Here is a 57,671-nt window from a genome sequence, read left to right on the forward strand (position 1 = left end):
CATCCGGCGCGCGGTGCAGCACGTTGTTGTAGAGGTTGGTGACGAACTGCTGGTCGGTCGGCGCCGCGCCGTACAGGGTCTTGAATTCCTGGCTGTCGATGAAGCCCTGCGCCACCGTCTTCAGCTCGACGCCGCGATCCAGAACATTGATCCAGTAGCCGACGCCGCCGCTGTCCGGCGCGCGGTTGAAGGCGGACTGGTACAGCCGGTAGGCCTGGCCGCCGGCGCCGCCCAGATCCAGCGCCACCGCGTGATCCGAGAACATCAGGCGCTCGACGTTGGTCAGCGTATCGGCATCCTTGCCGGCCCAGTAATCCTTGACGCTGACGCTGCCGTCGGCGTTGCGGACGATGCTCAGCTGATACTGCTTTTGCGTGTAGTACACGGTGTCGAGGCCGGCGCCGCCGTTCAGGCTGGCGCCGGTGCCCGTGCCCAGCATGTAGTCGTTGCCGTCGGTGCCCACCGCGACCGGCTTGGTGGTGGTGAAGCTGTAGCTGGTCGCACCCGCGTAGTGGTTGCCGGCCAGGTCGAGGATGCTGCCGTCCGGCAGGTTCAGCGTGTAGGTCATGCCCGGCACCAGGTTCTGGTGCGGATTGATCACCAGCGTATGGCCCGACACCGACGCCAACGCCTCGCCGGTGCCGGTCACCGCGACACCGGCGGCGTCGGTCAGGGTGATGCCGGCGCCCAGCATGATGGTCTCGTTGAAGTTGAGCGCGATGCGCGGCGCCAGCGACACATCGGCCGCGCCCGCGGCCACCGTGGCCGACACCAGCAGCGGCGCCGTCAGGTCGCCGCTGGTCAGGGTTTCCTCGACCGTGTAGGTACCGGTGTTGTCAGTGCCGCCGCGGATGTCCAGGTAGTAGTCGCCGGAGCTGGTGGCGATGTAGGACATGCGCAGTTCGTTGCCGCTGACGGCGCTGCTGCTGGCATAGGCATACGAGCCGCCGTAGTTGCTCACCAGCGACATGCCGGCATAGTTGCTGCTGGCATCCAGGGTGCCGCCGCCGCTGGCCTTGCCGTGCAGGTCGAACACATAGGTCCGGCCCGCATCCAGGTGCACCTTGATCCAGTCATGGTCGTCCGCCACGCCGATGGTGCCGCTCACCGGTGCGCCGGGGCTCAGCGTGCCCAGGGTGGCCGTGCTGGCGGGGAAATCGTCGCGCCCCAGGTCGGTCGCGCTCAGCTTGTAGCTGCCCGCCTGGCCGCTGCTCGCCGAGGTCGACACGGTCAGGTAATAGTCGCCCGACTGCTGCGGCTCGAGCAACTTGTAGATTTTGCCGGACGCGTACTGGTAGCGCGTCGACACGTAATAGCCGGAGCTGTCCTTCATGTCGAGCGATGCGTAAGTAGTCCAGCTGCTGCTGCCGTCGGTCGGCGCCAGTTCCAGCGCATAGGTCTGGCCGGCAATCAGGCGCACCTTGAAGACATCGACGTCGCTCGGCAGTTCCAGCTTGCCGAGCATGGCCGTGCCGGGCTCCAGCACGCCGGCATGGGCCGCGTCGTTGCCGTAGTCATCCGTCTGGCCGAGTTGCGCCGCCACCACGTAGGTGCCGGACGACTGCGGCGCCGCCACTTCGAGGTAATAAGTGCCCTTGACCGTCGGCGTGAACGGCAGGATCGAGGCGGTGGCGTTGTAGGTGGTGCCCGCCTTCGCCAGCAGCGTGCCGGCGGCGTCGAGCAGGTTGAAGGTGGAGCCGTAACCGGCGACCAGCGTGCCGGCGCCTTCCTTCTGGCCCTTGAGCGTGAACCAGTAGGTGGTGCCGGCGTTGAGCGAGACCGCAAACCAGTCGCGGTCGCCGCCGCCGGCTTCCAGCTCGCCGCCCATCGGGGCGCCCACCTGCAGCTTGCCGGCGGTGGCGGCGGTGGCGCCGAAATCGTCCACCGTCTTGCTCGCGGAGACGGTGTAGCCAGCGCCGGTGTAGCCGGACGCCTGCAGGTAGAAACTGCCGCCCTTGGTCGGCGTATAGCTGAAAGTAGGGTTGCTGCTATAGAACAACGGCACAACGGTGGCGCCGGCGCCATCCTGCAGCTGGGCCTGCGAGTAGGCGGAGCTGGTCCCATCGCCGGTGATGCTGAAGGTATAGGTTACGCCGGCGGCCAGCTCGGTCTTGAACAGGTCGACATCGTTGGGCGCCTGCACCTTGCCGCTCAGCGTGGTCCCCAGTTCCAGCGGGGCGGCGTCGGCGCGGGTGCTGCCATAGTCGTCCGGCTCGGCAACGCCCAGCTTGATCGTGTACGACAAGGGGGTGGACAACGAGTAGGAACTGTCCGCGCGCACCGTGTAGCTGCCGCTCTTGTCCGCCAGGAAGCGGAGCACCGTCTCGTTGTTGACCGTCTGGCTGCCATAGGTGACGTACTGGCCATTGCTGTCATACAGGCTGAGGTTGGCGTTGCGGCTATCGCCGGTTGGCGTCTTCAAGGTCACCGTATAAGCCTGGCCCGCCACCGTGGTGAAGGTGAAGGGGTCGGTGTCGCCGCTGAACTCCAGCGTTCCGTTCAGCTGGCCGCCCTCGTTCAGTTGTCCCGGCGCGCTGGTCGTAAAATCGTCGCTCAGCAAGCGCATGGTTTGCGTGTAGTTGCCGATGTAGGAGCCGCTGCTCACGGCCAGGAAATAATCGCCGCCGGTCTCCACCCGGAACGGATAGCTGCTAACCGGGGCGAAATAGCGCCCGTTTGCGTCATAGATGGCGACGTCGGCCGGCACCGATCCGGTTCCGGCGCCAAAGGCGAGGATCTGGCCGGCCTCGGCGTGGAACTTGAACCAGTCGACGTCGCCCGGCCGCTCGAACACGCCGGCAACGGTATCGCCGTTGATGACGCCGGTGGTTTTGGTGTTGGCGGTGAAATCATCCGCCTCCGGACGCGCCACCTTGACGGTGTAGCTGCCGGCGCTGTTGTATCCGGCGCCGGCCGCCACGAAGTAGTTGCCGGTAGTGGTAGGCGTAAAATTCAGCGCCGGCCCGTAGTCGCCGTTGCCGCCGCCGTAAGCGTAGCTTAGCGACTGCCCGGCGGGGCCCAACAGCGTGAGCGAGGTATACGCCAGGCTGGCCGGCGAGTCCGCGTCTTGCGGTACGCCGTTCAGCGACAGCACGTAGTTGGTGCCAGCCGTGAGCGATACGCGGAACCAGTCGCTGTCCGACGTGGTCTCAAATATGCCGGTCATGCCCGTGCCGACGACCAGGCGGCCAGTGGTGTTGATGTCGCTGCTGAAGTCGTCGCTCATGGGAATTGGAGATAAAGTAATAGTTCTAACATAATATCAATATTTCATATCAGAAAAACTATTCAATTGTCACCCACAGCCGCGCTGCGCCCAGCGTCTATAATGGATTTTCCCTGCCGAACCCGGAAAGTGCCCATGCCGAAGCCCGTGCCGTCCCTGTTTGCACTGCCCCTGGCGGCCCTGTCGCTGACGGCGGCGCATGCCGCGCCGGGCGAACTGGTGATGCTGGCGCCGCTGGACCAGACCATGCCCATCGTCCGCTTCAGCAACGGCGCGCTGGATGGCGGCATCCTCAAGGACGTGGGCGACGCCCTGGCGCAGCGGCTGGGCCTGCGCGCGGTCTACCTCAGCGTCGACGTCGCCGGCGTCACCCCGGCGCTCAGCAGCGGCCGCGCCGACGCCATGTGCTACGTGATGCCGGTCTGGATCGACGGCGACTACGACTGGAGCACGCCGCTGCTGCCCGACACCGAACTGGTGGTGGCGCACGCCGACGCGCCCCGCCTGCGTTCGCTCAAGGACCTGCGCGACAGGCCGATCGGCACCGTGGCCGGCTACCGCTATCCGCGCCTCGAGCAGGTGCTGGGCAGGCGCTTCTTCCGCATCGACTCGGCCAGCATGGACGTCAACGTGCAGCAGATGGTGGCCGGCAAAGTGCAATACACGCTGGCCGGCGAGAACACGCTGTTCTACCTGCAGCGCATCCATCCCACACTGAAGCTGCGGCCGGAGCTGGTGTTCGCCAGCTTCAAGGCGCAGTGCGCGTTCTCGCGCAAATCGCAAGTCCCATTCACCGACGCCAACCGGGTCATCGACGCCATGCTCAAGGAAGGCGTCATCGACCAGATCCTGGCGCGCTACCGCTAGGAGCCCAACATGAATACCGATGCACTGGTCGCCGCCCTGCAAGCCCACAACCAGGACCGCGACCCGCAACTGCTGCGCATGAAGTATCAGAAGATGGCGCAAAGCGCCTTCCTGTTCCTGCGCGGCGCCGACCACCTGTTCTACGACGCCCTGCCCGACCAGCCGCTGTTCCGCAGCGCGCCGCTGGCCTGGGCCTGCGGCGATCTGCACGTGGAAAACTTCGGCAGCTACAAGGGCGACAACCGCCAGGTCTATTTTGATCTAAACGATTTCGACGAAGGCGCGCTGGCGCCGGCCAGCTGGGACCTGGTGCGCCTGCTGGCCAGCATCCAGTGCGGCGCCGACGCGCTGCGGGTGTCGGCGCCAGAGGCCGAGGACCTCGGCGCCCACTGCCTGGACGCCTATCGCGCCGCGCTCGCCGGCGGCAAGCCGCGCTGGGTGGAGCGCGAAACCAGCGTGGGCCTGATCCAGGACCTGCTGTGCGACCTGAAGAACCGCAAGCGGGTCGACTTCCTCGACAAGCGCACCACCCGCAAAGGCCAGCGCCGCAGCCTGAACCTCGACGGCGTGAAGGCCTTGCCGCTGCTGCCCGGCCAGCACGAGCTGCTGGCCGAATTCCTGCCGCGCTTCGCCCAGCAGCAGGACAATCCCGGCTTCTACACCATGCTGGACGCGGCGCGCCGCATCGCCGGCACCGGCAGCCTGGGATTGATGCGCTTTGTGGTGCTGGTCGAAGGCAAAGGTTCGCCGGACGGGAACTACCTGCTCGACATCAAGGAGTGCAAGCCGTCGGCGCTGGCGCCGCGCCTGGCCGCGTGGAAGATCAAGCAGCCGGCGTGGCCGGACCAGGCCAGCCGCGTGGTGGCGGTGCAGCAGCGCATGCAGGCGGTTGATCACGCCTTCCTGCACGCGATACCGTTGGACGGCAAGTCCTGCGTGCTGCGCGGCCTGCAGCCGTCGGAAGACCGCGTGGCGCTGGATGCGTGGGGCAAGAGGCTCAGTCGCCTGCAGGAAGTGATCGCCACCATGGGCTGCAACCTGGCCTGGGACCAGTTGCGCGCCGCAGGCCGCTCAGGCGCCGCCGGTGCGGATGAACTGATCGCCCACGGCCACGACGACGGCTGGCGCCAGCCCATGCTGGACGCCGCCATCGCGATGACCAAGCTGACGCAATCCCAATGGCAGGCCAGCAAAGCATGGCTGGCTAGTGCCTGACTAATGCCTGACCAGCACGCCCTGCGCCAGCCAATGCTGCAGATAGCCAGCCAGCGCCAGCATCGCCTCCTCGCCGGCCGCCGCGCACACCTCGCCGAAACTCGCCCCTTCGGCGATGCGGTACAGGGCTTGCGCCTCCGCCGCCGCCAGCGAACGGAAATGCGGCTGCTCGCCCTGGCGCCACACCAGCCAATGCGTCGCGTTGGCGGATTGCTCCACCTCCGGCGGCTCGGCATCGGCGGCCAGCGCCTGCCACAGGGCGACGGCGTTCCAGTGCATCTCCAGCAGATGCACCGATGGATGCAGGCCGAATTGCAGATCGCCCCATTCCTCGGGCGGTATCGCCGCCATGTCGACGGCGGCCAGCGGCGCGACGTCCCGCGCATCGAAGGCCAGGCCCAGCGTCCATTCCAGTCCCGCCAGTTCGGCGATGAAGGGATAGTCCGGCAGCGCCGTCTCCGCATGCGCGGCCAGGCCGGCGCCGAACCAGCGCAGGTTGGCATGCTGCGAAGGATGCGCTGCGAGATAGCTGTTGGCCAGCTCGGCGAACATGTCGTCGCCGACGAAGGTCCAGGTCTTGTCATAGGCTTCGCACAGCGCCTGCCGCAAGCGGCTGCGATAGGCGCGGTGGTAGATCGCCAGCCGCGATCCGGCACTCAGCCCGTACTGCTCACGCACGGCGGCGTGGATGGCGCCGGGCGCTTCGTCCGTCAGGATGTAGCGCTGGAAGTCCAGCTGCAAACGTTCGAGCGGGTTCATGCCGCCTCCGCGAAGGCGCGCGCGCGCCGCAGCTCCGCCGACAGCTCGGACAGCGGCGGAATATTATCGTCGCGCTCTATCATCGTCGCCACCTTGCCGAAGCGGCGCAAGGCCTGCGCGTACAAGGCCCACACGGGATCGGCCACCGCCTGGTCATGGGTGTCGATGATGCAGCCTTCCTGCACGCTGTGGCCGGCCAGGTGGATCTGCTGGACACGATGCGCGGGCAGCGCGTCCAGGTAGCTAATCGGATTGAAACCGTGATTGACGCAGCTGACGTAGACGTTGTTCACGTCCAGCAGTATCAGGCTGTCGGACTCCTCGGCCACGGCGGCGACGAAGTCCCATTCCTGGAAAGTGTCCGACTCAAAGGACAGGTAGCTCGACACATTCTCCAGCAACAGCGGGCGTTCCAGGTAATCCTGCACGCGCCGCACATTGCGCACCACGGTGGACACGGCCTCCTCGGTGTACGGCAGCGGGAACAGGTCGTGCATATTGGCGCCGTGCGTGCCGGTCCAGCACAGGTGGTCCGACACCCACAACGGCTCCACGCGCCGCATCAGCGCCTTCAGCTCGCGCAGGTAGTCTTCGGACGGACCTTGCGGCGTGCCGATCGACATCGACACGCCATGCATCACCACCGGATAGTCGCGGCGTATGCGGTCCAGCATCGCCAGCGGCTTGCCGCCGGGGACCATGTAATTCTCGGACAGAATCTCGAACCAGTCGACGCCCGATTCTGCGGGCGGCGTGGCGATGATGTCGTTGTAGTGCGCGGGGCGCAGGCCAAGGCCGAACCCTGGCGACGGTAGTGTGGGTGTCATGTTTTGGGAAGCGCCGGCGGTGCCGGCGCTGCATCGTTGATTACTTGTCCAGGTCGACGATCTTGCCCTTCTTGGCGAAGCAGGCGCCGGCCTTGGTGGCCAGGAAGCCGTGGCCCTTGCAGGAGTTCTGGCCCTTGCAGGCGTTTTCCGCGGTGGCGCAATCGCTGGTGCCCTTGCAGCTGTTGATGCCGGCGCAGTGCACGGTATCGTCGGCGCTGATGGTGGTGGTGGCGGCGATGGCCGATGCCGACATGGCCATGGTTGCGACGGTTGCTGCCATTGCTGCGATACGAGTGATGTGGTTCATGTGATTCTCCAAAAAAGGTCGGTTAGGTTGGTGCTGCATGACTCTGTCGCGGCCACTTCCCGATTACTTACACAATTTTGAAAAATATTTTGTATTTTGACTTGTATCAAAGTTTTTACTGCGCTGCATCAATAGACTTAATCACGTTACTCAACGACAAAAAAGAGGAAGTGAAATGAGCAAGTCCTTGGCAGCAGCAGTATTGGCCACCCTGAGCCTGATGGCAGGCAGCAGCGCGATGGCGGAAGAAACCCCATGGCTGGTGCGCGTGCGCGCCGTGCACCTGGATCCGGCCGACAAGTCCGATCCTGTCGGCGGCGCCGGCGCATCCGACCGCCTGACCGTCAGCAGCAAGACCATCCCTGAATTCGACGTCTCCTACTTCTTCACGCCCAACCTGGCGGCGGAACTGGTGCTGACCTATCCGCAAAAGCATGACGTGGCGCTGGACGGCAACAACATCGGCACCTTCAAGCACCTGCCGCCCACGCTGCTGCTGCAGTATCACTTCGTGCTCGACGCACCGCTCAAGCCTTACCTGGGTGCGGGCGTGAACTACACCACCATGTCCAAGGTGGATCTGCTGGGCGGCAAGGGCGGCCTGGAACATGACAGCTTCGGCCTGGCGCTGCAAGCGGGTGTGGACTACGCCATCGATAAAAAATGGTCGCTCAACTTCGACGTGAAGAAAGTGCAGATCCGCAGCGACGTCTCCATCAGCGGCGCCAAGGTCAGCCGCGTGAAGGTCGATCCGCTGATGGTCGGCGTCGGCGTCGGCTACAGGTTCTAAGTCATAACGCCGAGTAGCGCTTCGCCAGCCCGCGCTGGCGGAACGACTCGGTGACGAAATCGACAAAGGCCCGCGTCTTCGCGGGCATCAGCTTCTGGCTGGTGAAGTACAGCGAGATCGGGCCGGCGTCCTCATACCAATCCGGCAGCAGGCGTTTCAGCGCGCCACTCTCCAGATGTTCCACCACATCGGCCACCACCAGCGTGGCCACACCCATGCCCTGCAAGGCCGCGCTGCAGATCGCATCGGGATCGTTGATGAACACGCGCGGTCGCAGTTGCGCCGCCACTTCCTCGCCCAGGCGATTGCGCATCTTGCGCACCTTGACCTTGCCCGTTTCCGGCGAGCGCATCGCGATCGCATCGAAGGCCGCCAGGTCGGCCGGCGTGGCGGGCCGCTTGCGCCCCTTCAGGTAGGACGGCGCGGCCACCATGATCATATGCGCGGGCACCAGCTCACGCGCCACCACGCCCGGCGTCAGCTCGAAGCCGCCGCCTATCGCCGCATCGTAGCCGCCGGCGATCAGGTCCACCGGACGGTTGTCGAAGCTCAGGTCCAGCGTTACGCCCGGATAGCGCGCCAGGAAGGCCGGCATCAGCGGCAGCACCTGCTCGCGCCCGAAGCGCGGCGCCACGCTCAACTTCAGCACGCCGGCCGGCTCGCCCGCCTTGGCCGTCACCTCGGCGATGGCGCCCTGGATGCTGTCCAGCCCCGCGCCCACCGAATGCAGGAAGCGTTCGCCCGCCTCGGTCAGCGTCAGGCCCCGTGTGCTGCGCTGGAACAGGCGCACGCCCAGGTTGCGCTCCAGCTGCGCCACGTTGCGGCTGACCGCCGCCGGCGTCAACGCCAGGCGCCGCGCCGCGGCGGAAAAACTGGCCGATTCCGCGCTGCGCACAAACGATTCGAGATTGGACAGGGTTTCCATTTTTTAGCCTTCAACCTTTGCTTGAAGATGATGTTACTCACCTGATACTACCGCTATCGAGTCAGCGTGACCATACTTGGTTCATCCCAACCACATCGAAAAGTGAGCTAGATCATGAACATCTCCATCATCGGCGCAGGCGCCATCGGTACCGCCATCGCCCGCCTGCTGTCCCGCGCCGGCATCGCCGCCTCCATCGCCAACAGCCGCGGCCCCGAATCGCTGGCCGCGCTGACGGCGGAACTGGGCCCGCACATCAAGGCCGTCAGCGTCGAGGAAGCGGCCAAGGCGGACCTGGTCTTCATCGCCGTGCAGTGGGGCCGCCTGGCCGACGCGGTGCGCAAGCTGCCCGCCTGGAACGGCCGCATCGTCATCGACGCCAACAACGCCATCGAAGCGCCGTCGTTCACGGCGGTCGACCTGGGCGGCCGCGCTTCGAGCGCCGTGGTTGCCGGGCTGCTGCCGGGCGCACGCGTGGTCAAGGCCTTCAATCACCTGGTCGCCGCGCTGCTGGCATCCGATCCGCAAGCCGAGGGCGGACGCCGCGTGCTGTTCTACTCGGGCGACGATGCGGATGCCAAGAAAACCGTCGGCCAGTTGATCGAACAACTGGGCTTTGCCGGCATCGACCTGGGGACGCTGGACGGCGGCGGCAGGCTGGCGCAATTCCCCGGCGGCCCGCTGCCTGTACTGAACCTGGTGCGCTACGCTTAATCTGTAGCCAACGTTGCGGCATCGCGACAGACCGACCATTAAAGTGACACGAACGGGTAATCTAGGGACAATCAAGTTTCCAGACTGCCCGTTTTCGCTTTCCCCGGAAGGAATACCGCCATGTCGTTCGACCACGTAAAAATCGGCACCCGCCTCGGTTTCGGCTTCGCCATCGTCCTGGCGTTGCTGGTCGCCGTCATCGTGCTGGGGCTGAGCTCCATGACCCGCATCGGCAGCCGCACGCACGACATCATCGACGACAAGAACGTCAAGATGGAGGCGGCCAACCGCATGGTGGACAACGTGCGCAACATCACGCTGTCGCTGACGAATATCGTGGTGGTGCCCAGCACGGCGGAAGTGAACGCCGAGCTGGAAAAGATCGGCGAATCGCGCAAGAAGTACGGCGCGGCCAAGAAGATCCTCAGCGAACATATCACCGACGACAAGGAAAAAGCCATGCTGGCCACGCTGGATGGCCTGCTGAAGGAAGGCGCGGCCAAGAACAACAAGGTGATCGAACTGCGCAAGGAAGGCGAGATCCAGGACGCCACCGCCTACCTCACGCAAACCGCCGCACCCAGCCTGAAAGGCGTGTTGAAAGCGCTCGACGACATCCTCGTCTACGAAACCGCGCAGGCCAAACAAGCCGGCGAGGAAGTCGAAGCCGTGCTGCGCACCGCGCAGATGGTGCAGGTGGGCCTGGGCGCGCTGGCGATGGCGCTGGGCTGCGGCGTGGCCTGGTTCATCACGCGCTCGATCACGGTGCCGCTGAACGCCGCGGTCGACGTGGCGGAGACGGTGGCCTCGGGCGACCTGTCGTCCCACATCCGGACCGGCGCCACCGATGAAACGGGCCGCCTGCTCAGCGCCCTCAAGTCGATGAACGACAGCCTGCTGCAGGTGGTCGGCCAGGTGCGGCAAGGGACCGATACCATCGCCACCGCATCGAATGAAATCGCCGCCGGCAACCTGGACCTGTCCTCGCGCACCGAGGAACAAGCCAGCTCGCTGGAGGAAACCGCATCGTCGATGGAGCAGCTGACCAGCACCGTCAAGCAGAACGCCGACAACGCGCGCCAGGCCAACACGCTGGCGCGCAGCGCGTCGGAGGTGGCGACCAAGGGCGGCGCCATCGTCGCGCAGGTGGTGGACACCATGGGCAACATCAACAGCTCCTCGCGCAAGATCGTCGACATCATCGCCGTCATCGACGGCATCGCCTTCCAGACCAACATCCTGGCGCTCAACGCCGCCGTCGAAGCGGCGCGCGCCGGCGAGCAGGGACGCGGGTTCGCGGTGGTGGCGTCGGAAGTGCGCAACCTGGCGCAGCGCAGCGCGGCGGCGGCCAAGGAAATCAAGGAGCTGATTTCGGCCTCGGTGGCCAACGTCGACGACGGCTCGCGGCTGGTCGGCGAAGCGGGGCAGACCATGGGCGACATCGTCGACAGCATCCAGCGCGTGACCGACATCATGGGCGAGATCACCTCGGCCAGCCAGGAGCAGACCATGGGCATCGAGCAGATCAACATGGCCATCACGCAGATGGACGAGGTGACGCAGCAGAACGCCGCGCTGGTGGAACAGGCGGCGGCCGCGTCGCAGAGCATGCAGGAGCAGGCGGCGGCGCTGGCCTCGGTGGTGGGCTTCTTCAAAACCGGGGCGGCGCCGGGGACCGCTATAATGGTGCGCACCCACCACTAACGGAAGCCCGGCCCATGCGCAAGATCCTGATCGTCCTGACCGCCCTGATGCTGACCGCATGCGTCGACGACACGGCCTCGTACTACGCGGACGGCAGCACCGGCAACCACGCCTTGACGCTGCACCGCGCGCAGAAGCACTTCTGGAGCAGCGAAAGCAGCGTGGAGCTGATCATGCAGCGCCTGCCCGAGTGCCTGCGGCGTATCGAGTTGACCGACATGCCGGCCGACGATGTGGAGATTGAACTGCTGTCCGGCGGCGACAACGTCTGGACGCTGCGCGCCGGCAAGGAGATGTGGCAGGTTGAAACCCAGAGCTGCACCCAGTACCCCGACGTCAAAGGCGACGGCGGCGAATTGATCGGGGTGTTCCGGGTGGACGGCAAGAAGCTGGTGTTCGAAGCCGCCGTGCTTGAACCGGTCGGTTCCGACGCCACCGCGCCCGTCAAATAATCAGCGCAAGGCCAGGCGGCTCGCCGGGCGCTTGCCACTGGCGCCCTGGTCGCCGCTCAGCTTGAACCGGCTGACCAGCTCGGCCAGCAAGCCGGCCTGATCCTGCATGCTGCTGGCTGCGGCCGCAGCCTCCTCCACCAGCGCGGCGTTCTGCTGCGTCACCGAATCCATCTCCGTGATCGCCATGTTGACGTGGCCGATGCCCGTGCTCTGCTCGCTCGACGCCTCGGTGATCGCCGACATGATCTGCGTCACCCGCGACACGCTGGCCACCACCTGATCCATCGTCGTGCCGGCTTCCGCCACCAGCACGCTGCCGGCGTTGATGCTTTCCACCGAAGCGTTGATCAGCTCCTTGATCTCCTTGGCCGCGCCGGCCGAGCGCTGCGCCAGGTTGCGCACCTCGGACGCCACCACCGCGAAGCCGCGTCCCTGCTCGCCCGCGCGCGCCGCCTCCACCGCTGCGTTCAGCGCCAGGATGTTGGTCTGGAAGGCGATGCCGTCGATCACGCTGATGATGTCGACGATGCGCGTGGCCGAGGCATTGATGGTGTCCATGGTCTGCACCACTTTCGACACCACATGCCCGCCCTTCTCCGCCACCGACGACGCCGACAGCACCAGCTGGTTGGCCTGCACCGCGTTGTCGGCGTTCTGGTTCACGGTCGAGGTCAGTTCCTCCATCGAGGCGGCCGTCTCCTCCAGCGAGCTGGCCTGCGATTCGGTGCGCGCCGACAAATCCATATTGCCCGAGGCGATCTCGCCGGACGCGGTGGCGATGGTGTCGGCGCTGCGGCGGATTTCGCCGATGGTGTCGGCCAGCCGCGCCTGCATCGACTTCATGCCGTACAAGATGCTGGCGCGGTCCGAGTCATGCGTCTTGATGCTGGCGCTGAGGTCGCCGCCGGCGATCTGCTGGGCGATTTCGCTGACGTATTCGGGATCGCCGCCGATGGTGTGGCGCAAGCTCTTGTTGACCATGCTGACGATGGCCCACAGCACCAGGCACACCAGCGCCAGCACGCCGGCCGACTTGTACAGCGACTGGTAGAAGGCGGTGTCTATATCGTCGATGTAGGCGCCGGTGACCAGGTCCCAGTCCCACTGCGCGAAGTGCACCACGCGGCTCATCTTCGGCACCGGGTCCTTGGTGTTCGGCCGGGTCCAGGAATAGCGCACAAAGCCGCCCCCCTCCGGTTTGGCGCCTGCTGCGGCAATGTCGCGGTACAGATAGACGCCGTTGGGGTCCTTGAAATCGGCCATGTCCTTGCCGTTGTTTTCCACCTTGAAGGGATTCATCAACGAACGGGTGCCCTGGGTGATGGTGATGTAGCCATCCTTGCCGAAGCGCAGGCCGGCGATCACGGCCATCGCCTGTTTCTGCGCGTCTTCCTTGCTCAGGGCGCCGGAGGTGGCCTTTTCGCCGTACAGCTTGAGAATGCTCATGCCGGCGTCGTCCAGGTTCATCAGGTCGATCTGGCGTTCCTCGATGCGCACGTCGCGCATCTGCATGGTCTGGTACAGGAAGATGGCGGTGATGCACAGCAGGCTGCAAATCAACGGTACCCAGAGCTTCTGTTGGAAGGACAACTTATTCATGGTACAGGGTCTCCGTATTGTCTTGTGGAAACCAGAATACCCGAATTGTCTCGGACAAATGTCGCTTATTTACAAATTTGGCATCAATAAAACACAACGGGCGCCGCGATCTGCATCGTGGCGCCCGCAGGGAAAAACTGTACCGATTTACTGGGCGCTGCTGTCTTTGACGGCCTTGGCGGCCAGTTGCGCCTCCACCTTGGCGGTCTTGCCGCGTGGCGCCACGTAGGCGACGTCGGTGGTGACTTCGTTCCGCTCCAGCGCGCCGGCCTGGATGGCGGCGAGGGTTTCAGCCTTCACCTGGGCGCGGGTGACCGTGCTTGGAGCAGACTTGACGTAGGCGATGTCCGCGGTGACTTCGTTCTGCTCTACAGGGCCCTGGGCGAAAGCTGCACCAGCAGCAAGCAGGAGGGAGACCGATGCGATGATGGATTTGGCGTTCATTTTGAAGCTCCTTGTCAGATTAAGTGTGGCACCCAGTTCTGAGTGCCAACCGGCTTTGTGTCGTCGATGGAGTCATATTAGGATTAATTTTTCAGATATAAAAGCGCAAATATCCGGTCAAACCAATCCGATTATCTGATCAGTCAGTCCTTTTCGCTGTCCAGCACCGCGGTCGAATGCGCGTCGTAACGGCTGCCTGCGGCGGCGCCGGCCGGCACCGCCTGTTCCAGCCGCGCCAGGTCGGCGGCCGACAGCTGCAGCCGGGTCGAGGCCAGCGCCTCCTCCAACCGCACGCGGGTGCGGGCGCCCACCAGCGGCACGATGTCCTGGCCCTGCGCCGCCACCCAGGCGATCGCCACCTGCGCCACCGACACGCCCAGCTCGCCGGCGATGGCGCGCAGCTTTTCCACCAGCGCCAGGTTGCGGTCCAGGTTCTCGCCCTGGAAGCGCGGGCTGGCCAGGCCGCGGAAGTCGGCCTCGCCTTCGCGCTGCTTGCTCCAGTGGCCGCTGATCAGGCCGCGCGACAGCACGCCGTAGGCGGTGACGCCGATGCCCAGCTCGCGGCAGGTTTGCAAGATGCCATTCTCGATGCCGCGCGAGATCATCGAATACTCGATCTGCAGATCGGCGATCGGATGCACGGCGTGGGCGCGGCGCAAGGTCTCGCTGCCGACCTCGGACAGGCCGATGTGCTTGACCTTGCCGGCCTGGACCAGCTCGGCGATGGCGCCGACGGTGTCCTCGATCGGCACGTTCGGATCGAGGCGGGCCGGACGGTAGATGTCGATGTGCTCGACGCCCAGGCGCTTCAGCGAATACGCAGCGAAGTTCTTCACCGCCACCGGCCGGGTATCGATGCCGATCCAGTTGCCGGCCGGGTCGCGCAGGGCGCCGAACTTGACGCTGATCTGCACCTGGTCGCGGCCGCCGGCGGCCAGCGCCTCGGCCACCAGCAGTTCGTTGTGGCCCATGCCGTAGAAATCGCCGGTGTCGAGCAGGGTGACGCCGGCGTCCATGGCGGCGCGGATGGTGGCCAGGCTTTCCTTGCGGTCGGCCGGGCCGTACAGGTCGGACATGCCCATCAGGCCCAGGCCCAGTTGAGCGACTTGCGGGCCGGTGCGGCCGAGTTTGCGGGTTTGCATGATGAATCTCCAGGGTGGTTAGCGAGTGGATTCATTATGCTATTATCGATTGCAGCAATAAATACCGTAAATCCTATTACTTTATTCGAACACAGATAACAATCATGGACCAATTCAAGGCCATGCAGATCTTCAAGGCGGTGGCCGACTGCAAGAGTTTCACCCAGGCCGCCGAGCAGCTGGACCTGCCCAAGCCCACCGTCACCAACGCCGTGCAGGCCATCGAACAGCAGCTGGGCGTGCGCCTGCTCCAGCGCACCACGCGCAAGGTCAGCCTGACGGTCGAGGGCGCGCAATACCTGGAGCGCTGCACCGCCCTGCTCAACGACCTGGACAATCTCAACGGCCTGTTCGCCGGCGAAGGCCGGCTGCTCAGCGGCGCGGTGCGGGTTGACTTGCCGGAACGGCTGGCCCACCTGTACGTGATCCCGGCGCTGCCGGCCTTCTTCCAGCGCCACCCGCACATCCAGGTGCGGCTGGGCTCGAATGACCGCTTCGTCGACCTGGTCGGCGAAGGCATCGATTGCGCGGTGCGCGGCGGCACGCTGCGCGATTCCACGCTGGTGGCGCGCCGCATCGACTCAATGGAGCAGATCAACGTCGCCTCGCCGGCCTACCTGGCGCGCCACGGCCGGCCGCGGACGCTGGAAGACTTGCGGCAACACACGGCGGTCAACTTCTTCTCCAGCCAGAGCGGGCGCGACCTCGACTGGGAATATGTGGATGCCGATGGCGTCGAGCGCACCCAGGCCATGCGCAGCCAGGTTTCGGTCAGCGGCACCGAGGCCTATCTGGCCGCCTGCCTGGCCGGACTGGGGCTGATCCAGATGCCGCGCCAAAGCCTGGCGCCGCTGCTGGCCTCGGGCGAACTGGAGGAAATCCTGCCGCAATGGCGCCCCGCGCCGCTGCCTTTAAACATCGTTTATGCCCACAATCGCCACCTGTCGCCGAGGGTGCGGGTGTTTGTAGACTGGCTTGCTAGTGTTCTTGAGCAACAAACTGTGTCAGAATGAGGCATTCCTTCTTAACAATCCTTTCCACATGAGATACCTACTGTCGATGGCGCTGCTGGCGTTAGGCGTCGGCCATGCCCACGCCGCCGCGCCCAAGGCCGGAAAACCGGTCGAGGCCGCGATTGCGGGCATCGACGGCGAACGCCTGTTGCAGCACATCACCATGCTGGCCTCCGACGACTTCGAAGGCCGCGCGCCCGGCACGCCTGGCGAAACCGTCACCATCGACTACCTGCAGCAACAATTCAAGAAGCTGGGCCTGGAGCCGGGCAACCCGGACGGCACGTATGTGCAGGCGGTGCCGCTGGTGGCCATTTCCAGCCATCCGACGCTGAGCTACATCAAGGACGGCCAGAGCAAGCAGCTGACCTTCGGCGACGACTATGTCGCCTGGACCGCGCGCACCGAGAAGAAAATCGAGGTGGCCAATTCCGAGCTGGTGTTTGTCGGCTACGGCGTGCAGGCGCCGGAATTCCAGTGGGACGACTACAAGGGCGTCGACCTGAAGGGCAAGACTCTGGTCATGCTGATCAACGACCCGCCGCTGCCGGACCCCAAGCATCCCAAGCTGCTGGACCCGGCCATGTTCGGCGGCAACGCGATCACCCGCTACGGCCGCTGGAACTACAAATTCGAGATGGCGGCCAAGATGGGCGCGGCCGCCGCGCTGATCGTGCACGAGACCAAGCAGGCCACCTATCCCTACGAGGTGGTGCGCAATAGCTGGGGCCGCGAGAATTTCGCCCTCAAGAGCAAGACGCCGGACCCGGCCTTCCCGGCCATCCCCGGCTGGCTGCAAGGCGACCGTGCGCGCGAGCTGTTCAAGGCCGGCGGCCAGGATTTCGACGCGCTCAAGCAGCAGGCCTTGTCGCGCAGCTTCAAGCCGGTGCCGCTGGGCGTCAAGCTCAACGTCACGGCGCTGAACGCCTGGCGCGAAGTCGGCTCGCACAACGTGGTGGGCAAGATCGCCGGTTCCGATCCGTTGTTGAAGAATGAAGTGATCGTCTACAGCGCGCACTGGGACCATTTCGGCATCGACGAGAGCTTGCCGGGTCCGCGCACGCAGCAGATCTTCCACGGCGCCATGGACAACGCCACCGGCGTCGCCGCGCTGCTGGAGATCGCCCGCGTCTACAAGGCGCTGCCGGTGGCGCCCAAGCGCACCATCGTGTTCGTGCTGACCACGGCGGAGGAACGCGGCCTGCTGGGCGCGCAATACTACGCACGCAATCCGCTGTACCCGCTGAACAAGACGCTGTTGAACATCAACGTGGACGGCCTGAACATGTGGGGCCGCACCCGCGATGTCGAGCTGAGCGGCATGGGCAAATCCAACGCCGACGATCTGGTTGCCGCCATCGCGCGCAGCCAGGGCCGCACGGTGCGGCCGGACAGCAACGCCGACTATGGCAGCTTCTACCGGGGCGACCAGTTCGAGTTCGCCAGGGGCGGCGTGCCGGTGGTGTATCTGCGCAGCAGTTCCAACTTCATCGGCAAAACTGCCGGCTACGGCCGCGAAAAGCTGCTGAACTACAGCGCCCACCAGTACCACACCGTCAACGACACGGTGCAAGCCAAATGGGACACCAGCGGCGCGGTGGAAGACATCGAACTGCTGTTCAAAGCCGGCTACCAGACCGCCCAGGGCAAAGACCGCCCGCAGTGGAAAGACAACGCCGAGTTCAAGCGCTGACATCTTGCCAAATCAACACCGGGGTCAAGTCTGACATTCGGACACGGCCTCTGCTGTAACTGAAACAGATCAATCCGGACTGCGGCGGCTTCTGCGTTTTATCAGCGCCGCGCCGCAGCGCACCGACTACATTGCGGAGATGGTCCGCCCACTCCGACTCGAATTTCCCGGTGCGCTGTATCACGTCACTTGCCGCGGCAACCGACGTGAGGATATTTTTCGCGATCGCGTGGACCGCCTGGTATGGCTGGAAGAAATGGAACGCGTATGCCGGCGCTTTCATTTCCTGATCCACGCCTTTTGCCAGATGACGAACCACTACCACGTGCTGATCGAGACTCCCGAAGGCAATCTCGGGCGAGGCATGCGCCATTTGAATAGCGCGTATTCGCAGTACTACAATCGCCGCCACGAATTGGTCGGGCACGTTTTGCAGGGCCGTTATCACGCCATCCTGGTGCAGAAGGACAGCTACCTGCGCGAACTGGCGCGCTATATCGTCTTGAATCCCGTGCGGGCCAGTGCAGTGGCGGCACCCGGTGACTGGGAGTGGAGCAGCTACCGCGCCATGATGGGCGAGGCGCCGGAGGCCGCCTGGATGACGACGAGCTGGCTATTGGCCTGTTTCGGCCCGGACCAGATCGCCGCGAGGCAAGCCTATCACCGGTTTGTCATGGCCGGCTTGCATGCGGACAGCCCGCTGAAGAAAGTAAGTTTCCGCTGCATTTTAGGTGACGAGACCTTCATTGCCCGCCACAGGGAGTCCGCGCAAGAACCCAGGTCGGCAGAGATAGCACGCGTGCAAAGGCGGGCCCTTGCCCTGTCGCTGGAGGAATATGCCGCAACGTTCGCGCCGCGCGCAGCCGCCATGGCGCAGGCCTATCGGTCGACCGCGTTTTCGATGCAGCAAATCGCCGCGTATTTCGGCGTCTCGGTTAAAACGGTAAGCCGCGCTGTCGCCGCGTCGGAACTCACCGAGAACCGGCACGACGGATGAGGTCGTGTCCGAATGTCAGACTTGACCCCGGAGTTTTTGGAGCTGGGAGTGGTTGCGCTGTTGGTGGGCGTCGGCGCCGGCGGTGTCGATGTCGGCGCGCAGGCCCCGGCGGGCTTGCTCGATGCAGGCGCTGTCTTGCGGCGCCAGTTCCAACAGGCTGAGCAGGTAGGTGACGCCCCATTGCAGGCGCGTCGCCGGACCGACCGCCGCTTGCCATGCCTTGCCGTACCAGTCCAGCACGCCCGCCGCGTCGCCGCGCCGCTTGGCGCTGGAGGCCAGGCTCAGCATGAAGTAGTACGGTGAGTGCGAGCGCGGCAGTTCGGCCAGCAGCACTTGTTCGGCTTGCGCCGGCAGGCCGGCGTCGTTCAGGGCGCTCACCGCGGTGTTGACCAGCGTATGGCGTTCGTAGGGATCGGTGGATTCGGCCAGCGCCGCTTCCACCCGCAGGCGCACCTGCTCCTGCAAGCCTTGCGTCGGCGCCAGCAGGCGGCCCAGGCGCATTTGCAGGCGCGCCGCCGTCAAGCGGTCCGGCGCGCTGAGCCAGAAATCGTCGGCCCATTGCGCGGCCGTGGCGCCCAGCGCCGCCACCAGTTCTTCACGCCGCGTGGCGAATTTGATCAGGTTGACGCCGCTGTTGCCGAGGATGTCCATGTTGGACCGCGCCAGCCGCGCGTCGGCAAACACCTTCAGCAGCAAGGCGGCGTTGGCCGCGACGTCGACATCCTTGCCGGCCGTGGCCAGCTGCGCGTGCAGTTGCAGGCGCATGCCGGCGTCGGCGTCGTCGCAGGCGTGCACCAGCGCCAGCAGCGTCGGCGCGAGCGCGCGCGTGCCCAGCAAACGGCCTTCGTCGGTATCCCAGGAATAATGACTCAGCAGCGACCATTCGCCGGCGCTGAGCTTGCGCTCGCCGGACAGGGCCGCCGCCAGCGCGGCCGACGCCGACGATCCGGCCGCATACACGGCCAGCGCTACATCGAACGCGGCCGTGAACAGTTCGCCGTCCAGCTCGCACGGCAGGCGCGTGATTTCGCCGCCGTCCGGCGCGTACAGCACCAGCGTCGGATAGCTGCGCAAGCCGTATTGCGCGGCCAGCGCCTGCGCGCCGGCGCTGTCGCCGTCGAGGTGGTAGCACACCACCGACGCCGTCCGCTGGACGAACTCGTCGCGCGCAAAAATATCGGATTTGACCCGGTTGCAGGGCGGGCACCAGACCGCGCCCCAGTACAGGAACAGCGGCCGTTGCTGCGCCGCCGCCAGTGCGAATGCGGTGTCGAGGCCGCCGTGCTGCCAGTCGATCGCCGCCATGCCGCTTAGTTCTCGCGCGCCAGGGCCAGGAATTCGGTGCGCATCGCCAGGTTGGGCTGCAACTCGCCGAGCATGGCCGAGGTGACGGTTTCTTCGCCCGGCGTGCGGATGCCGCGGCTTTCCATGCACAGGTGGCGGCACTTGACGACCACGCCGACCGCCTTCGGTTCCAGCACTTCCATCAGCGCGTTGGCGATCTGCATGGTCATGCGTTCCTGCACCTGCAGGCGCTTGGCGAAGCAGTCCACCAGGCGGGTCAGCTTGGACAGGCCGACGATCTTGCCGTTCGGGACGTAGCCGACCGTGGCCTTGCCGAAGAACGGCGCCAGGTGGTGTTCGCAATGGCTGTAGACCGGGATGCCGCGCACCACGATCAGTTCGTTGTACTGCTCGGCGCCGTCTTCGAAGGCTTTCAGCAGCTCGACCGGATCCTGGCCGTAGCCGGAGGTCCAGTGTTTCCATGCCTTGCTGACGCGCGCCGGCGTTTCCACCAGGCCTGGACGGTCGGGATCTTCACCGAAACTGGCGAGCAGACGACGCCAGTCGCCTTCCGAGAATTCTTTTTGAGACATGATGAAACACCTTTTTTTTACGATTGCCGACAGTATATAGAAATCCGCGGCAGCGCACCCGCTAAGGCCTCAGCCTCCCGGCCGGTTGGCCTTCAGCAGCGCGGCGGCGATCGACACCGTGGTGGTCATGTCCGGCCACTCCGGATCGCCCGGCCCGAACCAGCGCGCATCGGCGATTTCGGTCGGATCGACGCGGATCTCGCCGTCCAGGTACTCGGCCGTGTAGGCGATCATCAGCGAATGCGGGAACGGCCACGACTGGCTGCCGAAATACTTCAAATCGCGCACCCGCAGCCCGACCTCCTCGTACACCTCGCGGTGCACCGCCTCCTCGATCGATTCGCCCGCCTCCAGGAAGCCGGCCAGCGCCGTGTAGCGCTTGTACGGCGCGTTCGAGTGCATGGCCAGCAGCACCTGTTCGCCCTTGCGTATCAACACCATCATCGCCGGCGAGATGCGCGGATAGGCGCTCATGCCGCAGGCCGGGCATTGGTAGCAGCGCTCGCCCTCCAGCTGGCGCATCGGCGTGGCGCAGGCGCCGCAATAGCGATGCGTGCGGGCCCAGTCGGCCAGCTGGAAGGCCCGGCCCGCCAGCGCCGCGAAACCATCGTCCACCAGGCCGAACAGCGAGCGCAGGCCGTGATAGCCATACTCCGGCCCCGGTAGTTCCGGCTGATCGACCCACGCCAGCTGATAGTAGCGGCCTTCCCACTCGCCCAGCGCGTGGAAGCGCTCCGGCGGCAATTTCAGCGCCGCCACCGCCTGCCGGTCGGGCAAACCCAGGATTTCGTTGCGCAAAAGCAACTCTCCGCGATGGAACACGAAAGTTAGCGGATAGTCATGATCCCGGGGACGGATCAGCGGCGTAAATGTGGCGGGCGTCAGCAGCATGGCGGGGAGGGCTCGGGGTTAATCGCAAGACATGATCTTACAGTGTTTCCTAAATGATTATTTTGAGTGGTGAGTGTGATGACACCGGATAACGCAGAAAACGCGCTAAGTCATTGTTTTCAGGCCAAGATTTAAACCATTTTTGGCCCTGTGCTCTCCGCATGGGGTCGATTGGCGGTACTATATATTTCCGTAAGGAGAACACTTAACATGCCATCAATCGTACCTGGTTTAACGACCGACCAAATCGCCAGCCTGCAGTCGCTTCAGATCGCCTCGATGACGACTGCCGACATCCAGCTGCTCACGACCCTGCAAATGACCGCATGGAACACGGAGCAGCTCGGCTATTTTGGTAGCAACCAGTTGCGCGCGCTGTCCACGCAGAACCTGCAGGCGCTGAACACCCAGCAGCTCGGGTATGGCATCACCACCCAACAAATCCTGGCGCTGTCTACCGGACAGCTGCTCAGCCTGACGACCAACCAGCTGGTCAACGGCCTGACCACCACCCAGTTCGCCGCGCTGGCGACCGCGCAGCTGACCACGCTGGGCAGCGCGCAACTGGCCCTGCTCGGCACTGGCGACATCGCCGCGCTGAAGACGCAATCGCTGGCCTCGCTGGGCACCCAGCAGCTGCGCGGCTTGCGCACCGACCAGATCGCAGCGCTGGACAGCAGCCAGAGCGCCGCGCTAAAAACCAGCCAGATCGCCGCCTTGACCAGCAACCAGCTGGCCAGCTTCGACACCGAAGACGTCGCCGCGCTGGGCACGCAGCAACTGGTCGCCCTCGGCACCAGCCTGCTGAGCGCGCTGACCACCGGCCAGATGGCCGCCTTGAACACCGCCCAGGCCGGCAGCCTGGCAACCCAGCAGATCGCCGTGCTCGGCAGCGACCAGTTGGCCGCGCTCGGCACCAGCGGCTTCGCCGCATTGAAAACGTCGCAGATCGCCGCCCTGACCACCAAGCAATTCGTCGCGCTGAGCACCGACCAGATCGTCGCGCTGACCACCGCGCAAACGGCCGCGCTGACCACCCTGCAGCTGGCGCAGATGTCCAGCGCCCAGCTGGCCGCGATGGAAACCCAGGACTTCGCCGCGCTGAAGAGCCAGCAGCTCAACGCGCTCAACACCAGCACCACCGCCGTGCTCAGCACCGACCAGATCGCCGCGCTCAGCACCGCCCAGGTCGCCGCGCTGAAGACCAGCCAGGTACGCGGCCTGAGCACCGACCAGATCGTCGCCCTGACCACCGCGCAAATCGGCGCGCTGACCAGCGCGCAACTGATCGTGCTGACGTCCGACCAGATCGCCGCCATCGAAACGCGCGACATCGCCGCGATGAAATCATCGCAGTTCGCCGCCATGGCCACGGCCCAGGTCAACGCGCTGGGCACCGCCCAGGTGCAGGCGCTGACCACCGCGCAAGCCTCGGCCCTGACCACCCAGCAAATGGCCGCGCTCGGCACCAGCTGGATCGCCGCACTGGAAACGGCCGACCTGGCCGCGCTCAAGACCCACCAGATCGCCGCCATCGCCAGCAACGGCATCGCCGCGCTCGGCACCGACCAGGTCGCCGCGTTGACGACGCTGCAGATCGGCGCGCTGAAGAGCTCGCAACTGGCGGCGCTGGACACCGACCAGATCGCCGTGCTGAGCTCGAACCAGGTGATCGGCCTGGGCACGCAGCAAGTGGCCGCGCTGTCGACCAAGCAACTGGCCGCGATGAGCACCACCAATTTCGCCGCGCTGCGCTCGCAATCGCTGGTCGCCATGGGCACCAGCCTGATCGCCGCGCTGACCACCGACCAGATCGTCGCACTGACCACCGCCCAGGCTGGAGCGCTGAGTTCGCTGCAACTGGCGGCGCTGTCCAGCGCCCAGCTGACCGCGATGCAAAGCCAGGACCTGGCCGCGCTGAAGACCCAGCAACTGGCCGGCCTGAGCACCAGCAACCTGCACAGCCTGGGCACCGACCAGGTCGCCGCGCTGACCACGGCGCAACTGGCCGCCCTGTCGACCCAGCAGCTGAACGCGCTCGACACCGACCAGATCGTCAGCCTGACCACCGCCCAAGCCGCTTCGCTGACCACCCGCCAGGTCGCCGCGCTGGGCAGCAACGCCATCGCCGCCCTGGAAACCCGCGACGTCGCCGCGCTGAAGAGCGCGCAACTGGCCGCGCTGGGCAGCAACCAGATCGCCGCGCTGGGCACCGACCAGATCGTCGCGCTGGGCACCGCGCAGTTCGCCTCGCTGGGCACCCAGCAAGTGGCCGCGCTCGGTTCCGACCAGGTCGCCGCGATGGAGACCGTGGACTTGCTGGCGCTGCGCTCGCAACAAGCCTCCGCGCTGAGCACCGCCGCCGTCGCCGCGCTGACCACGGCGCAGTTCGCCGCGCTGAGCAGCATCCAGCTGGCCAACTTCACCACCGCCCAGGTCGCCGCGTTGACGACCGACCAGATCGTCGCGCTGACCACGCTGCAAGCGGGCCAGCTGGCCACCCGTGAAATCGCCGCGCTGTCGACCAATCAGTTGAACGCGCTGGAAACGGCCGACTTCGCCGCGCTGAAGACCGCGCAAATCATCGCGCTGACGTCGGCACAGATCGCCGCGCTGAGCACCGACCTGATCGTCGCCCTGACCACCGCGCAAGCGGGCGCGCTGACGCCGGTGCAGCTGAACGCCTTGAGCAGCGACCAGCTGGCCGCCATGGAAACCCAGGACTTCGCCGCGCTGAAGACCAGCCAGCTGCTGGGCCTGGGCACCAAGTCGATCGCCACGCTGACGCCGGGCCAGGTCGGCGCGCTGCAAACCTCGCAGATCGCGCAGCTGACCTCGGACCAGATCCAGGTGCTCAGCTCGATCCAGCTGGGCGCGCTGACCACACTGCAGGTGAACGCCCTCAGCACCGTCCAGATCGGCTACCTGCTGACCAGCCAGATCGCCGTGCTGACCACGGCCGACTGGGCCGCGCTGAAATCGTCGCAGCTGAACGCGCTGACGTCGAAGCAGATCGCCGCCGTCACCACCGACCAGATCGTCGCGCTGAGCACCGCGCAGGCGAGCAACCTGAACACGCAACAGCTGGCGCTGCTGTCGACCGACCAGCTGGTCGCGATGGAAACGCTGGACCTGGCCGCGCTGAAATCGAACCAGATCGCCGGCCTCGGCACGTCCGCCGTCGCCGCGCTGACCACCGCCCAATGGCAGGCACTGAAAACGTTGCAAACCGCCGCGCTGACCACCAGGCAGATCGCCGCCGTCACCACCGACCAGATCGTCGCGCTGACCACGGCGCAGGCGTCCAACCTGAGCACGCAGCAAGTGGCCGCGCTGTCGACCGACCAGCTGCTGGCGATCGAGACCGACGACCTGGCCGCGCTGAAGACCGCGCAACTGGCCGCCATCGGCACCGCCCAGATCAGGCTGTTGAGCACCAACCAGATCGTCGCCCTGGGCACCGCCCAATACGCCGGCCTGAGCTCGCGCCAGCTGCAAGCGCTGACCAGCGACCAGCTGGACGCCATGGAAACGCGCGACCTGGCCTCGCTGAAAACCTCGCAACTGATCGGCCTGGGCAGCGACCAGCTGAACGCGCTGACCAGCGACCAGGTGGCCGCCTTGACCACCATCCAGCTCAACGGCCTGAGCACCGCGCAACTGGCCACGCTGAGCACCACCCAGATCGCCGCCATGGCCACCGCGCAAGTGGCCTCGCTGGCCACCGCGCAAGTGGCGCTGCTGGGCAGCGACCAGCTGCTGGCGCTGGGCACGCAAACGCTGTCGTTGCTGAAGACGGCGCAGATCGCCGCCCTCAAGACCGCGCAGATCGCCGCGCTCAACAGCGACCAGATCGCCGCGCTGAGCACCGCCCAGGTCAGCAACCTGACCACGCAGCAGATCGCCAGCTTCAGCAGCGACCAGGTGAACGCGCTGGAAAGCCAGGACTTCGCAGCACTGAAAACCGCGCAATTCGCCGCGCTGAGCACCGACGTCATCGCCAGCCTGAGCACCGCCCAGGCCGCCGCGCTGACCACGATCCAGGTGTCCAGCCTGAGCACGCGCCAGACCGCCGCGCTCGGCACCGCGCAAGTGGCGGTGCTGTCCAGCGCCGACATCGTCGCGCTGAAGACCGCCCAGTTGGCTGCGCTGACCACCGACCAGCTCGACGCGCTGCGCACCGACCAGTTCCGCCTGCTGACCGCCGCGCAAATGGCGGCGCTGAGCAGCGCCCAGTTCAAGTCGCTGACCACCGACCAGATCGTCGCGCTGAACACGCTGCAGGCGGGCAGCCTGGCCACCGCGCAAGTGCGCGCCATGACCGCCGGCCAGTTGGCCGCGCTGGAAACGCAGGACCTGGCCGCGTTCAAGACCCAGCAAGTGGCCGCGCTGAGCACAGACCAATTGATCTTGCTGAGCACCGGCCAGATCGCCGGCCTGAGCGTCACCCAAGTGAGCAACCTGAGCACGGCGCAAGTGGCGTCGCTGACCAACGGCCAGATGCTCGCGCTGGAAAGCCAGGACCTGGCCGCGCTGAAAACCGCGCAGCTGCAGGCACTCAACACCGACCAGCTGGACGCGCTGTCGACCGACCAGCTGCAAGCCATGACGGTCGCGCAGTTGTCCTCACTAAGCACGGCGCAATTCCAGGGCCTGCTGACCTCGCAAATCACCTCGCTGACCACGGCGCAAGTGGCGGCGCTGGCCACCGGCCAGGTCGCCAGCCTGAGCGCCGGCCAGCTGGCAGCGCTGACCACCGATGAAGTGATCGCGCTGAAGACCACGCAGATCGCCTCGCTGAAGACCGCGCAAGTGCAGCTGCTGAGCACCGACCAGGTCGCCGCGCTGACCAGCCTCCAGGTCAGCGCCATGAGCACCGGCCAGCTGTCCTCGCTGACCACCGACCAGATCGCCGCGCTGAGCACGGCCGACTTCGCCGCGCTGACCGCCGCCCAGTTGGGCGCGCTGGGCATGCTGAACAACCTGACCACCGACCAGATCCAGGCCTTGACGCCGGTCCAGGTCGGCGGCCTGACGACGGCCCAGATCGCCGCGCTGAACACCGCCCAGATCGTCGCCCTGACCACCCGCCAGATCGGCAGCGTGAGCACCGCCGGCGTGTCCATCCTGAACAGCGACCAGTTGCGCGCGCTGGAGCTGGCGGACCTGGCAGCGATGAACACCGCGCAGATCGTCGCCCTGGGCACCAACCAAGTGACCGTGCTGACCACCGACCAGATCATGGCGCTGACCACGGCGCAAGCCGGCGGCCTGGCGACCGCGCAAGTGGCCGCGCTGAGCACCGACCAGGTGCGCGTGCTGACCACCGCCGACTTGCTGATGCTGCGGTCCGCGCAAATCGCCGCGCTGACCACCGACCAGATCGGCGCGCTGGTGATCGACCAGGTGCAGGTCCTGGGCGGCGCCCAGCTGAACGCGATGAGCAGCACCCAGTTCCAGTCGCTGAACTCGGACCAGATCATCGAACTGACCACGCAGCAATATCAATCGCTGGGCACGGCGCAGATCGCCATGCTGACCACCCAGCAACTGGCCGCGCTCGAACTGGAAGACCTGGCAGCGCTGAAGACCGCCCAGCTCGCCGCGCTCGGCACCGCCCAGGTGCAGTCGCTGACGGTCGACCGCATCGCCGCGCTGACCACCGCCCAGGCGCAATCGCTGAGCAGCAACCAGCTGCAGGCGCTGACCTCGGACCAGGTGCAGGCGCTGAACACCGACGACCTGCTGGCCCTGAAGGCCGCGCAAATCGTCGCGCTGACCAGCGACCAGCTGAATTCGCTGCTGGTGGGCCAGTGGCAGAGCCTGGGTTCGACCCAGCTCAACGGCCTGAGCACGACGCAATTCCATGCGCTGAGCACCGACCAGATCGTCCAGCTGAGCACGCAGCAAGTGTCCCAGCTGGCCACCGCGCAACTGGCGGCGCTGAGTTCCGACCAGCTCGGCGCCCTCGAGCTGGAAGACCTGGCCGCGCTGCTGACCGCCCAGATCGCCTCGCTGGCGACCTTGCAGATCAGCCAGCTGGGCCTGGCGCAGATCGGCGCGCTGACCACCTTGCAAGCGTCCTCGCTGGGCAGCAATCAGCTGATCGCGCTGAGCACCGACCAGCTGCAGGCGCTGGGCACCGACGACCTGGCGGCGCTGAAGACCGCGCAAGTGCAGGCGCTGACCACCAATCAGCTGGTGTCGCTGACGATGGATCAGCTGCAAAACCTGACCACCGCGCAGATCGACGCGCTGACCTCGGCGCAGGCCTCCTCGCTGACCACCGACCAGATCGCCGGCCTGACGACGCTGCAGGTGGACAACATCGCCACGCGCCAGCTGAACGCCTTCACCAGCAACCAGATCGCCGCCCTCAGCACCGACGACTTCGTCACGCTGTCGAGCACGCAGATCGCCGCGCTCAACGCCGCCCAGTTCGGCGCGATCACCACCGACCAGATGGTGGCGCTGAGCAGCATGCAGGTCGCCGCGCTGAGCACCGCGCAAGTGGCCGCCTTCAGCAGCGACCAGCTGGACGCGCTGGAGACGTCCGATTTCGCCGCGCTGAAATCCACCCAGATCGGCGCCATCACCACCGCCAACATCGGCGCGCTGACCACCGACCTGATCGTCTCGCTGGCGACGGCCCAGATCGTCGGCCTGAGCAGCGACCAGATCGTCGCCCTCAACAGCGACCAGGTCGCCGCGCTGCGCACCGCGCAAGTGGGCGCGCTGAGCACCGTGCAGATCGCCGCGCTCGGCACCGGCCAGATCGCCGCGCTCAGCACCATGGACTTCGTCGCGCTGCGCAGCAACCAGCTGGCCGCCTTCCGTTCCGACCAGTTCGCCGCGCTGACCAGCGACCAGCTGAACGCGCTGTCGAGCAGCGCCATCACCGGCCTGAGCACGCAGATCCTGGCTTCGCTGACCAGCACCCAGTTCAGCCTGCTGAGCACCGGGCAAGTGGCGGCGCTGACCTCGGTCCAGCTGCCGTCGCTGGGCACGGCCCAACTGACCGCGCTCACCACCGACCAGTTCGCCGTGCTGAACACCGCCGCCCTCAAGAACCTGCAGGCGAGCCAGTTCGGCGCGCTGACCACCGACCAGATCGTCGCGCTGACCACGGCGCAGACGCGCGCGCTGACCAGCGTGCAGCTGACCGCGCTCACCAGCGACCAGGTCGCCGCGCTGGAGACAGTGGACCTGGCCGCGCTGGCCACGGCCCAGCTGGTCACCTTGGGCAGCGACCAGCTGCTGGCGCTGACCACCGACCAGCTGCAAACGCTGGCCACCGCGCAGCTGACGGTGTTGACCACCGACCAGGTCAGCACCGGCCTGTCCACCAGCCAGATCGTCGCACTGACCACCGCGCAAGCGAGCTCGCTGGCCACGCGCCAGGTGGCCGCGCTGACCACCAGCCAGATCGCCGCGCTGGAAACGGAAGACCTGGCCACGTTCGCGACGCGCCAGATCGTCGCCCTGGGCAGCCAGCAAGTGGCCGCGCTGGGCAGCGACCAGCTGAACGCGCTGACCACCGCCGAACAGGCGGCGCTGACCACCAGCCAGCTGAGCAACGGCCTCGGCACGGCGCAGCTGGTCACGCTGGACAGCGCCCACATCTCGGCGCTGACCACCGCGCAACTGGTCTACGGCCTGGGCAGCGACGGCATCGCCGCGCTCACCACCGACCAGCTGGGCGCGCTGCGCACCGCGCAAACCTCGCTGCTGAGCACCAGCCAGGTGCAGGCGCTGACCACCGACCAGATCGTCGCGCTGGGCACCGCCCAGGCATCGACCCTGAGCACGCAGCAGATCGCCGCGCTGACCACCGACCAGTTGGTGGCGCTGGAGACGGTCGACGTCAACGCGCTGGCCACCCGCCAGATCGCCGCCCTGACCAGCGACCAGATCGGAGTGCTGTCGAGCGACCAGCTGAACGCGCTGAGCACGACGCAGCTGGCCGCGCTGACCACCCGCCAGCTGGCCAACGGCCTGCAGACCGCGCAGCTGGCGGCGCTCGACACCGACCACATCGCCGCGCTGGGCACGGCGCAACTGGCCTACGGCCTGAGCACCGACGCCATCCTGGCGCTGACCACCGACCAGGTCGGCGCGCTGAAGACCGCGCAGATCGCGGCGCTGACCACCGCCCAGGCCAGCAGCCTGAGCACCAACCAGATCGTCGCCCTGGCCACCGCCCAGATGACCGGCCTGTCCACCGCGCAAATGCCGTGGCTGACCGTCGACCAGCTGGCCGCCATGGGTACCGCGCAGATCGCCGCCATCGACACCCAGGACATGGCGGCGCTGACCGCGGGCCAGTTCACCGGCCTGTCCACCAACCAGACCGTGGCGCTGACCACGGCCCAGGTGCGCGGCCTCAAGACCGCGCAGGTGGCCGCCATCGACGTCGGCCAGATCACCGTCTTCAGCACCGACCAGATCGCCGCCCTGAGCACCGCGCAAGCGGCCGCGCTGAGCGTGACCGCGGTCGTCACGCTGTCGACCCGGCAGATCGGCGCGCTGGTGACGGCCGACGTCGCCGCGCTGGGCACGCTGCAGATCTCCAGCCTGGACGTCACGCAACTGCCGGGCCTGAACACCTCCCAGGTGCAGGCGCTGACCAGCGTCCAGTTGGGCGCGATGACGGCCGACCAGATGTACGCGCTGAGCACCGGCCAGATCAGCGCGCTGCGCACGGCGCAGATCGGCTACCTGAACACCACGCAGCTGGCCGCGCTGTCGGACGCCCAGATCCAGGCCTTCACGACCGACCAGGTCGCCGCGATCAAGCTCAGCCAGGTCACCGCGCTGACCGTGGACCAGCTCGCCGTATTCAGCACCGACCAGCTGCGCGCGCTGACCACCTCGCAGATCCAGACCCTGACCACCACGCAGCTCAACGCGCTGACCGGTCCGCAGGCGGCCGCCTTCACCACGCAGCAGATGGCCGCGCTGAAGAACGCCCAGATCGCCGCGCTGACCATCGACCAGATCAACGCCTTCACCACCGACCAGCTGGGCGCCTGGACCACCAGCCAGCTCGGCTCGCTGACGGCGACGCAGATCGGCTACCTGTCGACCACGCAGATCGCCGGCCTGACCAACCCGCAAGTGGCCGGCCTGAAAACCAGCCAGCTGATCGTCTTCACGACCGACCAGATCGCCGCGTTCACGGCCGGCCAGGTGCCGTCGCTGACCACCGCCGGCCTGACCGCGCTGAGCGTGGCGCAAGCCAACGCCTTCACCGGCGGCCAGGTGGCGGCGATGACGGTCACGCAGACCATGGCGCTGAACGCCTCGTCGACCAACTACGCCACGCCGCTGGTGCTGGACCTGGACGGCAACGGCGTGCGCACCCTGAGCATCGCCGCCGGCGTGCAGTTCGACATCCGCGGCGACGGCAAGGCCGTCCACACCGGCTGGGTCGACGCCCACGACGGCCTGCTGGCCCTGGACCGCAACGGCGACGGCGTCATCAACGACGGCAGCGAACTGTTCGGCAGCGCCACCACGCTGGCCGACGGCAGCAGGGCGGCCAACGGCTACGCCGCGCTGCAGGCGCTCGACAGCAACGGCGACGGCAAGATCGACGCCGCCGACGCCGCCTTCGGCGCGCTGCGGGTCTGGATCGACGGCAACTCCGACGGCGTCAGCCAGGCGGGCGAGCTGAAGACGCTGGAGCAGCTGGGCATCGCCAGCATCGCCACCCACGCCGACAGCGCGCTGACGCTACAGAACGGCAACGCCATCGGCCTGACGTCGAGCTACACCGGCACCGACGGCGCCACGCACGCCAGCGCCGACGTCTGGTTCCTGGCGCAAAAAGGCGCCGCGGCCGGGGCACCGTCGCTGCAGCAGCAGGTGAGCGGCCTGAGCAACGCCATCGCCAGCTTCGCGGCGGCCGGCGCCGCCATGCCGGCCACCCCGGCGCCGCAGCTGACGACGCCGCCGACCGGCCAGGCCGCCGCCAACCCGCTGGCCGAGGCCTTGAGTCAATACCGCGCCGCCCACGGCCTGCAAGCCGCCTGGACCGACCCGCAGCGCGACAAGACCCCGGGCGCCGACCACAACGCCGGCACCTGGTTCAGCGTTCCCAACCGCTAACCCACATCGGGGGTCAAGTCTGACATTCGGACACGAGCTCTGCCGTAGCTGTTGCTAGGGCAGAGCTCGTGTCCGAATGTCAGACTTGACCCCCGAGTAAAAGGTATCATGCTGGAATGATTTAACTGCACACCACGCCATGACCGCTCAAGTTCCTGCTGTACCCGCTTCATTTGAATCCAACCCGCTCGGCACCGTCATGGCGATGGCCGTCCAGGGGGTGCTGTCCATCGGCGATTTGTTCGGCGCCGCCGGCGTGCTGCAGGAAAGCGGCCAGGCGCCCGCCGCCATCGCGCTGTACCAGGCCTGGATCGCCCATACGCCGTCGCCGACGGCGTACGCGGCCTGCTTCAACCTGGCCGTGCTGCTGTCCACCACCGGCGACGAGGCCGGCGCCGAGGCGCTGCTGCGCCAGGCGATCGCGCTCAATCCGGACTTCGTCGAGGGCCGCCTGAACCTGGGCTCGCTGCTGGAGCGCGCCGGCCGCCCGGACGACGCGCTGGCCATGTGGAACGCCATCCTGACCGATACTATCCAGCCCGACATCAAGAGCAACGCCGCGCTGTACATCCAGACCCTGAACAACCTGGGCCGCCTGCTGGAAATCGTCAAGCGCTATCCGCAGGCCGAAGCCATGCTGGCCCTGAGCCTGCGCGTCGATCCCAAGCAGGGCAACGTCATGACCCACTGGGTCCACCTGCGCCAGAAGCAGTGCGTATGGCCGGTCTACAGCGGCCTCGAACACATCTCGGTCGCCACCATGATGGAGGGCACCTCGGCGCTGGCGATGCTCAGCGCCTCCGCCGATCCGGCCCGGCAGCTGGCCGCCTCGCGCCGCTTCGTCACCGAGAAGGTCAACGCCAACGTCGCCCCGCTGACCGGCGCCCACGGCTACGGCCACCAGCGCCTGCGCATCGGCTACCTGTCGTCGGACTTCTGCTCGCACGCGGTCTCGATCCTGACCGCCGAGCTGTACGAGCTGCACGACCGCGGCAAGTTCGAGGTCTACGCCTTCAGCTGGAGCCGCGAGGACGGCTCGCCGATCCGCGCCCGCGTGGTCAAGGCCATGGACCACTACATCCGCATCGACCAGATGAGCGACGAGCAGGCCGCCCGCGCCATCCGCGCCCACGAGATCGACATCCTGGTCGACCTGCACGGCCTGACCTCGGGCGCGCGCCCGAACATCCTGGCGTTCCGCCCGGCGCCGGTGCAGCTGACCTATCTCGGCTTCCCCGGCAGCACCGGCCTGCCCGGCGTCGACTACGTGCTGGCCGACGAATTCCTGATCACGCCGGAGATGACCAAGGACTTCAGCGAGCAGCCGCTGTACCTGCCGGACACCTTCCAGATCAACGACCGCCAGCGCCTGATCGGGCCCAAGCCGACCCGCGCCTCGGTCAAGCTGCCGGAAGACGCCTTCGTCTTCTGCTCGTTCAACAACAACTTCAAGTTCACGCCGGAAGTGTTCAACGTCTGGATGAACATCCTGCGCCGCGTGCCCGGCAGCGTGCTGTGGCTGGTGGCCGACTATCCAGAGGTGCGCGAGAACCTGTGGCGCTACGCCGAGCAGGTCGGCATCGCCCGCGAGCGCCTGATCTTCAACAGCCGCGCCATGCCGGCCGACTACCTGGCGCGCTACCAGCTGGCCGACCTGTTCCTCGACACCTTCCCGTTCAACGCCGGCACCACCGCCAGCGACGCGCTGTGGGCCGGCCTGCCGCTGCTGACCTGCGCCGGCCGCACCTTCTCGTCGCGCATGGCGGGCAGCCTGCTGAAGGCGGTCGACCTGCCGGAACTGATCACCTTCAACTTCGCCGACTACGAAGAGAAGGCGGTCGCGCTGGCCCACGATCCGCAGCGCATCGCCGCCATGAAGCGCCAGCTGACCGACAACCGCATGAGCTGCGCGCTGTTCGACAGCCCGCGCTTCGTGCGCAACATGGAAGCGGTGCTGCAGAAGATCGCCAAGCCGGCCGCGCCGCGCCTGGCGCCGCCGCCCGCGCCGGTGTTGAAACCCGATGCGCCGCGCCTGCCGGCCGCGCAGATCCCCATCGTCACCGTCTCCTACAACGCGCCCGACCTGATCGAGGCGCTGCTGGCGTCGCTGCGCAAGTTCTATCCGAACCGCGTCTACATCATCGACGGCTCCAATCCGGACATCGCGGAAAAAATCCGCGCCATGGCGGCCGGCTACGACAACGTCGAGTTCATCCCGTTCGGCTACAACATCCACCACGGCCCCGGCATGACCTGGGCCATCAACCACCTCGGGCTGAAGGGCGAAGTGCTGTTCCTCGATTCGGACGTGGAAGTGGTCAACCCCGGTTTCATCGAATCGCTGCAAAGCCAGCTGCAGCCGGGCATGTACGGCGCCGGCCACCTGCGCATCGTCACCGAGGGCGGCTACGAGCGTCCAATCGAGAACCCGATACGCTACCTGCACCCGGCCTGCATGCTGGTCAACCTCGAGGTCATGCGCCAGTGGCCGCTGCCGATCAAGCACGGCGCGCCGATGATCCAGGCCATGCTGGCCATCCACCGCGCCGGCGCCCATCACCTGATCGCCGCCGTCGACTGGGTCGACCAGGATTTCAGCCGCGAGTCCCAGCGCGTCTTCCTCAAGCACGACTGGCAGGGCACCGTGATCCGCACCGGCGGCTACCACTACGACCTGCCGGCCGCCTCGGCGCAGATCAACCAGGACCTGCTGTCCATGGTGCCGGCCGACGCCCGCAAGCTGGTCGACGTCGGCTGCCACGACGGCGCCTTCGCCAAGGCCTACCGCCAGCGCAACCCGATCTGCAACTACACCGGCATCGAACGCGATCCGGCGCCGGCCAACGCCGCCCGCCCGCATTGCGATTTCGTGTTCGACCAGGATATCGAAACCGCCAGCCAGGAATTCTGGTCGCACGTGACCGGCGCCGATTGCTGGATACTCGGCGAGGTGCTCGAACACATGAACGACCCGTGGGCCGTGCTGACCCGGATCCGCTCCAACATGGCGCCGGGCGGACGCGTGATCGCGGCCATTCCCAACTTCCAGCACTGGAGCATCCAGGCCCGCCTCAACGCCGGCGACCTGCGCTACGGCCAGGGCGCGGCGATGAACAAGGGCCACAAGCGCATCTTCACGCGCGGCGCCATGCTCGACCTGTTCCTGCAGACCGGCTTCAAGATCGCCGGCGGCAGCGCGCGCATCCCGGACGAACCGGCGCGCGACAAATACCTGCCGGCGATACGCCTGATGGCCCAGGCCAGCGGCGTCGACCCGGAGATCGCGGTCGAAGACGCGCTGGCGCCGCAGTACATCCTGGTGGCAGTCGCCGCCTGATCCGGATACCGAGGCCCGCATGTCCGCCCAGCTGAACGCCGCCATCGCCGCCGGCAACATCGCGGAGGCGGCCACGCTGGCGTTCGCGCAGGCCGGGCTGGGCGTGCTGCCGATCACGGAGCTGATCGGCATCGCCGGGCTGCTGGCCGCACAGGGCAGGCCTGAGCAGGCCATCGCGCTGTACCAGCTGTGGATCAAGCACTGCGACACGCCGCTGCTGCACGCGGCCTGGTACAACCTGGCGGTGTTGCAGATGCAGGGCGGCGAGCAGCGCGCGGCCGAACGTTCGTATCGCCGCGCGCTGGAGATCCAGCCGCATTTCACCGAAGCCTATCTCGGGCTCGGCGCGCTGATGGAGCGCCGCCGCAGTCCCGACGAGGCGCTCGACACCTGGCACGAGGCGCTGGACCTGCTCGATCCGGCCGCCGCCAATGCGGGGCCGCTGCAAATCCAGCTGTTCAACAATATCGGCCGCGTGGCCGACGGCCAGCGCCGCTATCCGGAAGCGGAAGAGGCGCTGACCCGCAGCCTGCAGCTCGACCCGCGCCAGCCGCTGGTCGTCGCCCACTGGATACGGCTGCGCCAGCGGCAATGCGCGTGGCCGGTGCTGGCCGCGCTGCCGGGACTGGACGAAGAGCAGCTGCTGGCGGCCGCCTCGGCGCCCACCACGCTCGCCGCCAGCGACGACCCGGCGCAGCAGCTGGCGGCGGCGCGCCGCCATGTCGCCGCTCATGCGCCGCGCGGAGCGGCGGCGCTCTCCGACCAAGCCGGCTACACGCACCGCAAGCTGCGCATCGGCTACCTGGCGCCAGACGCCTGCCTGCAGACCGCCGAACTGTATGCGCTGCACGACCGCAAGCTGGTCGAGGTCTATGGCTTCTGCTGGAACGAGGAAGACCATGCGCCCGCGCGCCTGCGCATGGTGCAGGGCATGGACCATCACCTGCGCATCGACGGCGTCGGCGACCTGCAGGCGGCGCAGCTGATACGGGCGCATGAAATCGACATCCTGGTCGACCTGTGCGGCCTGGCGGTCGGCGGCCGGCCCGGCATCCTGACGCACCGTCCGGCGCCGGTGCAGATCGCGTGGCTGGGCTATCCCGGCACCACGGCGCTCGACTGCATCGACTACGTGCTGGCCGACGCCTGGGTGCTGCCGCCGGCACTGGCGCCGTACTTCACCGAACAGCCGCTGTATTTGCCGGACACCTTGCACATCAGCGACCGCCAGCGGCCGAAGCAAGCCGCCATGCGCGCCAAGGCGCGCGCCCGGACGCGGGCCGCCAGCGGATTGCCGGCGGACGCCTTCGTGTTCTGCTGCTTCGCCGACAGCCACCATCTGGCGCCGCAGCAGTTCGCCGCCTGGATGCGCATCCTGCAGCGCGTGCCGGACAGCGTGCTGTGGCTGGCGACAGACAGCGAGCAAGCACGCGACAACCTGCGCGTGGCCGCGCTGCACCACGGCGTGTCCAGCGAACGACTCTGCTTTGTCGCCCAGCCGCCGGCGCACGACATGGCCTGCCACCAGGCGGCCGACCTGTTCCTCGACACGCTGCCGTTCAACGCCGGCGACGCCGCCAGCGACGCGCTATGGGCAGGCCTGCCCGTGCTGACCTGCTCCGGCCGCAGCTACGCGGGCCGCACCGGCGGCAGCCTGCTGCACGCGGCCGGCCTGCCGGAACTGGTCACCGAAGACCTGCGCGACTACGAGGACACGGCGGTGCGGCTGGCGCAAGCGCAGGCGGAACTGGCCGCGCTGCGCCGGCGCCTGGCCGACAGCCGCCGCCGTGGTGGCGGCAATGCGCTGTTCGACACGCCGCGCTTCGTCCGCAACCTCGAACAGCTCTACCAGCGCGTCGCGCGCGGCACATTGAAACGCCGCGGCGGCAAGCAAAGCGATGCCGAAAGCGCCCGCCACGCCGATGCCAGCCTGCCCCTGGTCAGCATCCTGGTCGCGGCCGGCGACGCCGACGCCGATGCCCTCGAACGCACGCTGCGCAGCGCGCTGGCGCAGGATTGGGGCCACACCGAAATCATCGTCGGCGACAGCACCGGCGGCGACACGCTGCGCGCGCGCGTGGCCCCGCTGCTGGCGCGCCATCCGCAGCTGCGCTACCACCGCGCGCCCGGCCTGGCGCCGGCCGCCAGCCTGGATCACTGCCTGGCGCTGTCGCTGGGCGAGTACATCGCCGTGGCGCCGCAGGGCGACGTCCTGCACCCGGAAAAACTGGCGCGCATGATGCAGTTTTATCAAAGCTATCCCAACGTCGGCCTGGTCGGCAGCTGGCGCCAGCCGCGCGACGACAGCGGCGCCGCGCTGCCCGGCGCGCCGGTCTTCAGCGCCGACACGGTGGTCGACGGCGCCTCGCTGGGCACCCTGCTGCTGTCGTCCGATCACCACGCGACCGCCACGCTGTGCGACGCCGGCGCGCTGCTGCTGCGCCGCAGCATTATCGGTGCCGGCTTCGGCCACTTTCAAGGACGACAATATCGTTATCTGTCCGGCATCGCCCTGGCCTTGTCGGCGCTGGCCGGCCGCGACGGCGTCTACCTGGCGGAGCCGCTGTCCAGCCACCGGCCGATCGATGTCAATGCCGATGCGGCGCCGGCCAACAACGACGCCGACGCCCTGGCCTGCGCCCTCGACGGCTTGCATCTTTTATACGCAGCCCATGCGCAGCATGGCTTCCTTGCCGACCCCGCCGCTTTCAAGCAGACACTGGCCGCGCGCCTGGCCGCCTTGAACGCGCTGCTCACCAGCCGCCACGCCACGCTGGCCGCCGGCGCCGGCGTCCCGCTGACCGACTTGCATGAGGTACTACGACAGGGCTACCAGCTGCTGCTTTCCGAATGAGTCTCTTTTTTGTGGAAATTTCCCATCCTTCCTGAAGACGCCCCAATCAGGCCCTGCTTTTCGTTTAAAATACGACGGATGTGGCTGACAATACGTCCAGTACGGACCACACACATAATCAGCTCAACTATTCGGGGATAGTATGAAAGCAGTCATATTGGCAGGCGGCCTGGGCACCAGGCTGAGCGAAGAAACCACTGTCAAACCGAAGCCGATGGTCGAAGTCGGCGGCAAACCTATCCTGTGGCACATCCTGAAGAGCTACTCGGCCCACGGCATCAATGACTTCGTCATCTGCTGCGGCTACCGCGGCTACGTCATCAAGGAATTCTTCGCCAACTACTTCCTGCACACCTCGGACGTCACCTTCGACCTGCAGAACAACAAGATGGAAGTGCACGAGCGCCACGCCGAACCGTGGAAGGTCACGCTGGTCGACACCGGCGCCGACACGCTCACCGGCGGCCGCCTGAAGCGCGTGCGCCAGCACGTCGAGAACGACGAAGCCTTCTGCTTCACCTACGGCGACGGCGTGGCCGACATCGACATCGGCGCCAGCATCGCCTTCCACAAGGAACACGGCAAGCTGGCCACGATGACGGCGGTGCAGCCGCCGGGACGCTTTGGCGCGATCGACATGAACGGCCAGCGCGTCATGAGCTTCAAGGAGAAGCCGCAAGGCGACGGCAACTGGATCAACGGCGGCTACTTCGTGCTGTCGCCGCAGGTGATCGACCTGATCGAAGACGACCACACCATCTGGGAAAAGGGTCCGCTGGAACAGCTGGCCGAAAGCGGCCAGCTCGACGCCTGGATGCACCATGGCTTCTGGCAGCCGATGGATACGCTGCGCGACAAGGTCCTGCTCGAAGAGCTGTGGGAAAGCGGCAAGGCGCCGTGGAAGCGATGGCCATGAATCCAGCGTTCTGGCACGGCAAGCGCGTTTTCCTGACCGGGCACACCGGTTTCAAGGGTAGCTGGCTGAGCCTGTGGTTGCAGCAACTGGGCGCCCACGTCACCGGCTACGCCCTCGAAGCACCAAGCAAACCAAGCCTGTTCGACACCGCCCACGTCGGCGCCGGCATGACCTCCATCATCGGCGACATCCGCGACGGCGCCGCGCTGCGCGAGGCGATGGCCAAGGCGCAGCCGGAGATCGTCATCCACATGGCGGCGCAGGCGCTGGTGCGCTACTCCTACGACCATCCGGTCGAGACCTACTCCACCAACGTCATGGGCCTGGTGAACTTGTTCGAAGCGGTGCGCCATACGCCCGGCGTCAAGGCCGTGGTCAACGTCACCAGCGACAAGTGCTACGAAAACAAGGAGTGGGCCTGGGGCTATCGCGAGAACGAAGCCTTCGGCGGCTACGACCCATACAGCAACAGCAAGGCCTGCGCCGAGCTGGTGACGGCCGGCTACCGCTCCTCGTTCTTCAATCCTGAAAAATACGCCCAGCACGGCGTCGCGCTGGCCTCGGGCCGCGCCGGCAACGTGATCGGCGGCGGCGACTGGGCCGAGGACCGCCTGATCCCCGACATGGTGCGCGCCATCGCCGCCGGCAAGCCGGTGCGCATCCGCAGCCCGCACGCGATCCGTCCGTGGCAGCATGTGCTGGAGCCGCTATCCGGCTACCTGACCCTGGCCGAACACCTGTACACGCAAGGCGCCGCGTATGCCGAAGGTTTCAACTTCGGCCCGCACGACATCGACGCCCGCCCGGTCGAATGGATCATCGCGCGCCTGTGCGAAAGCTGGGGCGACGGCGCCGGCTGGGAGCTGGACTCCGCACCGCAACCGCACGAGGCGCACTACCTCAAGCTGGACTGCTCGAAAGCCCGCAGCCGCCTGCAATGGCAGCCGCGCTGGCACCTGGGCCACACCATCGACATGATCGTCGCATGGCACCAGGCACACGCCTCCGGCGCCGACATGCGCGCGCTGACGCTGGCGCAGATCGACACGTATCAAAACACCGCACATCTTTAAGCGCACATAACCAAGGTTGGAATCATGAGTGAAGCACAAAGCAAGGAACAACTCCGCGAACAGATCATCAAGCTGGTGGCCGAATACGGCGCGCTGGCCAGCGTGCCGAAGGCGTTCGAGCCCGGCGTGACCGTCATCCCGCCGGCCGGCAAGGTCGTCGGCGCGCCGGAAATGGAACTGATGGTCGAAGCCTCGCTGGACGCCTGGCTGACCACCGGCCGCTTCAACGATCAATTCGAAGCCAAGCTGGCCAAGATGATCGGCGTGGACTTCCTCATCACCGTCAACTCCGGCTCCTCGGCCAACCTGGTCGCCTTCAACACCCTGACCTCGCCGAAGCTGGGCGCGCGCGCGATCCAACAGGGCGATGAAGTGATCGGCGTGGCCGCCGGCTTCCCGACCACCGTCAACCCGATCATCCAGTTCGGCGCGATCCCGGTGTTCGTCGACGTCGACCTGGGCACCTACAACATCGACGTGACCAAGCTGGAAGCGGCGATCTCGCCCAAGACCAAGGCCATCATGCTGGCCCACACGCTGGGCAATCCGTACAACCTGGACGTGATCACCGCGATCTGCAAGAAGCACAATCTGTGGCTGATCGAGGACTGCTGCGACGCGCTGGGCTCCACCTACCACGGCAAGATGGTCGGCACCTTCGGCGACATCGGCACCATGTCGTTCTACCCGGCCCACCACATCACGATGGGCGAAGGCGGCGCCGTCTTCACCAACAATCCGGAACTGAAAATGATCGCCGAGTCGTTCCGCGACTGGGGCCGCGACTGCTACTGCGCGCCGGGCAAGGACAACACCTGCGGCAAGCGCTTCTGCCAGTGCCTGGGCACCCTGCCGATGGGCTATGACCACAAGTACACCTACAGCCACCTGGGCTACAACCTGAAGATCACCGACATGCAGGCCGCCTGCGGCCTGGCCCAGATCGACCGCGCGCCGGGCTTCATCCAGGCCCGCAAGGACAACTTCGCGTATCTGAAAGAGCGCCTGCAGTCGTGCGCCGAGTTCCTGATCCTGCCGGAAGCGACCGAGCATTCCGACCCGTCGTGGTTCGGCTTCCCGATGACCTTGAAACCGGAAGCCAACGTCTCGCGCGTGGACCTGCTGACCTACCTGGACGAGCACAAGATCGGCACCCGCCTGCTGTTCGCCGGTAACCTGACGCGCCAGCCCTACATGGTGGGCCGCAACTACCGCGTCTCCGGCGACCTGACCAACACCGACCGCGTGATGAACGACACCTTCTGGATCGGCGTGTTCCCGGGCCTGACCCGCGAGATGCTGGACTTCGCGATCGACAAACTCGAAACCTTCTTTGGCGTGAACTTCTGATGCAAGCGCAAGACACTAAAGTAAAAGTCGCCGACCTGGTGGCGGAAACCCTGGAAAACCTGGGCATCCAGCACGCCTTCGGCATCATCGGCGCCGGCAACATCCACCTGTTCGAGGCCATCACCCGCCGCGGCTACACCGAGATCGTCTGCGTGCACCACGAGCAGGCCGCCTGCATGGCGGTGCAGACCTACTACCGCACCAACGGCCGCCTGGCCGCCGCCCTGCTGACCACCGGCGCCGGCTCGACCAACGGCATCACCGGCGTGGTCTCCGCCTGGGCCGACTCGATACCGTGCATCGTCATCGCCGGCAACGAGAACAGCAAGTTCACCTTCCCGGAAAACCCGCTGCGCATGTGGGGCGTGCAGGGCTACGATTCGTGCCAGATGGTCGAACGCGTCAGCAAATACCAGCACCGCGTGATGCAGGGCGCGCAGGCGCAGTACGAACTGCAGAAGGCCGTGCACATCGCACTGGACGGCCGTCCCGGCCCGACCTGGATCGAGATCCCGCTGGACGTGCAGTCGCAGCGCATCGAGCGCGACGCCATTCCCCGCTTCGAAGCGCCGGCCGCCACCGACTACCTGAGCGACGCCGTCGCCGCGCAGGTCGATTCCGTGCTGGCCGCGCTGCTGAAGGCCGAGCGCCCGCTGCTGTGGCTCGGCAACGGCATCCGCCTGGCCGGCGCCGAAACCCGCCTCGCGCCGCTGCTGGAAAAGCTGGGCGCACCGGCGCTGGTGTCGTGGGCCGGCATCGACATGATCGATTCCTCGCACCCGCTGGTGTTCGGCCGCGCCGGCGTCTACGGCCAGCGCGCCGCCAACTTCATCGTGCAGAACTGCGACTACCTGCTGGCCATCGGCACCCGCCTGGCGATCCCGCAGATCGGCTACGACCTGAGCGAACTGGCGCGCCTGGCGCGCATCGACGTGGTCGACATCGACGCCGACGAAGTGGTCAAGCACGCCAAGCGCACGCAGGAAAACATCCTGTGCGACGCCCGCGTCTTCATCGAGGCGCTGATCGCGCGCCTCGAAGCGCTGACCGCGCCGGTGCCGTCCAAGGCCGCCTGGCTGGAGACCTGCCGCGCCTACGAGCAGCAGTTCCCGTGGGTCGGCCCGGAGCACGCGGACAAGGACGGCTTCATGAACTCCTACCGCTTCATGCAGCGCCTGAACGATTTCTTCAAGCCGGACCAGGTGGTCGTCACCGACATGGGCACCGCCCTGCTGAGCGGCCACCAGGTGCTGCGCTTCAAGGAAGGCCAGCGCTTCATGACCTCCACCGGCCTCGGTGAAATGGGCTACGGCCTGCCGGCCGCGCTGGGCGTGTCCTTCGCCAACGACCGCGGCGAGGTGATGTGCCTGAACTGCGACGGCGGCATGATGATGAACCTGCAGGAACTGCAGACCATGGTGCACCACAAGCTGCCGATCAAGCTGTTCATCTTCAACAACGACGGCTACCTGATGATCAAGCACGCGCAGAAGGCCGTGTTCAAGGAAAGCGCCTACGTCGGCACCGACCGCGCCTCCGGCGTGTCCTGCCCGGACTTCTCCAAGCTGGCCACCGCGTTCGACATCCCGTCCTACCAGATCCGCACCTGGGAAGAATGCGACGCCACGCTGGAAGCGGTGCAGGCGGCCACCGGCCCGGTGATCTGCGAAGTGTTCATGAGCCCCACCCAGCTGTTCTCGCCGAAGCTGGGCCTGCAGGCGCGCGCCGACGGCTCGCTGGTGTCGCCGCCGCTGGAAGACCTGGCGCCGCTGCTCCCGCGCGAGGTGCTGGACAAGGCCATGATCGGCGGCATGCACGAAAAATCGAAATCCCTCTAAGATGAAGCGCGTCGCCATCCTCGGTGCGAGCAGCCAGATTGCCAAGGATCTGATCCTGTCCTTCGCGCGCGAGGGCAACACCGAAGTCCTGCTGTACGTGCGCGACACGGCGGCGGCGCAGCGCTGGCTGGCCACAAACCAGCTGGACTTCCCGGTGGCGGCCTACGCCGGCTACGGCCAGGCGCCGCATGACGCGGTGCTCAACTTCGTCGGCGTCGGCGATCCGCAGCGCGCCGCGCAAATGGGCGGCGCCATCTTCGGCGTGACGCAGGAATTCGACGACCTGGCCTTGCGCGAGCTGCAGCGCCATCCCGAACGGCGCTACATCTTCCTGTCCAGCGGCGCGGCCTACAACAGCGGCTTCGAACAGCCGGCCGGCCCGCACACCAAGGCCGTCATCAATATCAACGCGCTGAAACCGCAGGACTACTACGCGGTGGCCAAGCTGCACGCGGAATGCAAGCACCGCGCGCTGCCGGACCTGCACATCACCGACCTGCGGGTGTTCAACTACTTCAGCCGCACGCAGGACCTGGGCGCCCGCTTCTTCATCACCGACCTGCTGCGCGCCGTGCGCGACGACACCGTGCTGCAGACCAGCGCCGGCAGCATGGTGCGCGACTACCTGCATCCACAGGACTTCCACCAGCTGGTGTCGTGCGTGCTGCGCGCGCCGGCCGGCAACCGCGCCATCGATTGCTACAGCGCGGCGCCGGTGGAAAAGCTGGAACTGCTGGCCGCCATGGCGCAGCGCTTCGGCCTGCGCTACGAGGTCGGCGCGGCCTCGGTGGTCAACGCCACCGGCGCCAAACCGCATTATTACTCGCTCAACCGGCAAGCCGCCGAATTGGGCTACCATCCGGCCTATTCCTCCATTGATGGCATCAGCGCGGAATCGGCCATAATACTTGGCAGGGACAACACCACTAGGTGAAACAAGATGACTAGCACCGACAAACTGAAGATCGCCATTATCGGCTCCGGCAATATCGGCACGGACCTGATGGTCAAGGTGATGCGCTCCAGGCATTTGGTCTGCACGCTGTTCGCCGGCCGCAATTTCAATTCGGCCGGCATGAAGCGGGCCAGCCAGCTCGGCGTGCCGATCTCCGACCGCGGCATCGAGGCCATCATCGCCGATCCATCCATCTGCGACCTGGTGTTCGACGCCACCTCGGCCCAGGCCCACGTCGGCCACTGGGCGGCGCTGGATAAACTGGGCAAGACCGTGATCGACATGACCCCGGCCAAGCTGGGCGAGTTCTGCATCCCGGCCATCAACGCCCAGGCCACGCTGGACACCGGCACCCGCAACATCAACATGATCACCTGCGGCGGCCAGTCGTCGATCCCGATCGCCGCCGCCATCGGCGCGGTGCACAAGGACATCGAGTACGTCGAGGTGGCGTCGAGCATCGCCTCGCGCAGCGCCGGCCCGGCCACCCGCGCCAACCTGGACGAATACATCGAGACCACCGAGGAGGCGCTGCAGCGCTTCTCCGGCGCCCAGCGCGCCAAGGCGATCCTGATCCTGAACCCGGCCAACCCGCCGATCGACATGCAGACCACGATCTACGCCAAGATCGCCAACCCGGACCTGCCGGCGATCCGCGCCTCGGTCGACGCCATGGTGGCCCAGCTGAAGACCTATGTGCCCGGCTACGGCCTGGTGGTGCCGCCGACCATCGAGGGCGGCCGCGTGGTCACCACCATCAAGGTGGTCGGCGCCGGCGACTACCTGCCGCAATACGCCGGCAACCTGGACATCATCAACTGCGCCGCCATCGCGATGGCGGAAATGGTCGCGGCCGCAAGGCACGGCAAGCAAGGCAAGCACAAAGAGGAGCGCAAGCATGGCTAAGAAAATCCTGATCAGCGACCCGACCCTGCGCGACGGCAACCACGCCGTGCGCCACCAGCTGGGCCGCGAAGCCTTCATCGCCTATTGCAAGGCGGCCGAGGCGGCGCGCGTGCCCATCGTCGAAGTCGGCCACGGCAACGGCCTGGGCGCCTCGTCGATGCTGGTCGGCGAATGCAAGCTGACCGACGACGAGATCCTGTCCGTGTCGCGCCAGCACCTCAAGCACACCCGCATGGGCATCCACGTGATCCCCGGCTTCTGCACCATCAAGAAGGACCTGGTGCGCGCCATCGAGCTGGGGGTGGACGTGTTCCGCGTCGCCGCCCACTGCACCGAGGCCGACATCACCGACCGCCACATCCACTACGTGCGCGCGGCCGGCAAGGAAGCCTGGGGCGTGCTGATGATGAGCCACATGGCGACGCCGGCCACGCTGCTGGAGGAAGCCAAGAAGATGGAATCCTACGGCGCCGAGGCGATCGTCATCATGGATTCGGCCGGCGCCTATTTCCCGGACGACGTCAAGGAACGCATCGACACGCTGGTGGGCGGCCTGAACATCCCGGTCGGCTTCCACGGCCATAACAACCTGGGCATGGCCGTGATCAACTCGGTCACCGCCGTCAACGCCGGCGCCACCATCATCGACGGCACCATCCGCGGCTTCGGCGCCGGCGCCGGCAACACCCAGCTCGAAGTGCTGGTGGCGGTGTTCGAACGCCTGGGCTTCGAGACCGGCATCGACCTGTACAAGATCCTCGACGCCGCCGACATCGCCGAGAAGGAATTCAACCCGGTGGCGCCGTCGATCTCGCCGCTGTCCATCGTCTCCGGCCTGGCCGGCGTGTTCTCCGGCTTCGCCAAGCCGGTGGCGCGCGCCGCCGAGGACTACAAGGTCGATCCGCGCGACATCTTCTTCGGCCTCGGCAAGCGCAACGCGGTGGCCGGCCAGGAAAGCCTGATCATCGAGGTCGCGCGCGACCTGGCCGAGAAAAACGCAGCAGCACTGAAAGGTTAAACCATGGCCGACCCACGCTTCGCAGAAACGCGCCAGGACGCCCTGGCCGCCTGCGCCAACCAGCCCGACGTGCGCGCCGCGCTGGCGCGCCAGCACATCGCCGTCACCGGCGGCACCGGCTTCCTCGGCAGCTGGATCGCCGAACTGGTGGCCGCGCTCAACGACCAGTACAACCTGGGCATCACGCTCGACCTGTACGCGCGCCACATCACGGAATGGCAGCAGAAGTATCCGCACCTGGCCTCGCGGCTGGACATCCGCGTGCGCTCGCAGGACGTGCGCTCCTCGTTCGAATTCGCCAAGAACACCAACTTCGTGATCCACGCGGCCGGCATCCCCAACAACCGGGTGCACGCCTCCGATCCGCTGCGCGTGTTCCAGACCACCGTGTCCGGCATCAACAACGCGCTGGAGGCGGCCTCGCAGCTGGACGGCCTGCGCCGCTTCGTCAACGTCAGCTCCTGCCTGGTGGCCGGCTCGCCGCAGCGCCCCGGTCCGTTGACCGAGAGCGACTACTTCCCGCTGCCGGCCGGCCTGCTGCACACCGTCTACGCCGACGCCAAGCGCGCCGCCGAGATGACGGCGGCGATCTACCGCAGCCAGTACCGGCTGCCGGTGTCGACGGTGCGCCCGTTCGCGCTGACCGGCGCCTACCAGGAGCTGGACCGTCCATGGGCGATCAACAACTTCCTGCGCGACGTGCTGACCGGCAGCGAGATCCGCATCCACGGCGACGGCAGCGCGCGCCGCAGCTACCTGTACGGCTCGGACGCGGCCTGGTGGACCTTGGCCGCGCTGGTCAAGGGCGTGGACGGCGAGGTGTACAACCTCGGCAGCGCCACCCCGGTCACCCACAACGAGCTGGTGCGCCTGATCGGCGAGCAGGTCTCGCCCAAGCCGCGCGTGGCGTTGAACACCGCCCCGAACCGCCAGCAAAAGGACGACGACCTCTACCCGGACACCAGCTTCACCTTGCGCCGCCTCGGCGTCAGCGAAACCTGCCCACTGGAACAGACGGTAGAGAAAGCCTACCGCTGGTTCGCCGCGCCACCTTCGATTCGAGCTCATGCAAACTAACAAAACCGTAGTGGACGCCGGCCGCGCCGCCCTGGCGCTGGCCCAGAAGGGCACCCTTCCGATCATCGAGCTGTTCCAGACCGGCCAGAACCTGGTCGAAGCCGGCGAACGGCCGCTGGGCATCCAGCTGTACCGCGCCTGGCTGGCCAAGACGCCGTCGCCGCTGGCCTACGCGGTGCAGTTCAACCTGGCCGTCATGCTCAGCGATAACAACGAGCTGACCGAGGCCGAGGCGGCCTACCGCATGGCGCTGGCGCAGAATCCCCGCTTCAACGAAGGCCACCTGAACCTGGGCACCCTGCTGGAGCGGCTGCGCCGCCCGGACGAGGCGCTGGCCAGCTGGCGCGCGCTGCTCGAATACAGCAATCCCAAGCTGCCGGCCGACCAGCCGCACGTGGTCCAGGCGCTCAACAACCTGGGCCGCCTGTTGGAGATCCAGAAGGACTTCCCGGCCGCCGAGGACGCGCTCACCCGCAGCCTGCTGATCGATCCCAAGCAAAAGAACGTCATCTCGCACTGGGTGCACCTGCGCCAGAAGCAGTGCAAGTGGCCGGTGTATAACACCAGCGTGTGCGGCATCGCGGTCGACGAACTGATGGTGGGCACCTCGGCGCTGGCCATGCTCAGCGCCTCGGGCGATCCGGCCCAGCAGCTGGCGGCTTCGCGCCGCTACGTCGAGGAAAAGGTCAACGCCGACGTCAAGCCGCTGACCGGGCCGCAGGGCTACGGCCACGAGCGCCTGCGCATCGGCTACCTGTCGTCGGACTTCTGTTCGCACGCGGTGTCCATCCTGACCGCCGAGCTGTACGGCCTGCACGACCGCAGCAAGGTCGAGGTGTTCGGCTTCTGCTGGAGCAACGAGGACGGCTCGCCGATCCGCGCCCGCGTGATCGCCGGCATGGACCAGCACATCCGCATCGGCGGCATGAGCGACGAGGAAGCGGCGCGCCTGATCCGCTCGCACGAGATCGACATCCTGGTCGACCTGCACGGCCTGACCCTGGGCGCGCGCCCGAACATCCTGGCGTTCCGCCCGGCGCCGGTGCAGATCACCTGGCTGGGCCTGCCCGGCCCGACCGGCATGCCCTTCATCGACTACGTGATCGCCGACCCGTTCGTGCTGCCGCCCGAGCTGGAGCCGTTCTTCACCGAGAAGCCGCTGCACATGCCGCGCACCTTCCAGATCAACGACCGCCAGCGCATCATCGGCGCCAAGCCCACGCGCGCGGCCAACAACCTGCCGGAAGACGCGTTCGTGTTCTGCGCCTTCAACAACAACTTCAAGTTCAACCCGGAGGTGTTCGACAGCTGGATGAACATCCTCAAGCGCACCGACAACAGCCTGCTGTGGATGGTGGCCGACAGCCCCGAGGTGCGCACCAACCTGACGCGCCAGGCCGAGCTGGCCGGCGTGGCGGCCGAGCGGCTGGTGTTCGCCGGCCGCGTGGTGCCGGCCGACTACCTGGCGCGCTACCAGGTGGCCGACCTGTTCCTCGACACCGCGCCGTTCAACGGCGGCACCACCGCCAGCGACGCGCTGTGGGCCGGCCTGCCGGTGGTCACCTGCGCCGGCCGCACCTTCTCGTCGCGCATGGCCGGCAGCCTGCTGAAGGCGGTCGACATGCCGCAGCTGATCACCAGCACCCAGCAGGAATACGAAGACCTGGCCGTGGCGCTGGCGCATGACCGCCCGCGGGTCGAGGCGCTCAAAAGCCAGCTGCACGAGCAGCGCCTGAATTGCGCGCTGTTCGACAGCGCCCAGTTCGTGCGCGACCTGGAGGAACGCTACGCCCAGATCGCACTGAAGGGCAACGCCGGCCTGCAGGCGCCGCAGTTCGCCGGCGCCCGTCCGCCGCAGGTCGATACGCGCCTGCCGAAGGTGTCGATCCTGATGCCGACCCACAACCGTCCCGACTACGCCGAACTGGCGCTGCAAAGCATCCTGGCTCAGACCTGGGGCAACCTGGAAATCGTCATCAGCGACAACAGCACCGACGAGCTGACCCGCGAACGCTTCGCCCCGTATCTGGCGCGCTACGCCAACATCCGCTACCTGCGCTCGCCGGGACTGGGGCCGCTGGACAACTTCCTCAACTGCTACCGCAACTCCAGCTCCGAGTACATCAACTACCTGATGGACGACGACCTGTTCCACCCGGAAAAGATCGAGCGCATGATGGCCTGCATGCTGGGCCAGCCCAACATCGGCCTGGTGACCTCGTTCCGCCAGCTGATCGACGCCAACGGCAGGTTCCTGGCGCCTATCCAGGGCACCGAGCGCATGTTCGAGATCGCCACGGCGGTCGGCGGCAGCTCGCTGGGCGACATGATATTGACCAACGGCCAGAACCTGATGGGCGAGCCGACCACCGTGATGTTCCGCCGCAGCATGCTGCCCGGCCATTTCGGCGTGTTCCTGGGCCGCCAGTACACCACCTTGTCCGACGTCGCCACCTGGCTGGCGGTGCTGGCCAACAGCGACTGCGCCTACCTGCCGGAGCCGCTGAGCTACTTCCGCCTGCACGGCGGCCAGGACCAGCGCAACGAGAAGGTGCGCATCCAGGCCAACATCGAGTGGCTGCAGCTGCTGTGCGACGCCCACGAACACGGCAAGTTCATGCGCAATCGCGCGCAGCTGCGCGAGATGCTGACCAACAAGCTGGTCAACTGCGTGTGGTTCCTGTCGTCGGTGTGGGAACAGGTCGAACCAAGTTATCCTATCGAAAAAATCAGCGCGCTGATGCAACAAGCCACCACCATCCTGCTCACCAAAGGTTAAGCCCGGACCACCAAACCCGGACCAACAAGATCCAACCAAGGAGATATACATGTCGCAAAACGATGGCAGCACCCTGATCGACTACTTCGAGAACCATGAACACCGCATGATCCACAAGTGGATGCACTACTTCGAGATCTACGAGCGCCACTTCCACCAGTTCCGCGGCAAGGACATGACGCTGCTGGAATTCGGCGTGCTGCACGGCGGTTCGCTGCAGATGTGGAAGCACTACTTCGGCCCGGGCGCCAAGATCACCGGCGCCGACATCAACCCGCGCTGCGCCGAGCTGGCCGAGGAGCGCATCGACATCATCATCGGCGACCAGGAAAACCGCGAGTCGCTGCAAAACATCGTCGCCACCCGTCCCAAGTTCGACATCATCATCGACGACGGCGGCCACACCATGAAGCAGCAGATCACCACCTTCCAGGAACTGTGGTTCCACCTGAAGGACGGCGGCATCTACCTGTGCGAGGACGTGCTGACCAGCTACTGGCCGGCCTACGGCGGCGGCTACCGCAATCCGGGCAACTTCATCGAATACACCAAGAACCTGATCGACCAGCTGCACGCCTGGCACTCGCCGGACCCGGCGCTGCAGGTGAACGCGTTCACCCTGTCCGGCTTCGCCATCCACTACTACGACAGCGTGGTCGTCATCGAAAAGCGGGCCATGACGCCGCCGGTGGTGCGCATGAAGGGCAAGCCGTCGTTCCCGCTGGACACGGGCGAGCAATCGGTCTACGACAAGGGTTAAGCAGCGGCATATGGATATCAACACCATTCCCGTCATCTCGGTTTCCTATAATTCGGCGGAGCTGATCGAGGATCTGCTCGGTTCGTTCCGCGCGCATTACAGCAATCCCGTGACCATCATCGACGGTTCGAGCGAGCAGCACTACCGCGCGATCGAGGCGGTGTGCGCCAGGTATGCCGATGTACGCTTCATCCACTTCGACTACAACATCCACCACGGCCCGGGCATGGCCTGGGCCTTCCAGAACCTGGGCCTGCACGGCCGGGTGCTGGTGCTCGATTCCGACATCCAGGTGATACGGGGCGGCTTCCTGGAAGACATGGCGGCGCGGCTGCAACCCGGCATGTACGGGGTCGGCTACGTCAACCACGTCAACGAGGGCGGCTTCGACGTCAAGTACGAAGAGGGCGCGGTGCGCTACCTGCACCCGGCCTGCATGCTGCTGAATATCGAGGTGGTGCGCGAATGGCCGTTGCCGACCAAGCACGGCGCGCCGATGACCGAGGCGATGCTGGCGCTGCGGCGTGCCGGCCGCAGCGACCTGGTGCAGGGCATCGACTGGCTGCGCAACGACTTCCTGGCCATCGAGACCAACCAGCCGCGGCTGTACCTGCGCCACGACTGGCAGGGCACGGTCAAGCGCAGCGGCAGCTACAACCTGGAGGAATGGAGCGCGGCCGCCCAGGCGGCGGCCGAGATACGGCTGAGCGTGATGGCCATGCTGCCGCCGACGGCGCGCAGCATCGTCGAGCTGGGCGCCAACGACGGCATGCTGGCCACCAGCTGCGTCCAGGCCGATCCGCAGCGGCGCTACGTGCACGCCGGCAGCCATCCGGACAACGCGGCGCTGGCGGCCGATCCCGACACGCTGGACGACGGCTTCTTCCGCGACCATGCCGACGCCGATTGCTGGATCCTCGACCAGGCGCTGGAACGCAGCGCCGATCCGCTGCAGCTGCTGAAGAACATCCGCAAAGTCATCAAGGCCGACGCCAGCATCATCGTCGTGATGCCGAATGCGCAGCACTGGAGCATGCAGCTGCGGCTGGCGGTGGGGGATCTGAAGTATGCGGACCACGGCCTGCTGAGCTCAGGCCAGCGCCACTGGTTCAGCCGCGGCTCGCTGCTGAACCTGCTGAGGGAAGCCGGCTACCAGATGGAACAGGGCGTGCCGCTGATACGCCAGCCGCTGACCAATCCGCTGCTGGAGGCGACCTGGAAGCAGCTGTTCTCGGCGCTGGGCGCCGATCCGGTGCTGGCCTTCCAGGACAGCCAGCCGGACACCTACGTGCTCAAGGCCCGGCTGGCCGGTTGATGCCGCTTAGGCCGGCGGGGCCGCCGGCTCGGTTGGCGCGGCCACGGCCGGCGGCGGCAGCGGCACTTTTTGCATGATGCAGAACAGGTGGGAATCGCGCACCTCGTTCTGCACGATGGCGAAGGCGCCGTTGAAGCCGTACATCGCGGCCCAGCGGTTCACATTGTCGAAATAAGCGCGGAAGGTCATCTCGGTGATGACGTTGACGTGGGTCGGGTCCATGAAGGCGAACGGGTGCGGATACACCGGCGTCGACGACAGGAAGTAGCCGCCCACCTTCAGCACGCGCCATACCTCGTTCATGAACTCGACAAACGAATTGCGGCGGTGCGGCGCGTAGATCACGCGCGGAATGTGCTCGATGAAATCGTAGGCGGTGACGAACTCGAAGCTGTCGTCCTCGAACGGGATCGGCTCGATCGCCAGGTCGGCCTTGCGGATGTTGGGCCCCAAGCCATCGACGATGTCGACGCCGTACATCTCCGCCGCGTTGAACGGATTGCGCGGCCGGGAGCCGCAGCCCATGTCCAGTGTTTTGCTCATAGTCTTCTCCACTCAGGGTTGGTGTGCGTTTAAACCAGTTCGGCCAGCATCTTGGTGTCGAACGGGGTCCACTCCGCGCCCGTTTCGATCTTGCGCACCAGGTCGGGATTGGCGATGAAGGCGCGGCCGAAGGTGACCAGGTCCAGCCAGCCGTCGGTGATTTCCTGCGCGCCCTGTTCGGCCGTCAGCGAGGCGCCGCCCATCAGCAGGCCCGGCCACATCGGCCGCACCAGGCGGATCACCCGGCCCGAGGTCTGGTAATAGTCGGCGCGCGCGCAGCTGACGTCGAGCATGCGCACGCCGGCCTGCCACAGCGCCGGGATCAGGTAGGCCAGCATCGCGTCCAGGTCGGGCCAGTCGTACAGGCCGCCCATGTCGCGCGACGGCGACAGGCGCACGATGACCTTGTTCGCCGGCACGGCGGCCAGCAAGGCGGCCACCTGCTCCAGCGCGAAGCGGCAGCGGTTCTCCACCGATCCGCCGTACTGGTCGGTGCGGTCGTTGATGCGGGCGTCGAAGAACTGGTCGGCCAGGTAGCCGTGGCCCAGGTGCAGCTGCACCGCGTCGAAGCCGACTGCCAGCGCGCGCCGGCCGGCGTCCGCCACGTAGCCGTGCACCACCGGCATGTCTGCCGCGGTCAGCGCCCGCGGCGTGCCGTAGGGCTTGTTGTTCTGGCGGTTGACGCCGCTGGCGGCGACGTCGGTCGAGCTGACCGGCGGCACGCCGCCGGTGTAGTCTTCATGCGAGATGCGGCCGCAATGCCACAGCTGGCAGGCGATCTTGGCGCCGTGCGCGTGCACCGCCGCGATCACCGGCTTCCAGCTTTGCGCCTGGGCGTCGGTGGCGATGTGCGGCACGTCGTTGTAGCCGTCGGCCGAGGGATGGACCACCACGCCTTCGGTCAGGATCAGGCCGGCGCCGTGCTCGGCGCGGCGGGCGTAGTAGGCGCGCATGGCGTCGCTGGCCAGGTGGTCCGGCGAGAAGGAGCGGGTCATGGCCGACATGACGATGCGGTTCTTCAATTCCAGCCCGTCTTCCTGGCGGTACGGCGTCAGCATTGCATTGGTCATTTTGCTTCCTGTTGGGTTCGGTATTGATGGAAAAATGGCTGGGCCAGGTAGGTCGCCAGCGAGTCGCGCCAGTCGGGCAGCGGCGCATGGCCCTCGTCCCGGAGGCGCTGGCAGCTCAGCACCGCGCGCTGCGGCCGGCGGCCCAGCTCGTTCTGGGTGACGGCGCCCACCGAGGTCTTGACGATGTCGATCCGCTGGTCCAGGCCCAGGTGGCGGACGATTTCCTGGGTCAGCTCGAAGAACGAGGCCTCGCCGGTGCAGGCCATCTGGTAGCTGCCGCTCCTGTTCTCGCGCATCAGCTCCAGCGAGGCGCGGGCCAGGTCCACGGTCCAGGTCGGCTGCCAGACGCGGTCGCCGACGGCGAAGGTCTGGTCGCCCTTGTCGATGGCCTGGCGGATGCCCGGGATGATCTTGCCGACGAAGTTCTTGTCCTTTTCCTCGCCGCCGAAGAAGCCCGCCATGATCACCACCAGGCTGTCCGGGCACTGCGCCTGGATCAGGCGCTGCGCCTCCAGCTTCAGCTCGCCGTACAGCGACAGCGGCGCCTGCACATGGTGTTCCGGGATATCGGTCTCGCAATCGCCGTAGGTGAGGAAGCTCTGCGGATAGAAAATCTTGGAGCCGGTGGCCCTGGCGAAGTCGATGACGTGCTGCGTGCCGTCGACGATGATCTTGCGCGCCAGCTCCGGGTTCATCGCGCAGCCCTCGACGTTGACCAGCGCGGCGCAATGGAAGATCCAGCCGGCGGAAAATTCGCCTTCCAGCCGCTGCAGCTGCGCGGCGTCGCTGACGTCGAGCTGCTGCTTGCCGGGCGCCAGCAGCGGCGCGGCGCCGTGGCCGGCCTGGCGCACGGCGGCGGCCAGCGCGCGGCCCAGCATGCCGTCGGCGCCGGTGATCAAGATCGGCGGCAAAGCCAGGCCGGTGTCGGTGGTAGTGGTCATGGTGGTGGTTCTCAAGGCTCGCGGATCGATTCGTCCATCGCCCGCGTCAACGGGTACAGCAGGTAGGACATCACGGTGCGGTGGCCGACCACGATCTCCGCCGACAAGGTCATGCCCGGCAGCAGCTGCGCGCCCGGCGTCATCTTCTTCAGCTTGCCGGTGTAGGGGATGCGGCTCAGGTAGTAGGCGTCGAGGCCGCCGCCGTTCTTGTCGGTCTGCTCGCGCTTGAACGCGTCCTGGCTGATGGTGCGGACCTTGCCGTCCAACATGCCGTGCTGCTGGAACGAGAAGGCGTCGACCTTCAGGTGCACCAGCGCGCCCGGCTTGATGTAGCCGATGTCGAGCGAATCGATCTGCACTTCCGCCTCCAGTTCGGCGCCCAGCGGCACCAGCGTGAACAGCGGCTCGGCCTCGCGCACGATGGAGCCGACCGACAGCTTGCCGATCTCCAGCACCACGCCGTCGGCCGGCGCCACCATCTGCACCATCTTATGCCGTTTGTCGGCCTTGGCAAGCTGCTCGTTGATGCCGTCGCGGTCGCGCGAGGCGCTCAGCAGGTCTTCCATGGTCTTCTGCCGCCAGCTCTTGTCGAAGGCGGCGCGCTCGGCCTGCGCCGAGGCCAGCTCGCTGGCCATCTCGACCGCCTTGTTGCGCTGCAGGTCCATGTCGCGCTCGACTTCGAGGCGGCGGTCGCGCGCTTCCAGCAAGTGCATCTTGGCGCCGAACTGCTCGGCCATCAGCTGTTCCTGCATGGCTTCCACTTCACGCAGCGATTTCACGCGCTGGGCCAGGATCACCTGGTCGTGCTTGTTGGTTTCCAGGCCGGCCTTGAGGCGCGCGATGTTCTGGTCCATCTTGGTCTTCTGCGCTTCGAAATTGCCCTTGCGCTCGCTCGACAGCTGCGCCTGCAGCAGCGAGTCGGCATTCGACTTGCCGTTGGTGACGGCGCCCGGCTGGCCGGCCAGCTCGGCGCGCAGGCCGGCGGTCTGGGTGTCCAGGCTGTCGAGCCGCACGCGCAGCTGCTGCTCGTCGGCGGCGGTGAAGGTCGGGTCCAGACGGGCCAGCACCTGGCCTTTTTTCACCACCTGGCCGACGCGCACCTCGATGCTCTGGATGATGGAGGTGTCGAGCGGCTGCACCACGATGTTGGGCAGCGGGTTGACCAGGCGGCCGTGGGCGACGACGATCTTTTCCACCGGCGAGAAGCAGGCCCACAGGATGAAGAACACGAACGCGCCGATCAGCACGTGCAGCGTGATGCGCACGAACTTCGGCAGCGGGCCGCGCTCGATGGCGTCCGCATCGGGCAGGAAGCCGATTTCGGTCTCGTCCTTGCGGCGGCGCTTGAGGCTTAGAGGTGACTTGTTTGCTGGTTCCATAAGTGCTGGTAAGTGTCGCTACTGATGAGCAGTTCTTCGTGGCGGCCGGCGTCCACCAGCCGGCCCTGTTGCATGACCATGATCTTGTCGGCGTTGACCAGGGTCGACAGGCGGTGCGAGATCATCACCACTGTGCGGCCGACCGCGATCTTCGACAGGTTGCTGATGAAGATGGCTTCCGATTCCGGATCCAGCGCCGAGGCCGCTTCATCCAGGATCAGGATGCGCGGCTTGGCCACCAGCGTGCGGGCGATCGACAGCCGCTGCTTCTGGCCGCCGGACAGGTTGGAGGCGTTCTCTTCCAGGATGGTGTCGTAGCCCAGCGGCAGGCGCTCGATGAATTCGTCGGCGCCGGCGGCCGCGGCGGCCTCCACCAGTTCCTCGAAGGTGGCGTCCGGCTTGGTGACGGACAGGTTCTCGCGCACCGTGCCGCGGAACAGGAAGTTCTCCTGCAGCACGACGCCGATCTGGCGCCGCAGGTGCGACAGCTCGATCTCGCGGGCGTCGATGCCGTCGAAGCGGACGATGCCTTCCTGCACCGGGTAAAGGCCCTGGATCAGCTTGGTCAAGGTGGTCTTGCCGGAGCCGGAGCGGCCGACGATGCCGACCACCGTGCCCGGCTCGATGGTGAAGCGGGCCTTGTCCAGCGCCATCGCCTGCGCGCCCGGATAGCGGAAGGTGACGTCGTCGAAGCGGATCTCGCCCTGCAGGATGGGACGCAGGCCGTTGGCGCCGGCGCGGCCTTCCGGCGCGCGGTTCATCACCTCGCCCAGCATGCGCACCGACAGCGCGGTTTCCTGGTATTCGTTGACCAGGCCGACGATGGAAATCAAGGGCTGGGTGACGCGGCCGGACAGCATCTGGAAGGCGATCAGCGCGCCCACCGACAAGGTGCTGTCGAACACGTCGGCGGCGCCCACCACGATCAGCGTGACCGGCAGCAGCTTGCCGAGGAAGTCGGTGACGGCGTTGCCGGCGATCGAGATCTGGCCGACGCGGAAGTGCATGGTGATCGCCTCGGCCGAGCGCTGGTCCCAGATGCGGCGCTGCGACGGCTCGATCGCCAGCGCCTTGACGGTGCGCATGCCGTGGATGGTTTCCACCAGCATGCCCTGGCGCTGGCCCTCGGCCGCGTACAGCGCGTTGAGGCGGCGCTGGAAGGTCGGCACCATGGCCATCACCACGCAGGCGATCAGGCCGGCGAACAGCAGCACGATCATCGCCAGCTTGAACGAGTAGCTGAACAGGATGGGCACGAACACCACCAGCGCGATCAGGTCCAGGCCGGTGAAGAACAGGCGGCCGGTGAGGAAGTTGCGGATCTTTTCCAGCTGCTGCATGTGGCGCGTGACCACGCCGGCGCTGGTGGTCTCGAAGAAGTCGATCGGCAGCGACAGCAGGTGGCCGAACACGCGGCGCGTCAGCCGCATGTCGATCTTGTTGGACGCGGCCAGGGTCAGCGTCTGGCGCAGGAAGCCGAAGGTGGCGTCGAACATCAGCGCGGCGACGATGCCCACGCCCAGCACCTGCAGGGTGGTCACGCTCTGGTGCGTCAGCACCTTGTCGATCACCAGCTGGAAGAACACCGGCGAGGCCAGCGCCAGCAGCTGCATGGCGACGGCGGCGATGAAGATGTCGCGGAACGCCGCTTTCTGCTTCAGGATTTCGGGGATGAACCAGCGCAGGCCGAACGGCTGGTTGGGATCGGACAGCTTGTGCTGGCGTTTGACGAACAGCACGTCGCCGCTCCAGCGCCGCTCGAATTCGCTGCGCGCCACCATCACCACGGCGGCGTTGGCGCTGGCCGGGTTGAGCACGGCGACCGTGTCTTCCCCGCCGTTCTCGCCCGGCTTGACGCCGACCACGATCACCATGTTGCCGTCGTTCAGGCGCGCCATCAGCGGGAACACGCCGCCCTGCGCCATCAGGCGCGACCAGGTCAGCTGGTCGGCCTTGGCCTTGAGGCCGATGTCCGAGGCGATGCGCAGCAGCGCGCCGGTGCCCGGCT

General features: G+C 66.6%; 39 protein-coding genes (2 of these 39 cut by a window edge). 23 read left to right on the forward strand and 16 right to left on the reverse strand.

From position 1 onward, the window contains the following. On the reverse strand, positions 1-3,226 hold the 5' portion of the coding sequence (locus tag D0T21_RS29545; RefSeq protein WP_116993943.1) for a DUF4214 domain-containing protein. Its footprint begins 146 nt before the window's first position; 3,226 of the gene's 3,372 nt are visible here — the first part of the coding sequence; its start codon is at positions 3,224-3,226; its stop codon lies off the left edge, out of view. Between the two features lie 135 nt (positions 3,227-3,361). On the opposite strand from D0T21_RS29545, the gene D0T21_RS29550 reads away from it, so the two are divergent. Further along, positions 3,362-4,093 (forward strand): ABC transporter substrate-binding protein, encoded by a 732-nt coding sequence (locus D0T21_RS29550; RefSeq protein ID WP_116993944.1) that lies wholly within the window; start codon positions 3,362-3,364, stop codon positions 4,091-4,093. Between the two features lie 9 nt (positions 4,094-4,102). Then, complete coding sequence (locus D0T21_RS29555) at positions 4,103-5,308, forward strand: DUF2252 domain-containing protein (protein ID WP_116993945.1); 1,206 nt, start codon at positions 4,103-4,105, stop codon at positions 5,306-5,308. On the opposite strand, the gene D0T21_RS29560 is transcribed toward D0T21_RS29555, so the two are convergent. Genes D0T21_RS29560 through D0T21_RS29570 form a run of 3 tightly spaced genes read right to left on the reverse strand, consistent with a single transcriptional unit; the run spans position 5,309 to position 7,201 of the window. Then, positions 5,309-6,067 carry a DUF2063 domain-containing protein gene (locus tag D0T21_RS29560; protein ID WP_116993946.1) on the reverse strand — a complete coding sequence of 253 codons (759 nt, stop codon included), beginning with the start codon at positions 6,065-6,067 and terminating at the stop codon, positions 5,309-5,311. Next, positions 6,064-6,894, reverse strand: a complete 831-nt coding sequence (locus D0T21_RS29565; RefSeq protein WP_116993947.1) for a DUF692 domain-containing protein — start codon at positions 6,892-6,894, stop codon at positions 6,064-6,066. The genes D0T21_RS29560 and D0T21_RS29565 overlap by 4 nt, the downstream gene beginning before the upstream one ends. A 40-nt stretch (positions 6,895-6,934) precedes the next feature. Continuing rightward, positions 6,935-7,201 carry a hypothetical protein gene (locus D0T21_RS29570; RefSeq protein ID WP_008453189.1) on the reverse strand — a complete coding sequence of 89 codons (267 nt, stop codon included), beginning with the start codon at positions 7,199-7,201 and terminating at the stop codon, positions 6,935-6,937. Between the two features lie 175 nt (positions 7,202-7,376). On the opposite strand from D0T21_RS29570, the gene D0T21_RS29575 reads away from it, so the two are divergent. Then, positions 7,377-7,991, forward strand: coding sequence for an OmpW family protein (locus D0T21_RS29575; protein WP_116993948.1), 615 nt, complete (start codon positions 7,377-7,379; stop codon positions 7,989-7,991). A 1-nt stretch (position 7,992) separates the two neighbouring features. Here the strand turns inward: D0T21_RS29575 and D0T21_RS29580 are convergent, their stop codons facing one another. Continuing rightward, a complete protein-coding gene (locus D0T21_RS29580; RefSeq protein ID WP_116993949.1) occupies positions 7,993-8,916 on the reverse strand; it encodes a LysR family transcriptional regulator in 924 nt (307 codons plus the stop codon). 114 nt (positions 8,917-9,030) lie between these two features. On the opposite strand from D0T21_RS29580, the gene D0T21_RS29585 reads away from it, so the two are divergent. The 3 genes from D0T21_RS29585 (at position 9,031) to D0T21_RS29595 (ending at position 11,786) form a co-directional block, all read left to right on the forward strand. After that, entirely contained in the window at positions 9,031-9,630 is a 600-nt protein-coding gene (locus D0T21_RS29585; protein WP_116993950.1) for an NADPH-dependent F420 reductase, read from the forward strand. Between the two features lie 120 nt (positions 9,631-9,750). Continuing rightward, the gene (locus D0T21_RS29590) at positions 9,751-11,334 is read left to right on the forward strand and encodes a methyl-accepting chemotaxis protein (RefSeq protein WP_116993951.1); all 1,584 of its coding nucleotides are present in this window, start codon (positions 9,751-9,753) and stop codon (positions 11,332-11,334) included. A gap of 14 nt (positions 11,335-11,348) precedes the next feature. Beyond that, entirely contained in the window at positions 11,349-11,786 is a 438-nt protein-coding gene (locus tag D0T21_RS29595) for a hypothetical protein (RefSeq protein WP_116993952.1), read from the forward strand. Here the strand turns inward: D0T21_RS29595 and D0T21_RS29600 are convergent, their stop codons facing one another. The 3 genes from D0T21_RS29600 to D0T21_RS29610 form a co-directional block, all read right to left on the reverse strand. Then, positions 11,787-13,385, reverse strand: a complete 1,599-nt coding sequence (locus tag D0T21_RS29600; protein WP_116993953.1) for a methyl-accepting chemotaxis protein — start codon at positions 13,383-13,385, stop codon at positions 11,787-11,789. A 147-nt stretch (positions 13,386-13,532) separates the two neighbouring features. After that, the gene (locus D0T21_RS29605; protein ID WP_116993954.1) at positions 13,533-13,829 is read right to left on the reverse strand and encodes a DUF4148 domain-containing protein; all 297 of its coding nucleotides are present in this window, start codon (positions 13,827-13,829) and stop codon (positions 13,533-13,535) included. Between the two features lie 143 nt (positions 13,830-13,972). Beyond that, entirely contained in the window at positions 13,973-14,971 is a 999-nt protein-coding gene (locus D0T21_RS29610) for an aldo/keto reductase (protein WP_116993955.1), read from the reverse strand. A 104-nt stretch (positions 14,972-15,075) separates the two neighbouring features. On the opposite strand from D0T21_RS29610, the gene D0T21_RS29615 reads away from it, so the two are divergent. The 3 genes from D0T21_RS29615 (at position 15,076) to D0T21_RS29625 (ending at position 18,674) form a co-directional block, all read left to right on the forward strand. Continuing rightward, positions 15,076-15,984, forward strand: a complete 909-nt coding sequence (locus D0T21_RS29615; protein ID WP_116993956.1) for a LysR family transcriptional regulator — start codon at positions 15,076-15,078, stop codon at positions 15,982-15,984. 28 nt (positions 15,985-16,012) lie between these two features. Continuing rightward, on the forward strand, positions 16,013-17,677 hold the full coding sequence (locus D0T21_RS29620) for a M20/M25/M40 family metallo-hydrolase (RefSeq protein WP_116993957.1): 1,665 nt from the start codon (positions 16,013-16,015) through the stop codon (positions 17,675-17,677). Between the two features lie 139 nt (positions 17,678-17,816). Continuing rightward, positions 17,817-18,674 (forward strand): transposase, encoded by an 858-nt coding sequence (locus D0T21_RS29625; protein ID WP_116993958.1) that lies wholly within the window; start codon positions 17,817-17,819, stop codon positions 18,672-18,674. Between the two features lie 15 nt (positions 18,675-18,689). On the opposite strand, the gene D0T21_RS29630 is transcribed toward D0T21_RS29625, so the two are convergent. The 3 genes from D0T21_RS29630 to nudC all read right to left on the reverse strand — a co-directional run bounded on the left by D0T21_RS29630 (position 18,690) and on the right by nudC (position 21,442). Continuing rightward, on the reverse strand, positions 18,690-19,979 hold the full coding sequence (locus tag D0T21_RS29630) for a thioredoxin family protein (RefSeq protein WP_116993959.1): 1,290 nt from the start codon (positions 19,977-19,979) through the stop codon (positions 18,690-18,692). A gap of 5 nt (positions 19,980-19,984) precedes the next feature. Continuing rightward, on the reverse strand, positions 19,985-20,551 hold the full coding sequence (gene folE, locus D0T21_RS29635; RefSeq protein WP_116993960.1) for a GTP cyclohydrolase I FolE: 567 nt from the start codon (positions 20,549-20,551) through the stop codon (positions 19,985-19,987). Between the two features lie 69 nt (positions 20,552-20,620). Further along, complete coding sequence (gene nudC, locus D0T21_RS29640) at positions 20,621-21,442, reverse strand: NAD(+) diphosphatase (protein WP_116993961.1); 822 nt, start codon at positions 21,440-21,442, stop codon at positions 20,621-20,623. Between the two features lie 210 nt (positions 21,443-21,652). Between nudC and D0T21_RS29645 the strand changes: the two genes are divergently transcribed. The 14 genes from D0T21_RS29645 to D0T21_RS29710 all read left to right on the forward strand — a co-directional run bounded on the left by D0T21_RS29645 (position 21,653) and on the right by D0T21_RS29710 (position 51,730). Further along, positions 21,653-31,552: an S-layer family protein gene (locus tag D0T21_RS29645; protein WP_116994600.1), complete on the forward strand. Its 9,900-nt coding sequence runs from the start codon at positions 21,653-21,655 to the stop codon at positions 31,550-31,552. A 139-nt stretch (positions 31,553-31,691) separates the two neighbouring features. Beyond that, positions 31,692-34,889, forward strand: coding sequence for a methyltransferase domain-containing protein (locus tag D0T21_RS29650; RefSeq protein WP_116993963.1), 3,198 nt, complete (start codon positions 31,692-31,694; stop codon positions 34,887-34,889). A 19-nt stretch (positions 34,890-34,908) separates the two neighbouring features. After that, positions 34,909-37,743: a glycosyltransferase gene (locus tag D0T21_RS29655; RefSeq protein ID WP_116993964.1), complete on the forward strand. Its 2,835-nt coding sequence runs from the start codon at positions 34,909-34,911 to the stop codon at positions 37,741-37,743. Between the two features lie 142 nt (positions 37,744-37,885). Then, a complete protein-coding gene (rfbF, locus tag D0T21_RS29660; protein ID WP_116993965.1) occupies positions 37,886-38,659 on the forward strand; it encodes a glucose-1-phosphate cytidylyltransferase in 774 nt (257 codons plus the stop codon). After that, positions 38,656-39,732, forward strand: coding sequence for a CDP-glucose 4,6-dehydratase (rfbG, locus tag D0T21_RS29665; RefSeq protein WP_199538635.1), 1,077 nt, complete (start codon positions 38,656-38,658; stop codon positions 39,730-39,732). The genes rfbF and rfbG overlap by 4 nt, the downstream gene beginning before the upstream one ends. A 24-nt stretch (positions 39,733-39,756) precedes the next feature. After that, on the forward strand, positions 39,757-41,082 hold the full coding sequence (rfbH, locus tag D0T21_RS29670) for a lipopolysaccharide biosynthesis protein RfbH (RefSeq protein WP_116993967.1): 1,326 nt from the start codon (positions 39,757-39,759) through the stop codon (positions 41,080-41,082). After that, positions 41,082-42,920, forward strand: coding sequence for a thiamine pyrophosphate-binding protein (locus D0T21_RS29675; RefSeq protein ID WP_116993968.1), 1,839 nt, complete (start codon positions 41,082-41,084; stop codon positions 42,918-42,920). The genes rfbH and D0T21_RS29675 overlap by 1 nt, the downstream gene beginning before the upstream one ends. A gap of 1 nt (position 42,921) precedes the next feature. Further along, positions 42,922-43,854 carry an NAD(P)-dependent oxidoreductase gene (locus tag D0T21_RS29680; RefSeq protein WP_116993969.1) on the forward strand — a complete coding sequence of 311 codons (933 nt, stop codon included), beginning with the start codon at positions 42,922-42,924 and terminating at the stop codon, positions 43,852-43,854. 6 nt (positions 43,855-43,860) lie between these two features. Beyond that, complete coding sequence (locus D0T21_RS29685; protein ID WP_116993970.1) at positions 43,861-44,781, forward strand: acetaldehyde dehydrogenase (acetylating); 921 nt, start codon at positions 43,861-43,863, stop codon at positions 44,779-44,781. Further along, positions 44,774-45,799 carry a 4-hydroxy-2-oxovalerate aldolase gene (gene dmpG, locus D0T21_RS29690; protein ID WP_116993971.1) on the forward strand — a complete coding sequence of 342 codons (1,026 nt, stop codon included), beginning with the start codon at positions 44,774-44,776 and terminating at the stop codon, positions 45,797-45,799. Before D0T21_RS29685 ends, dmpG begins: the two co-directional genes overlap by 8 nt. 3 nt (positions 45,800-45,802) lie before the next feature. Next, positions 45,803-46,876, forward strand: coding sequence for an NAD(P)-dependent oxidoreductase (locus D0T21_RS29695; RefSeq protein WP_116993972.1), 1,074 nt, complete (start codon positions 45,803-45,805; stop codon positions 46,874-46,876). Then, a complete protein-coding gene (locus tag D0T21_RS29700; RefSeq protein ID WP_116993973.1) occupies positions 46,866-49,655 on the forward strand; it encodes a glycosyltransferase in 2,790 nt (929 codons plus the stop codon). Before D0T21_RS29695 ends, D0T21_RS29700 begins: the two co-directional genes overlap by 11 nt. A gap of 49 nt (positions 49,656-49,704) precedes the next feature. Further along, positions 49,705-50,415: a class I SAM-dependent methyltransferase gene (locus D0T21_RS29705; protein WP_116993974.1), complete on the forward strand. Its 711-nt coding sequence runs from the start codon at positions 49,705-49,707 to the stop codon at positions 50,413-50,415. A gap of 10 nt (positions 50,416-50,425) precedes the next feature. Continuing rightward, the gene (locus tag D0T21_RS29710) at positions 50,426-51,730 is read left to right on the forward strand and encodes a methyltransferase domain-containing protein (protein WP_116993975.1); all 1,305 of its coding nucleotides are present in this window, start codon (positions 50,426-50,428) and stop codon (positions 51,728-51,730) included. Between the two features lie 6 nt (positions 51,731-51,736). Here D0T21_RS29710 and D0T21_RS29715 read toward each other — a convergent pair whose 3' ends face one another. The 5 genes in view from D0T21_RS29715 to D0T21_RS29735 are tightly spaced (at most 29 nt apart) and all read right to left on the reverse strand, a layout consistent with a single transcriptional unit that may run on beyond the window. After that, positions 51,737-52,273, reverse strand: coding sequence for a class I SAM-dependent methyltransferase (locus D0T21_RS29715; RefSeq protein ID WP_116993976.1), 537 nt, complete (start codon positions 52,271-52,273; stop codon positions 51,737-51,739). Between the two features lie 29 nt (positions 52,274-52,302). Then, the gene (locus tag D0T21_RS29720) at positions 52,303-53,343 is read right to left on the reverse strand and encodes an alkene reductase (protein ID WP_116993977.1); all 1,041 of its coding nucleotides are present in this window, start codon (positions 53,341-53,343) and stop codon (positions 52,303-52,305) included. After that, positions 53,340-54,284 (reverse strand): sugar nucleotide-binding protein, encoded by a 945-nt coding sequence (locus tag D0T21_RS29725; protein WP_116993978.1) that lies wholly within the window; start codon positions 54,282-54,284, stop codon positions 53,340-53,342. Before D0T21_RS29725 ends, D0T21_RS29720 begins: the two co-directional genes overlap by 4 nt. 11 nt (positions 54,285-54,295) lie before the next feature. Next, positions 54,296-55,663 (reverse strand): HlyD family type I secretion periplasmic adaptor subunit, encoded by a 1,368-nt coding sequence (locus tag D0T21_RS29730; RefSeq protein ID WP_116993979.1) that lies wholly within the window; start codon positions 55,661-55,663, stop codon positions 54,296-54,298. After that, a protein-coding gene (locus D0T21_RS29735; protein WP_116993980.1) for a peptidase domain-containing ABC transporter crosses the window boundary here: on the reverse strand, positions 55,636-57,671 show its 3' portion. Its footprint extends 115 nt past the window's final position; the window shows 2,036 of its 2,151 coding nt (coding positions 116-2,151); its start codon lies off the right edge, out of view; it ends in the stop codon at positions 55,636-55,638. Before D0T21_RS29735 ends, D0T21_RS29730 begins: the two co-directional genes overlap by 28 nt.

Source organism: Duganella sp. BJB476 (assembly GCF_003416895.1).
In the GTDB taxonomy this organism is placed as follows: domain Bacteria; phylum Pseudomonadota; class Gammaproteobacteria; order Burkholderiales; family Burkholderiaceae_D; genus Rugamonas.

Bases quoted from the DNA above. Each gene is read 5' to 3' on its own strand.
- D0T21_RS29550 (WP_116993944.1), top strand. From the start codon at position 3,362: ATGCCGAAGCCCGTGCCGTCCCTGTTTGCACTGCCCCTGGCGGCCCTG.
- D0T21_RS29555 (WP_116993945.1), top strand. From the start codon at position 4,103: ATGAATACCGATGCACTGGTCGCCGCCCTGCAAGCCCACAACCAGGAC.
- D0T21_RS29560 (WP_116993946.1), bottom strand. From the start codon at position 6,067: ATGAACCCGCTCGAACGTTTGCAGCTGGACTTCCAGCGCTACATCCTG.
- D0T21_RS29565 (WP_116993947.1), bottom strand. From the start codon at position 6,894: ATGACACCCACACTACCGTCGCCAGGGTTCGGCCTTGGCCTGCGCCCC.
- D0T21_RS29570 (WP_008453189.1), bottom strand. From the start codon at position 7,201: ATGAACCACATCACTCGTATCGCAGCAATGGCAGCAACCGTCGCAACC.
- D0T21_RS29575 (WP_116993948.1), top strand. From the start codon at position 7,377: ATGAGCAAGTCCTTGGCAGCAGCAGTATTGGCCACCCTGAGCCTGATG.
- D0T21_RS29580 (WP_116993949.1), bottom strand. From the start codon at position 8,916: ATGGAAACCCTGTCCAATCTCGAATCGTTTGTGCGCAGCGCGGAATCG.
- D0T21_RS29585 (WP_116993950.1), top strand. From the start codon at position 9,031: ATGAACATCTCCATCATCGGCGCAGGCGCCATCGGTACCGCCATCGCC.
- D0T21_RS29590 (WP_116993951.1), top strand. From the start codon at position 9,751: ATGTCGTTCGACCACGTAAAAATCGGCACCCGCCTCGGTTTCGGCTTC.
- D0T21_RS29595 (WP_116993952.1), top strand. From the start codon at position 11,349: ATGCGCAAGATCCTGATCGTCCTGACCGCCCTGATGCTGACCGCATGC.
- D0T21_RS29600 (WP_116993953.1), bottom strand. From the start codon at position 13,385: ATGAATAAGTTGTCCTTCCAACAGAAGCTCTGGGTACCGTTGATTTGC.
- D0T21_RS29605 (WP_116993954.1), bottom strand. From the start codon at position 13,829: ATGAACGCCAAATCCATCATCGCATCGGTCTCCCTCCTGCTTGCTGCT.
- D0T21_RS29610 (WP_116993955.1), bottom strand. From the start codon at position 14,971: ATGCAAACCCGCAAACTCGGCCGCACCGGCCCGCAAGTCGCTCAACTG.
- D0T21_RS29615 (WP_116993956.1), top strand. From the start codon at position 15,076: ATGGACCAATTCAAGGCCATGCAGATCTTCAAGGCGGTGGCCGACTGC.
- D0T21_RS29620 (WP_116993957.1), top strand. From the start codon at position 16,013: ATGAGATACCTACTGTCGATGGCGCTGCTGGCGTTAGGCGTCGGCCAT.
- D0T21_RS29625 (WP_116993958.1), top strand. From the start codon at position 17,817: ATGGTCCGCCCACTCCGACTCGAATTTCCCGGTGCGCTGTATCACGTC.
- D0T21_RS29630 (WP_116993959.1), bottom strand. From the start codon at position 19,979: ATGGCGGCGATCGACTGGCAGCACGGCGGCCTCGACACCGCATTCGCA.
- folE (WP_116993960.1), bottom strand. From the start codon at position 20,551: ATGTCTCAAAAAGAATTCTCGGAAGGCGACTGGCGTCGTCTGCTCGCC.
- nudC (WP_116993961.1), bottom strand. From the start codon at position 21,442: ATGCTGCTGACGCCCGCCACATTTACGCCGCTGATCCGTCCCCGGGAT.
- D0T21_RS29645 (WP_116994600.1), top strand. From the start codon at position 21,653: ATGCCATCAATCGTACCTGGTTTAACGACCGACCAAATCGCCAGCCTG.
- D0T21_RS29650 (WP_116993963.1), top strand. From the start codon at position 31,692: ATGACCGCTCAAGTTCCTGCTGTACCCGCTTCATTTGAATCCAACCCG.
- D0T21_RS29655 (WP_116993964.1), top strand. From the start codon at position 34,909: ATGTCCGCCCAGCTGAACGCCGCCATCGCCGCCGGCAACATCGCGGAG.
- rfbF (WP_116993965.1), top strand. From the start codon at position 37,886: ATGAAAGCAGTCATATTGGCAGGCGGCCTGGGCACCAGGCTGAGCGAA.
- rfbG (WP_199538635.1), top strand. From the start codon at position 38,656: ATGAATCCAGCGTTCTGGCACGGCAAGCGCGTTTTCCTGACCGGGCAC.
- rfbH (WP_116993967.1), top strand. From the start codon at position 39,757: ATGAGTGAAGCACAAAGCAAGGAACAACTCCGCGAACAGATCATCAAG.
- D0T21_RS29675 (WP_116993968.1), top strand. From the start codon at position 41,082: ATGCAAGCGCAAGACACTAAAGTAAAAGTCGCCGACCTGGTGGCGGAA.
- D0T21_RS29680 (WP_116993969.1), top strand. From the start codon at position 42,922: ATGAAGCGCGTCGCCATCCTCGGTGCGAGCAGCCAGATTGCCAAGGAT.
- D0T21_RS29685 (WP_116993970.1), top strand. From the start codon at position 43,861: ATGACTAGCACCGACAAACTGAAGATCGCCATTATCGGCTCCGGCAAT.
- dmpG (WP_116993971.1), top strand. From the start codon at position 44,774: ATGGCTAAGAAAATCCTGATCAGCGACCCGACCCTGCGCGACGGCAAC.
- D0T21_RS29695 (WP_116993972.1), top strand. From the start codon at position 45,803: ATGGCCGACCCACGCTTCGCAGAAACGCGCCAGGACGCCCTGGCCGCC.
- D0T21_RS29700 (WP_116993973.1), top strand. From the start codon at position 46,866: ATGCAAACTAACAAAACCGTAGTGGACGCCGGCCGCGCCGCCCTGGCG.
- D0T21_RS29705 (WP_116993974.1), top strand. From the start codon at position 49,705: ATGTCGCAAAACGATGGCAGCACCCTGATCGACTACTTCGAGAACCAT.
- D0T21_RS29710 (WP_116993975.1), top strand. From the start codon at position 50,426: ATGGATATCAACACCATTCCCGTCATCTCGGTTTCCTATAATTCGGCG.
- D0T21_RS29715 (WP_116993976.1), bottom strand. From the start codon at position 52,273: ATGAGCAAAACACTGGACATGGGCTGCGGCTCCCGGCCGCGCAATCCG.
- D0T21_RS29720 (WP_116993977.1), bottom strand. From the start codon at position 53,343: ATGACCAATGCAATGCTGACGCCGTACCGCCAGGAAGACGGGCTGGAA.
- D0T21_RS29725 (WP_116993978.1), bottom strand. From the start codon at position 54,284: ATGACCACTACCACCGACACCGGCCTGGCTTTGCCGCCGATCTTGATC.
- D0T21_RS29730 (WP_116993979.1), bottom strand. From the start codon at position 55,663: ATGGAACCAGCAAACAAGTCACCTCTAAGCCTCAAGCGCCGCCGCAAG.